The organism is Flavobacterium branchiophilum NBRC 15030 = ATCC 35035 (assembly GCF_002217205.1).
Lineage (GTDB): Bacteria > Bacteroidota > Bacteroidia > Flavobacteriales > Flavobacteriaceae > Flavobacterium > Flavobacterium branchiophilum.
Genome location: NZ_MUGT01000055.1, coordinates 1 through 57,671, shown reverse-complemented (window position 1 = coordinate 57,671; position 57,671 = coordinate 1). Strand labels below are relative to the sequence as shown.

At 30.4% G+C, this 57,671-nt stretch carries 51 protein-coding genes and 1 CRISPR repeat array (1 of these 52 running past the window's edge); of the genes, 27 read left to right on the top strand and 24 right to left on the bottom strand.

Annotated features, from left to right (window positions below):
* From B0A58_RS08005 to B0A58_RS07985, 5 genes are all read left to right on the top strand, one after another.
* Window positions 1-394, top strand: partial view of a sugar transferase gene (locus tag B0A58_RS08005; RefSeq protein ID WP_089080622.1) — the 3' portion only. The gene continues 158 nt to the left of window position 1, outside the view; 394 of the gene's 552 nt are visible here — the last part of the coding sequence; the start codon falls outside the window, past its left edge; its stop codon occupies window positions 392-394.
* Window positions 391-1,539 carry a DegT/DnrJ/EryC1/StrS family aminotransferase gene (locus B0A58_RS08000; protein ID WP_089080621.1) on the top strand — a complete coding sequence of 383 codons (1,149 nt, stop codon included), beginning with the start codon at window positions 391-393 and terminating at the stop codon, window positions 1,537-1,539. Before B0A58_RS08005 ends, B0A58_RS08000 begins: the two co-directional genes overlap by 4 nt.
* The gene (locus tag B0A58_RS07995) at window positions 1,539-3,458 is read left to right on the top strand and encodes a polysaccharide biosynthesis protein (protein ID WP_089080620.1); all 1,920 of its coding nucleotides are present in this window, start codon (window positions 1,539-1,541) and stop codon (window positions 3,456-3,458) included. Before B0A58_RS08000 ends, B0A58_RS07995 begins: the two co-directional genes overlap by 1 nt.
* Before the next feature lie 91 nt (window positions 3,459-3,549).
* The gene (locus B0A58_RS07990; RefSeq protein WP_014084116.1) at window positions 3,550-4,311 is read left to right on the top strand and encodes a polysaccharide biosynthesis/export family protein; all 762 of its coding nucleotides are present in this window, start codon (window positions 3,550-3,552) and stop codon (window positions 4,309-4,311) included.
* Entirely contained in the window at window positions 4,308-6,689 is a 2,382-nt protein-coding gene (locus B0A58_RS07985; protein WP_089080619.1) for a GumC family protein, read from the top strand. The genes B0A58_RS07990 and B0A58_RS07985 overlap by 4 nt, the downstream gene beginning before the upstream one ends.
* Window positions 6,690-6,729: 40 nt before the next feature.
* Here the strand turns inward: B0A58_RS07985 and B0A58_RS07980 are convergent, their stop codons facing one another.
* Complete coding sequence (locus B0A58_RS07980; RefSeq protein ID WP_089080618.1) at window positions 6,730-7,473, bottom strand: tyrosine-protein phosphatase; 744 nt, start codon at window positions 7,471-7,473, stop codon at window positions 6,730-6,732.
* Between the two features lie 28 nt (window positions 7,474-7,501).
* A complete protein-coding gene (locus B0A58_RS07975; RefSeq protein ID WP_089080617.1) occupies window positions 7,502-8,815 on the bottom strand; it encodes a YncE family protein in 1,314 nt (437 codons plus the stop codon).
* A 282-nt stretch (window positions 8,816-9,097) separates the two neighbouring features.
* Here B0A58_RS07975 and B0A58_RS07970 point away from each other — a divergent pair, with 282 nt between their 5' ends.
* Window positions 9,098-10,828, top strand: coding sequence for a hypothetical protein (locus B0A58_RS07970; RefSeq protein ID WP_133063093.1), 1,731 nt, complete (start codon window positions 9,098-9,100; stop codon window positions 10,826-10,828).
* On the opposite strand, the gene B0A58_RS07965 is transcribed toward B0A58_RS07970, so the two are convergent.
* Window positions 10,806-11,234, bottom strand: a complete 429-nt coding sequence (locus B0A58_RS07965; protein WP_089080615.1) for a DUF2721 domain-containing protein — start codon at window positions 11,232-11,234, stop codon at window positions 10,806-10,808. The two genes, B0A58_RS07970 and B0A58_RS07965, sit on opposite strands and share 23 nt — an antisense overlap.
* A 106-nt stretch (window positions 11,235-11,340) precedes the next feature.
* Here B0A58_RS07965 and nadC point away from each other — a divergent pair, with 106 nt between their 5' ends.
* The 4 genes from nadC (at window position 11,341) to priA (ending at window position 16,145) form a co-directional block, all read left to right on the top strand.
* On the top strand, window positions 11,341-12,198 hold the full coding sequence (gene nadC, locus B0A58_RS07960) for a carboxylating nicotinate-nucleotide diphosphorylase (protein ID WP_089080638.1): 858 nt from the start codon (window positions 11,341-11,343) through the stop codon (window positions 12,196-12,198).
* A gap of 13 nt (window positions 12,199-12,211) precedes the next feature.
* Window positions 12,212-13,138, top strand: coding sequence for a YihY/virulence factor BrkB family protein (locus B0A58_RS07955; RefSeq protein WP_089080614.1), 927 nt, complete (start codon window positions 12,212-12,214; stop codon window positions 13,136-13,138).
* 114 nt (window positions 13,139-13,252) lie between these two features.
* Window positions 13,253-13,678: a DUF2147 domain-containing protein gene (locus B0A58_RS07950; protein ID WP_089080613.1), complete on the top strand. Its 426-nt coding sequence runs from the start codon at window positions 13,253-13,255 to the stop codon at window positions 13,676-13,678.
* 16 nt (window positions 13,679-13,694) lie between these two features.
* The gene (gene priA, locus B0A58_RS07945; RefSeq protein WP_089080612.1) at window positions 13,695-16,145 is read left to right on the top strand and encodes a replication restart helicase PriA; all 2,451 of its coding nucleotides are present in this window, start codon (window positions 13,695-13,697) and stop codon (window positions 16,143-16,145) included.
* Here the strand turns inward: priA and B0A58_RS07940 are convergent.
* The 3 genes from B0A58_RS07940 to B0A58_RS07930 all read right to left on the bottom strand — a co-directional run bounded on the left by B0A58_RS07940 (window position 16,114) and on the right by B0A58_RS07930 (window position 17,984).
* Window positions 16,114-16,839, bottom strand: a complete 726-nt coding sequence (locus tag B0A58_RS07940; protein ID WP_089080611.1) for a LytR/AlgR family response regulator transcription factor — start codon at window positions 16,837-16,839, stop codon at window positions 16,114-16,116. The genes priA and B0A58_RS07940 overlap by 32 nt on opposite strands.
* A 246-nt stretch (window positions 16,840-17,085) precedes the next feature.
* Complete coding sequence (locus B0A58_RS07935) at window positions 17,086-17,382, bottom strand: winged helix-turn-helix domain-containing protein (RefSeq protein WP_014084127.1); 297 nt, start codon at window positions 17,380-17,382, stop codon at window positions 17,086-17,088.
* Window positions 17,383-17,384: 2 nt separating this feature from the next.
* A complete protein-coding gene (locus B0A58_RS07930) occupies window positions 17,385-17,984 on the bottom strand; it encodes a hypothetical protein (RefSeq protein WP_089080610.1) in 600 nt (199 codons plus the stop codon).
* 313 nt (window positions 17,985-18,297) lie between these two features.
* Between B0A58_RS07930 and ung the strand changes: the two genes are divergently transcribed.
* Window positions 18,298-18,969, top strand: coding sequence for a uracil-DNA glycosylase (gene ung, locus B0A58_RS07925; RefSeq protein WP_089080609.1), 672 nt, complete (start codon window positions 18,298-18,300; stop codon window positions 18,967-18,969).
* A 108-nt stretch (window positions 18,970-19,077) separates the two neighbouring features.
* Here ung and B0A58_RS07920 read toward each other — a convergent pair whose 3' ends face one another.
* On the bottom strand, window positions 19,078-20,613 hold the full coding sequence (locus B0A58_RS07920) for a YifB family Mg chelatase-like AAA ATPase (RefSeq protein WP_089080608.1): 1,536 nt from the start codon (window positions 20,611-20,613) through the stop codon (window positions 19,078-19,080).
* A gap of 94 nt (window positions 20,614-20,707) precedes the next feature.
* On the opposite strand from B0A58_RS07920, the gene B0A58_RS07915 reads away from it, so the two are divergent.
* Window positions 20,708-21,085 (top strand): PH domain-containing protein, encoded by a 378-nt coding sequence (locus B0A58_RS07915; RefSeq protein WP_014084131.1) that lies wholly within the window; start codon window positions 20,708-20,710, stop codon window positions 21,083-21,085.
* Window positions 21,086-21,126: 41 nt separating this feature from the next.
* Here B0A58_RS07915 and B0A58_RS07910 read toward each other — a convergent pair whose 3' ends face one another.
* From B0A58_RS07910 to aroB, 4 genes are all read right to left on the bottom strand, one after another.
* Window positions 21,127-21,531 (bottom strand): DNA primase, encoded by a 405-nt coding sequence (locus B0A58_RS07910; protein WP_089080607.1) that lies wholly within the window; start codon window positions 21,529-21,531, stop codon window positions 21,127-21,129.
* Between the two features lie 63 nt (window positions 21,532-21,594).
* The gene (locus tag B0A58_RS07905; RefSeq protein ID WP_014084133.1) at window positions 21,595-22,566 is read right to left on the bottom strand and encodes a deoxyhypusine synthase family protein; all 972 of its coding nucleotides are present in this window, start codon (window positions 22,564-22,566) and stop codon (window positions 21,595-21,597) included.
* 47 nt (window positions 22,567-22,613) lie between these two features.
* Window positions 22,614-24,008, bottom strand: a complete 1,395-nt coding sequence (locus tag B0A58_RS07900; RefSeq protein ID WP_014084134.1) for a type III PLP-dependent enzyme domain-containing protein — start codon at window positions 24,006-24,008, stop codon at window positions 22,614-22,616.
* 291 nt (window positions 24,009-24,299) lie between these two features.
* Complete coding sequence (gene aroB, locus B0A58_RS07890) at window positions 24,300-25,370, bottom strand: 3-dehydroquinate synthase (protein WP_089080637.1); 1,071 nt, start codon at window positions 25,368-25,370, stop codon at window positions 24,300-24,302.
* Between the two features lie 144 nt (window positions 25,371-25,514).
* Here aroB and ruvX point away from each other — a divergent pair, with 144 nt between their 5' ends.
* The 9 genes from ruvX (at window position 25,515) to B0A58_RS07845 (ending at window position 33,793) form a co-directional block, all read left to right on the top strand.
* Window positions 25,515-25,925, top strand: a complete 411-nt coding sequence (ruvX, locus tag B0A58_RS07885; protein WP_089080636.1) for a Holliday junction resolvase RuvX — start codon at window positions 25,515-25,517, stop codon at window positions 25,923-25,925.
* A 131-nt stretch (window positions 25,926-26,056) separates the two neighbouring features.
* Window positions 26,057-27,556: a malate:quinone oxidoreductase gene (locus B0A58_RS07880; RefSeq protein ID WP_089080606.1), complete on the top strand. Its 1,500-nt coding sequence runs from the start codon at window positions 26,057-26,059 to the stop codon at window positions 27,554-27,556.
* Between the two features lie 84 nt (window positions 27,557-27,640).
* The gene (def, locus tag B0A58_RS07875; protein ID WP_014084138.1) at window positions 27,641-28,228 is read left to right on the top strand and encodes a peptide deformylase; all 588 of its coding nucleotides are present in this window, start codon (window positions 27,641-27,643) and stop codon (window positions 28,226-28,228) included.
* Window positions 28,229-28,276: 48 nt separating this feature from the next.
* A complete protein-coding gene (locus tag B0A58_RS07870) occupies window positions 28,277-28,702 on the top strand; it encodes a DUF5606 family protein (protein ID WP_089080605.1) in 426 nt (141 codons plus the stop codon).
* Between the two features lie 93 nt (window positions 28,703-28,795).
* Window positions 28,796-29,569, top strand: coding sequence for a nucleoside triphosphate pyrophosphohydrolase (gene mazG / locus B0A58_RS07865; RefSeq protein WP_089080635.1), 774 nt, complete (start codon window positions 28,796-28,798; stop codon window positions 29,567-29,569).
* Between the two features lie 13 nt (window positions 29,570-29,582).
* Window positions 29,583-30,227: a pyridoxamine 5'-phosphate oxidase gene (pdxH, locus tag B0A58_RS07860; RefSeq protein WP_014084141.1), complete on the top strand. Its 645-nt coding sequence runs from the start codon at window positions 29,583-29,585 to the stop codon at window positions 30,225-30,227.
* A gap of 85 nt (window positions 30,228-30,312) precedes the next feature.
* Window positions 30,313-30,798: a SixA phosphatase family protein gene (locus B0A58_RS07855; RefSeq protein WP_089080604.1), complete on the top strand. Its 486-nt coding sequence runs from the start codon at window positions 30,313-30,315 to the stop codon at window positions 30,796-30,798.
* Window positions 30,795-32,891 carry a polyphosphate kinase 1 gene (gene ppk1, locus B0A58_RS07850; RefSeq protein WP_014084143.1) on the top strand — a complete coding sequence of 699 codons (2,097 nt, stop codon included), beginning with the start codon at window positions 30,795-30,797 and terminating at the stop codon, window positions 32,889-32,891. Before B0A58_RS07855 ends, ppk1 begins: the two co-directional genes overlap by 4 nt.
* Window positions 32,888-33,793: a Ppx/GppA phosphatase family protein gene (locus B0A58_RS07845; RefSeq protein WP_089080603.1), complete on the top strand. Its 906-nt coding sequence runs from the start codon at window positions 32,888-32,890 to the stop codon at window positions 33,791-33,793. Before ppk1 ends, B0A58_RS07845 begins: the two co-directional genes overlap by 4 nt.
* Here the strand turns inward: B0A58_RS07845 and B0A58_RS07840 are convergent.
* Both B0A58_RS07840 and B0A58_RS07835 read right to left on the bottom strand, forming a co-directional pair.
* Complete coding sequence (locus B0A58_RS07840) at window positions 33,790-34,353, bottom strand: 3'-5' exonuclease family protein (protein ID WP_089080602.1); 564 nt, start codon at window positions 34,351-34,353, stop codon at window positions 33,790-33,792. The genes B0A58_RS07845 and B0A58_RS07840 overlap by 4 nt on opposite strands.
* A gap of 2 nt (window positions 34,354-34,355) precedes the next feature.
* Window positions 34,356-36,263 carry a DUF294 nucleotidyltransferase-like domain-containing protein gene (locus tag B0A58_RS07835; protein WP_089080601.1) on the bottom strand — a complete coding sequence of 636 codons (1,908 nt, stop codon included), beginning with the start codon at window positions 36,261-36,263 and terminating at the stop codon, window positions 34,356-34,358.
* Window positions 36,264-36,709: 446 nt separating this feature from the next.
* Here B0A58_RS07835 and cas1 point away from each other — a divergent pair, with 446 nt between their 5' ends.
* Together cas1 and cas2 are read left to right on the top strand one after the other, a co-directional pair.
* Window positions 36,710-37,609, top strand: a complete 900-nt coding sequence (cas1, locus tag B0A58_RS07825; protein ID WP_089080599.1) for a type II CRISPR-associated endonuclease Cas1 — start codon at window positions 36,710-36,712, stop codon at window positions 37,607-37,609.
* Window positions 37,585-37,914 carry a CRISPR-associated endonuclease Cas2 gene (gene cas2 / locus B0A58_RS07820; protein ID WP_044032506.1) on the top strand — a complete coding sequence of 110 codons (330 nt, stop codon included), beginning with the start codon at window positions 37,585-37,587 and terminating at the stop codon, window positions 37,912-37,914. The genes cas1 and cas2 overlap by 25 nt, the downstream gene beginning before the upstream one ends.
* A 106-nt stretch (window positions 37,915-38,020) precedes the next feature.
* A CRISPR array of direct repeats spans window positions 38,021-39,536; the repeat unit is 36 nt; unit sequence CATATCGTGTTTTCTAATCTTTAATCAAACCACAAC.
* Between the two features lie 239 nt (window positions 39,537-39,775).
* Here the strand turns inward: cas2 and B0A58_RS07815 are convergent.
* From B0A58_RS07815 to B0A58_RS07790, 6 genes are all read right to left on the bottom strand, one after another.
* Complete coding sequence (locus B0A58_RS07815; RefSeq protein ID WP_089080598.1) at window positions 39,776-40,105, bottom strand: GIY-YIG nuclease family protein; 330 nt, start codon at window positions 40,103-40,105, stop codon at window positions 39,776-39,778.
* Window positions 40,106-40,227: 122 nt separating this feature from the next.
* Entirely contained in the window at window positions 40,228-40,470 is a 243-nt protein-coding gene (locus B0A58_RS07810) for a ribbon-helix-helix domain-containing protein (protein ID WP_089080597.1), read from the bottom strand.
* A gap of 142 nt (window positions 40,471-40,612) precedes the next feature.
* On the bottom strand, window positions 40,613-40,966 hold the full coding sequence (locus B0A58_RS07805) for a hypothetical protein (RefSeq protein WP_089080596.1): 354 nt from the start codon (window positions 40,964-40,966) through the stop codon (window positions 40,613-40,615).
* Between the two features lie 456 nt (window positions 40,967-41,422).
* The gene (cas9, locus tag B0A58_RS07800) at window positions 41,423-46,087 is read right to left on the bottom strand and encodes a type II CRISPR RNA-guided endonuclease Cas9 (protein ID WP_165766312.1); all 4,665 of its coding nucleotides are present in this window, start codon (window positions 46,085-46,087) and stop codon (window positions 41,423-41,425) included.
* A gap of 736 nt (window positions 46,088-46,823) precedes the next feature.
* Entirely contained in the window at window positions 46,824-48,122 is a 1,299-nt protein-coding gene (locus B0A58_RS07795) for a DEAD/DEAH box helicase (RefSeq protein WP_089080594.1), read from the bottom strand.
* A gap of 128 nt (window positions 48,123-48,250) precedes the next feature.
* Window positions 48,251-49,789 carry a DEAD/DEAH box helicase gene (locus B0A58_RS07790; RefSeq protein ID WP_089080593.1) on the bottom strand — a complete coding sequence of 513 codons (1,539 nt, stop codon included), beginning with the start codon at window positions 49,787-49,789 and terminating at the stop codon, window positions 48,251-48,253.
* 368 nt (window positions 49,790-50,157) lie between these two features.
* Here B0A58_RS07790 and B0A58_RS07785 point away from each other — a divergent pair, with 368 nt between their 5' ends.
* The 4 genes from B0A58_RS07785 (at window position 50,158) to B0A58_RS07770 (ending at window position 53,554) form a co-directional block, all read left to right on the top strand.
* On the top strand, window positions 50,158-50,436 hold the full coding sequence (locus B0A58_RS07785) for a DUF3817 domain-containing protein (protein WP_089080592.1): 279 nt from the start codon (window positions 50,158-50,160) through the stop codon (window positions 50,434-50,436).
* Window positions 50,429-51,682: a mechanosensitive ion channel family protein gene (locus B0A58_RS07780; RefSeq protein ID WP_089080591.1), complete on the top strand. Its 1,254-nt coding sequence runs from the start codon at window positions 50,429-50,431 to the stop codon at window positions 51,680-51,682. Before B0A58_RS07785 ends, B0A58_RS07780 begins: the two co-directional genes overlap by 8 nt.
* Window positions 51,683-51,796: 114 nt before the next feature.
* Entirely contained in the window at window positions 51,797-52,261 is a 465-nt protein-coding gene (locus tag B0A58_RS07775) for an SRPBCC family protein (protein ID WP_089080590.1), read from the top strand.
* 6 nt (window positions 52,262-52,267) lie between these two features.
* Window positions 52,268-53,554, top strand: a complete 1,287-nt coding sequence (locus tag B0A58_RS07770) for a cryptochrome/photolyase family protein (protein WP_089080589.1) — start codon at window positions 52,268-52,270, stop codon at window positions 53,552-53,554.
* Here B0A58_RS07770 and B0A58_RS07765 read toward each other — a convergent pair.
* The 5 genes from B0A58_RS07765 to folE are packed head-to-tail and all read right to left on the bottom strand — an operon-like array spanning window position 53,546 to window position 57,409.
* Window positions 53,546-54,043, bottom strand: a complete 498-nt coding sequence (locus B0A58_RS07765) for a GNAT family N-acetyltransferase (protein ID WP_089080588.1) — start codon at window positions 54,041-54,043, stop codon at window positions 53,546-53,548. The two genes, B0A58_RS07770 and B0A58_RS07765, sit on opposite strands and share 9 nt — an antisense overlap.
* Window positions 54,044-54,049: 6 nt before the next feature.
* Window positions 54,050-54,994 (bottom strand): prolipoprotein diacylglyceryl transferase, encoded by a 945-nt coding sequence (gene lgt, locus B0A58_RS07760; RefSeq protein ID WP_089080587.1) that lies wholly within the window; start codon window positions 54,992-54,994, stop codon window positions 54,050-54,052.
* 23 nt (window positions 54,995-55,017) lie between these two features.
* Complete coding sequence (gene yidD / locus B0A58_RS07755) at window positions 55,018-55,233, bottom strand: membrane protein insertion efficiency factor YidD (RefSeq protein WP_089080586.1); 216 nt, start codon at window positions 55,231-55,233, stop codon at window positions 55,018-55,020.
* 11 nt (window positions 55,234-55,244) lie between these two features.
* The gene (cysS, locus tag B0A58_RS07750; RefSeq protein ID WP_089080585.1) at window positions 55,245-56,723 is read right to left on the bottom strand and encodes a cysteine--tRNA ligase; all 1,479 of its coding nucleotides are present in this window, start codon (window positions 56,721-56,723) and stop codon (window positions 55,245-55,247) included.
* A 14-nt stretch (window positions 56,724-56,737) separates the two neighbouring features.
* Complete coding sequence (gene folE, locus B0A58_RS07745) at window positions 56,738-57,409, bottom strand: GTP cyclohydrolase I FolE (protein ID WP_089080584.1); 672 nt, start codon at window positions 57,407-57,409, stop codon at window positions 56,738-56,740.
* Between the last annotated feature and the right edge of the window lie 262 nt (window positions 57,410-57,671).

Sequence of the window (57,671 nt, the reverse complement as noted above, 5' to 3'; positions counted from 1 at the left end):
ATATAAAATTAAAACTATTGAGGCAAAAACGGGTAAAATATCTAAAATAGGTCAATTTTTAAGAAAGAGTAAAATAGACGAATTTCCACAATTATGGAACATTTTGATTGGAAACATGAGTTTTGTCGGACCCAGACCAGACATTGAAGGATATTACGACAAATTAGAAGGAGAATATAGAAATATATTGAAATTAAAGCCAGGATTAACATCTGAAGCCTCCATAAAATATGCCAATGAAGAGGAGATTTTGTCGTTTGTCGATAATCCACTAACATATAACGATGAAATTATTTTTAAAGATAAAATAAAAATGAACTTAGAATATTATAATTGTCGGACTTTTTTATTAGATTTGCACATTATATATAAAACATTATTTAGAACAATATGAATCAATCAAAAATATGGCTCTCTTCTCCACATTTAGGAGATTCAGAAAGAAATTTCGTTCAAGAAGCATTTGATAGTAATTGGGTAGCCCCACTTGGACCAAATGTAAACGGATTTGAACAAGATTTAGAGCAATATTTATCAGAAAATGTTCACGTAGCCGCTTTAAGTTCGGGAACAGCTGCTATTCATTTAAGTTTAATATTACTAGGTATAGGACAAGGCGATGTAGTAATTTGTCAAAGTTTTACATTCTCAGCCTCGGCAAATCCCATATTATACGTTGGTGCTACACCAATATTTGTAGATAGCGAGCAGCAAACATGGAATTTGTGTCCAAAAGCAGTTGAAGAGGCAATAATTTCGAGCATCAAATCAGGCAAAAAACCAAAAGCTATTATTGGTGTACATTTATATGGTATGCCATTTCAAATTGATCAATTAAGAAAATTATCTGCTCAATATGATATTCCAATTATTGAAGACAGTGCAGAGGCTTTAGGAAGTACTTATAAAGGTAAAAAATGTGGAACATTTGGGAATATTTCAATATTATCATTTAATGGCAATAAGATTATTACTACATCTGGAGGTGGTGCTTTAGTGTCAAAAGAAAAAGCTATTAAAGAAAAAGCTGTTTTTTTAGCAACACAGGCAAGAGACCATGCAGTGCATTATCAACATTCAGCAATTGGATACAATTATAGGTTGAGCAATATATGTGCTGGAATAGGGAGAGGCCAAATGGAAGTTTTAGATAAACATGTTGCATTAAGAAGAAATATGCATGTATTTTATAAAGATTTATTTAAAAATATAGATGGAGTTACAGTTTTTGAAGAGCCAAATGAAGATTTTCATTCAAACCATTGGCTTTCTGCCATTGTGATTGACCCTAAATTAACAAATGGAATTACAAGAGAAGACTTGAGAATAGCATTAGAACAAAATAATATTGAGAGCAGGCCGTTATGGAAACCCATGCACTTACAACCTATATTTAATTCCTATTCTTATTTTGGAACAAATGTATGTGAAAACTTATTTGAAAATGGCCTTTGTTTGCCCTCTGGATCCAATACAACAGCAGCAGAAAAATTAAGAATTAAGACCATAATATCAGAAGTTTTTACTTCAAAATACTAATGAAAAAAAACTTAAAAATACAATTGAGAGAAAAAATTACTAATTTGAATTATCTACCAAGGTGGATCATTCTTATTATTGATTTTACAATTATTATTGCTTGTTTGTTTTTTACAGATTTTCTGTTGTCCAAAATGAATAAGGCTTTGTATTTTCATGGCTATTTTGTAGAAGCATTAAGCTTGTATTTTGGAACAAATTTATTTTGTTTTTATTTTTTTAAATCCTATTCAGGTATTATTAGACATTCCTCTATTCAAGATACATTTAAAATTTTTAAAGTACAAGTTGTAACATTATTAACATTATTATTTATAAATAATGCTTATTTTTTTAATTTTGTAAAATATTTTGGCAATGCAGGGTTGGTCATCAATTTTATATTTTGTTTTACACTTTTAGTATTGTTTAGGGTTTTTGTAAAACTAACATTTGAATACTACTTTAGTACTGTATCAAGCAGAAAAGATGAAATAAGAGTATTGGTATATGGAACAGATACCAATTCTATTTCGGTAGTCAATTCAATTCAAACTAATAAAACACAAAAGTATAAAGTTGTAGGATTTATAGATCATAGATATGGTAATACTAATAAATTACTTTTAGCACTACCTATTTTTTCAAATAAATCTCGTATTCCCGCTTTATTAAGAGTGAATAATTGTCAAGGAATTATACTTACAGATGCTTCATTAACCATTATTGAAAAAACTAAAATTGTAAATGACTGCTTAGAGTTTAATTTTAAGGTTTTTACAGTCCCAAAGATTTCCAATTTAGAAAATGGACAAGAAGTTTCTAATAGAATTAAACATTTTGACATTAACGATTTACTTGAAAGGGATTCGATTATTATCAACAATCATAAAATTGCTGAACAGCACGAGGCTACATGTGTATTAGTAACGGGTGCAGCAGGGTCTATTGGAAGTGAAATTGTAAGACAATTGTATAAATTTTCTCCAAAAAAAATTATTTTACTAGACCAAGCAGAATCGCCTTTGAATGATTTAACATTAGAAATTGAAAAAATATTTACCAATCAAATCGAATTACTTCCTTTAATTGGAGACGTAAGAAATTATGACTATATTGATACTGTTCTAAAAGAGCACAAACCTGATATCATTTATCATGCGGCAGCCTACAAACATGTACCTTTAATGGAAATCAACCCCAAGCAGGCCATTCAAACCAATATTATTGGTACAAAAACAGTTGCAGCATTGGCCATCAAATATCAAGTTAAAAAATTTGTATTGGTATCTACAGACAAAGCAGTTAATCCAAGTAGTGTTATGGGAGCCTCAAAACGAATAGCAGAGCTTACGGTGCAATATTTGAATCAATTAAGTTTTAAAAATAAAGATTTTCATACAGAATTTATCATTACTAGATTTGGAAATGTATTAGGGTCGAATGGGTCGGTTGTTCCTTTATTTACCAGACAAATCAATGAAGGAGGCCCTGTAACTTTAACACATCCAGATATCATAAGGTATTTTATGACAATCCCAGAGGCATGCCAATTGGTTTTAGAAGCTGGAATAATGGGAAGTGGTGGTGAAATATTCATTTTTGATATGGGTGAACCCGTAAGAATTTATGATTTGGCAGTTAAAATGATAAAATTAGCAGGTTATCAGCCTAACAAAGATATAGAAATCAAGGTAACAGGATTGAGACCAGGCGAAAAACTATATGAAGAATTGTTAAATGATAAGGCTAAAACTAAGGAAACCTATCATAAAAAAATCATGATTTCAATTGATCATGAAACCAACTTAGAGGAAATATACCAACAAATTTTACAACTTATTGAAAATTACTTAAAAAACAATGATGAAGAAGTAGTTACTCAAATGAAAGAAATTGTTCCAGAATTTATTAGTTTAAATTCGTTTTATAAAAATTAAAATATTTTATAAATCAAGTAGTATAAAATTCTATATTTGCAAAAAAAATAAAAATTAAATAAATAATAAATAATTAAATCAGTATAAATATATGAAATTGAATAAGCAATTGATTGTAATATTATCAATTATTTCATTAACTTCTTGTGTATCTAGAAAAAAATACATTTATTTTCAAGGTAATGAACAAGTTAAAGAAAGTATAGTATCGCAATATGAAACTCGAATACAACCAGATGATATTATATATTTGGGGTTTTCTTCACAGAATCCTGAATCAGTTGATGTTTTTAATTTAGATTCTAAGTTAGCCGCTCAAAACGTTAATTTTAATGTCAATCGACAATCCTATTTAGTTGATAAAAATGGAAATATTGAATTTCCTGTATTAGGTTCAATTAAAATTGCAGGTATGACTAGAGTTGAACTTACTGATTTTTTTAAAGAAAAATTAAAAAAATATGCAACAGATATTGTTGTAAATCTAAGGATTATAAATTTTAAAGTATCAGTACTTGGCGAAGTTGGGAGACCAGGAATTATCAATGTAGGAAGTGATAGGTTTACAATTTTAGATGCTTTGGCTCAAGCGTCTGATATTACGCTTTATGGTAAAAAAGAAAACGTACTTATAATTAGAGATGTTGAAGGAAAAAAAACTTATAATTATGTAGATATTACTAAAGCAGATTTAGTCAATTCTCCATTTTATTATTTAAAACAAAATGATGTGATCTATGTAGAACCAAGAGAAGTTAAAGTAAATTCAACTGCTATTGGATCAAATTTAACCACAACACTTTCTATATTTGGAAGTTTACTAACTTTATACATACTAATTACTAGAATATGACAGATAAATCAACCCCAAACAGTCAAAGTCATACCGTACATTTAGAAGAACAATTATACAAATATGTTGTACATTGGAAATGGGTGGTATTATCCATATTAATTTCTTTATCGATTGCTTATTTTTATTTACGATACACTATAACAACTTATGGTGTGTCCTCTACAGTATTAATAAAAGCCGATAAAAAAGGTGGATCTGAATTAGATGCTTTTAGTGAATTAAGTGTATTTCCAGGAAGTAAAAATAGTATTGATAATGAAATAGCTATTTTTCAATCCAGAAGTTTAGCAGAAAGAGCTGCTAGAAAATTAGGAATGAATGTATCTTATTTTGTTGAAGGTATGGTTATTAATACTGAAGCCTATAAAAATTCGCCTGTCAATATAATATTTTTATCGAAAAGTAAAAATTTTGAGGAATCTTACTTTCAGATAAATATGACACCAATTTCAGATACTAAGTTTAAAATTCAAGGAATGAATTTTGATGCTAAAAAAGTATATACATACAACACTGTTCTTAAATCTGATATTGGAACATTTATAATAAAAAAAGTATCAAATGACATTGAAATTGATAAAAAAATTACAATAGTAGTTGCACCAATAAAAAATACTGCAATAGCATTAAGTAGTGCATTGAAAATTTTAAACGCAAAAAATACGAATATCATTTCTATTGATATGGCTACAGCAAATGAAGCAAAAGCCATGGATTTTATTAATGAATTAGTTGAACAATATAATTTAGATGCCACAGAAGACAGAAACATTATTGCTAATAATACCTATACTTTTATTAAAAAAAGATTAGAAGTAATATCAGAAGAGTTAGAAGGAATTGATAAAAAGTCTGAAACATTTAAGAAAAATAATGGTTTAACAGATTTAATATCAGATGCTTCTTTAAATTTAAATCAAAATTCTCAATATAGAAGAAATGTTACGGACATTAGCACAGAAATTTCTGTAAATGGCTATATGGCAGAGGAAGTTTCAAAAGCAACTAATCAAGATTTAATTCCAAGTAATATATTGCCATCAAGTAGTCCCGCAATGCGACTAATAGACGAATTTAACAATGGAGTTTTGGATAGAAAAAGGGTTTTAAAAACTTCAACAATTGCCAATCCCTATATCGTTAATTTAGATGAGAAATTAAAATGGCGGAAAGCTGAGATTTTAAAAGTTTTGAGTAACGAAGGTCGTGCTTTGAGAATCAGACAAGGAAATTTGCAAAACCAAGAAAACTTTTTTCAAACAAAAGTTAGTATGGTTCCTACAAATGAAATGAATTACAAAAAAATTGATAGACAACAAAAAGTTAAGGCAGAATTATATTCATATTTATTGCAAAAAGCTGAACAAACAGCGATTGCATTATCTGTAACTTCGCCAAAAGCTAAAGTTATTGATGCTGCATTTTCTAAAGGAGCTATTGGACCAAACAGAAAATTAATCATGTCGGTAGCATTTGTTATTGGTTTGCTTATTCCTTTAGGTATATTATTTATTATATTTTTATTAGATAATAAAATACACACAAGATCTGATATTGAAAGAATTTCATCTATTCCTTATCTTGGTGATGTACCTTTAACAAAAGATATTTTAGAAGATGTAACTTCTATAAGTCGTTCAAGTGTTGTTGAATCTTTCAGAATAATACTTACAAATCTTGAGTTTATGCTCACTAATTCCAAAAAAGATACAGCAAAAACGATTTTTATAACTTCGACTATTCCGAAAGAAGGTAAAACGTTTGTTTCTGTAAATTTGTCGAGAACATTAGCACTTTATGGTAAAAAAGTTCTTTTAATGGGAATGGATTTAAGAAATCCAAAAATATCTGATTATTTAGATGTAAAATCAGATTTTGGTATGAGTAATTATCTTTCAAATGAAAAAATTAATTTAGAAGACATTATATACAAACAAGAAGGTTACACTGATTTTTATGTGCTTCCATCTGGAATTATACCACCAAATCCAGCCGTTTTATTAAATAGTAAAAAAGTTGAACTTGCTTTTGATGAATTAAAAAAACAATTTGATTATATTATTGTAGATACCGCTCCTGTAAGTTTAGTTACAGATACGTTATTACTTAATAAATATTCTGACATGTTTATTTATGTGGTAAGAGCAAATTACATAAGAAAAAATTCCATTACAATTCCAAACTCATTATTTAAAGAAAATAAATTAAATAATTTGTCTATTGTAATCAATGGTGTTAATGCAAAGTCTGGTTATGGATACGGTTATGGCTATGGTTACGGTTATGGTTACGGTTATGGTTACGGTTATGGTAATGATGGAAATAATAAACCAAAAAATATTATAGAAAGGATTTTTAATATTTTTAGAAAATAATACATTTAAAAAAAGCTGTTCACACTGAACAGCTTTTTTTTTATTGAAAATCAAAAAAAGCATTATTTTTAAATACTTGATTTAATTTTTCATGATTTTTTAAAATGATTTTATTTTGAAGAAATGAAATGTGTTTTTCGTGATGTGTATCCGAGCCAATATAAGTAATTAAATCATTTTTCAATAAATAATCTGCTGTCTTGCTAATCATTGGGCCATAATAACCAACTGTAGATAACATATTCAATTGAAATTTACATCCTGCTTTAATTAGTTTATCATATTCTTTCAAATTGTTATGATAGGAATTATACCGTTCTGGATGGGCTAAAATGGGCTGAAAACCTGCAATTTGTATTTCAAATAAAATATCATACAATTGAATTGGTGGTGCTAAATAAGACATTTCTACTAAAATATGATTGTCTTTCAAAGGCAAAATTGTATTTCCATTTTTAAGTAAATCATAAAAATGATTGTCCATCATATATTCAGCAGCGGCTTTAAAAGCAATTTTTTTATGTGATTGCACAAAATTTTCTTGAACTAAAGCCAATTTTGAATTGATAATTTCATCATCATTATCCCAAACATTTTTTAATACATGAGGTGTTGCAATAAAATTTTTAAATCGAAGCTGTTCTAACTTTTCAACTAATACATTCGTATCTTCCAAATCCTTTGCTCCATCATCAATTCCTGGTAATAAATGTGAATGAATATCTGTAAAATTATCTGGAATATAATCCATCAAATAACTACTTTTTTTAAATATTGAAAACATTTTTTTATAAATTTATTTATATATAAAACTAATTGTAAATAATTTCAAAGACACTAACCGCATTACCCGCAAATAAAACATCTTTTTTGCCTTGGGAAGTAATAATTAATTGTCTAGAATTTGGTGATATTGCCATACCCACTGGAAATTTTGACACTGAAATACTATCAACAACGGTCATAGTTGAGGCTTCAATAACTGCAATTTTACAGTCATTATTAACACATGCAAAAATATACTTTCCGTCATTAGTAACATCAATCGTTCTGGCACCTTTTCCAACATGAATCGTTTGCCATTTTTCATAAGTAATAATCTTATTTTTATTCGAAAAATCTAAATGTAACAAGTCATTTAAAGTGGCTTTTTGAACAAAACCATATTTATTAGAACTCAATATCAAGTCATTATTATTGATGACTAAATGCCTTAAATTTTGTTTCATTCCTGTTATGGTTCCAAGATATTTCATTGTAGTCAAATCGATCAATGCAATGCCGTTGCCACCCATTTTTGCAACTAATATTTTTTTACTATCAGGGCTAAAAACGGTGCCACGCAAACAATTACCACATTCATTATCCCGATCTATTTTTACATCCGATTGATAATTCATCGTTAATCTTTCGTCAATAATCACATGAGAAATATATTTAAAATCCATAACATTTTGACTAGATATATCTAAAATTCCTACCGTATTATCGCCCCAATGTGTAATGGCAATGTATTGATTGTCTGGCGAACAAGCAATCATTTTTGGCAATGGCCCACTAGGAATAACCCGTACAATTTGATCCGTTTCGGTGTCAATAATAGCAACTGCCGACGGAGATTCAGCATTCTCGTCCCAATCTCTTCTGTAATACGTTACCCACAAATATTTTCCATTGTGAGATAAACAACCTTCTACTGGTTTGCCTTTAAAAATGTTAAAATCGGGTAATTGTTGCTTAAATTGATAATCAAAAGCTGTAGTTTCATTATTTTTAAATAAGTTTTTATTTCTAATATCGAATACATGTTTTATGACTCCAATTTTTTTTAATGTTTTGGAATCAAAAACAATAGTTGCAAATCCTTCTAAAGAATTTACATAAAATTTAGTTCCATCTTTTGAATAAATTACTGATTTTGGTGAATTTATTGTAGGCTCAAATACATCCAAACTATCTAATTTTGTAGAATCTATAGCTTGGATTCTTTGTTTTAACATTAATTTTTTAAATTGTCCAACAGGTCTAATGCTATCTAAACCAACAGCAACAATATTTTTATCTGCATGTAAATTTTGGCAATTTATAAAAAAATTAAATAATAATATTAAAAAATATGGTCTCATTAGCATTACAATTTATTTTGCAAATATAGTAATTTATCAATTAGTATTTTGATAAAATATTTAGTAATTATGAACTTATTTCTAATAATAATGTAATAATATTAACTTTTAATCGGTTACATTTGTTTTATTTTATTGGTATAATTGTACCCATTTTTGAATTCAATTTATATCTTAAAAGCTTCTAAATATTTAATAAACATCAAAATGTGTCAAATCAAAATAAAATTGTTAATCATTTTTGCAATATTTTGTTCTAATCAACACCTATTATCACAAAAAATGGATACTGTAAAGTGGTTCAAAAAACTAGAAAAAAATAAAAAAAATAATCGTTTTAACCAATATTTATTTGAAAATATTCGCAAAAAAAATAAGACAAAACCAATTATACAAAACAATTTTGTTTGGAAAAAAGTCAATTGCAAAATTATAAGGCATATTATTATTCAAATCAACGATCCTTTTGTAATTGATAGTATTTCAAAAAATAATTTTAGGAACCGAATAAAAGATTTAGCTAATACATATCATATAAAAACTAAAGAAAAAATAATAAATAACTTATTGCTATTTCATAAAAATGATGAAATAGACTCATTAATTATCAATGAATCTGAAAGAATTATTAGAAATCAACGTTTCATTCATGAAATTGAAATAAAACCAATAGGTAGCGATGCTTCAACTGACTCCATAGATATTGCGGTAAACGTGGTTGATTCTTGGAGTTTGAGCCCTAGTTTTAATACTTCTATTAATACATCTAATTTTCAATTAAGTGAAAATAATTTATTAGGATTTGGACATGAAATATATATTAATATGCATAAAAATAATAAAAAAAATGAAAATACTTTTGGATTTGGATATACTGCAAATAATATATGGAAAACTTTTTTAAATTTCAAGGTAAATTATCAAAAAGAGATTGATTTTAGTTATGAAAAAAATATTTCTTTAGAAAAAAACTTCTTTACTTCATATCAGAATTGGTCATTTTTTTCTCTTTTTTCACAGCAATATAAAAAAATTGTATTATATAATGATTTGCAAATACCTGATTTACAAAACTATAAATTGAATTTATTTGAATGTGGTGGTGGTTATGCTTTCAGGGTATCCAACGGAAATTCTGAATCCCAAAGAACCACTAAAATATACAATATGTTCCGATTTATTACTAAAGATTATTATTTTACTCCTAATTTTGAATATGATAAATACCGTATATTTTCAAATGAAAATACATTTTTGGCAAGTATAGGGATTGCTCAAAGTAGATTTATAAAAAATAAAAACGTATTTAATTTTAATATATATGAAAATATACCTACGGGATATATTTTCAATCTCACATCTGGTTTCATATTTAAAAATAATTTAAGTACCCTATATTTAGGTTCTAAATGGACACATGCGGCTTTTTATCATTTTGGTTATTTAAGTGCAAATATAGAAATTGGTACATTTTTTGAACAAAATCAAACCAAACAAAGTGCTTTTAATGCGTCTGTTACATATTTTACGAATTTATTCAAATTTGGAAATTGGCAAATTCGACAATTTGTAAAACCTGAAATTACTTTAGGTTTTCATCGTCTTGATACCAATTTGGATAAATTGACTTTAAACGGTAATTTTGGAATTTCAGGTTTTTCAAATGCTAATTTATTAGGTACAAAAAAAATTGTTTTCAATTTTCAAACACAAATGTATGCTCCTTGGAAAGTATGGGGCTTTAGGTTAAATCCATACTTCAATTATTCAGGAGGTATGTTGTCTAATAGTAATAATAGTTTTAAGCATAGTCCATTATTATCAGAATTTGGTATAGGTTTTATTATAAGTAATGATTTCTTATCTTTTGACACTTTTCAAATTTCATTTTCATTTTTTCCAAAAATACCTGGTATTGGATACAATATATTAAAAACAAACGCTATAAAGTCAAATGATTTTCAACTTTCAAATTATGAGTATCCAAAGCCTAGTTTTGCTCATTATCAATAAGTTTTTGCTGACTATTATACTTACTTAAACTACTCAAATGCAATTTTAAAGCATCAATAGATATACTGATTTCCCAAAACGATATGCCGAGTGAAACCAACAAACTCAATAAACTAATTCCAAACAATAGTAAGGCACCATTATCAAAGTTTAAAAACAACATCAACATGGAAAAAACGGATAAAAATAAGCTAAAAACACCCGATAACTGCATGTATTTTATTAATGTTAATCGTAAATGTAAGTTTTTTATTTCAAGTAATATCGTTGCATCGGCTTCTTTCAAATAGGATTTTTTCAATCCTCGAATAATTCCAGCAATGGTCAAAAACCGATTCGTATAGGCCAACAAAATCAACGAAGTGGCAGAAAACAGTAGGGCAGGGGTTGCAATTTGAATGGTCATGTTTTTATTTTTTGCAAAATTCTAAAATATTTACAACAAAATCAGTACGGAGTTGTTTTTTTATTAAAAAAAAAATATTGTACATTTGAAAAAAAATATAAACATCATGATTTCAGATCTACAATTTCAACAAGAATTGCACCATATTATTCAAAATGCTATTAATGAAGACGTTGGGCCAGGCGATTATAGTTCTTTAGCTTGCATTCCAATTACCGCCACTGGAAATGCAAAATTATTAGTAAAAGATCAAGGCATCATTGCAGGTGTAGATTTTGCAATTCAAGTTTTTAATTACGTTGATCCCAATTTAGTCATACAAAAATACATTAATGATGGTTCTAATGTACAATTTGGAGATATTGTTTTTACAGTATCTGGAAGTTCTCAATCAATATTAAAAGCAGAAAGAGTTGTATTAAATTCAATGCAAAGAATGTCGGCAATTGCAACCAAAACTAATCAATATGTACAATTATTATCAAATTATAATACAAAAATTTTAGATACCCGAAAAACAACTCCTGGTTTTAGAGCATGCGAAAAATGGGCTGTAAAAATTGGAGGTGGCGATAATCACCGTTTTGCCCTGTATGACATGATCATGTTGAAAGACAATCATATTGATTTTGCAGGAGGTATTACACAAGCCATCAAAAAAACAAAGAAATATCTTAAAGATAATAATTTAGATTTGAAAATTATTGTAGAGGCTCGAAATTTGGACGAAATTAAAGAAATATTAAAAAATGACGGTATTCATAGAATATTAATTGATAATTTTGATTTCGAAACAACCAAACAAGCTGTAGCATTAATTGGAAATACATGTCAAACAGAATCATCTGGCAATATTAATGAAAACACGCTGCAACAGTATGCTGCTTGTGGTGTGTTGTATATTTCTTCTGGGGCCTTAACACATTCTGTACATAATATGGATTTAAGTTTAAAAGCTTTTTAAAATAAACTTATAAATGAGCCACAAAGTAGAAAAATATATTCGTAAAATTCCAATAATACGAAATTTACTTCCTATATTGCAAGCCATCAAACTACCATGGCTCGAGGGATTATCTTTATATGATTTGTTAGAATTGTATGGAATTTCTTTAGTTGAAGGTGCTTTATCATACAGAGCTGCCGCTATTGCTTTTAGCTTTTTTATGGCTTTATTTCCATTTGCTTTATTTATTTTAAATTTAATACCCTATATTCCTATCAATGGATTTCAAGATGATTTCCTACAATTTGTATCAGAAGGGGTACCCCCCAGAACTTTTGATGCCATCAAAAACATTATCAATGATATTTTGCACAATAGTCATTCTGGCTTATTATCATCGGGTTTTATTTTGTCTATTTTCTTGATGGCCAATGGTTTAAACTCTATTTTAGCTGGTTTTGAAAATTCCAAACACATCACTATCAAACGCTCTTTTGTAAGACAATACATGGTTGCTTTGGGCATGTCGCTTTTGTTGTCAATATTACTGTTATTTACAGTTGCAGCCATTGTGGTTTTTGAAGTATTCATCCAAAAAACAATGATTCAAAATGTTTTGTCAGATAATATTCCTTTAATTAGAATTGGTAGGTATATATTTGTTATCATTATGATTTTGCTAACCATTTCCATCATGTTCAAGTTTGGAACAAAAAGGGAACAAAATAGGGCGTTTATCTCAATTGGTTCTGTATTTACAACTTGCCTTATTGTTGTATCTTCCTATTTTTTTGGAATATGGGTAGTTAAATTTTCAAAATATAATGAATTATATGGCTCTATTGGTACATTACTTATCATGATGTTTTATATTTGGATCAATTGTATGATCATGCTCATCGGTTTTGAACTTAATGCGCTTATTTCAAAATTAAAAAAAATAAGAAAATACGATTAATTTGGAGCTAATCCCGCTATCCGCTATATCTTTTCTTTTTTTAAAGAAAAAAAAGAAAAGGATGTCGCTACTATCGGGGCTAGTTCGTGCTAATAACTTTAAACTTTACTAAAAATGAAACATTTTATCTTAACTTTCTTCTTGTTAATTTCCAATTTGTCTTTTTCACAACATTCAATTGTAGGAAAATGGAAAACACACGACGATAAAACCAACAAATCTGAATCCGTTGTCGAAATTTATGCTGTGGGTAATGCCTATTATGGCAAAATTATAGATATTTTCAACCCTGATCAACGTGTAGCCCTTTGCAAATTATGTACTTGTGCCGATAAAGATAAACCCGTTTTGGGCTTGATTATTATTAAAGATTTAGTCAAATCTGATAATGAATATGATTCAGGAAAAATAACAGACCCCAAAACGGGCAACGTATATAAATGTAAAGCTTCGCTTATCAATAAAGACCAATTAAAAATCAGAGGGTATATTGGATTTGCCTTAATGGGCAGAAGTCAAATTTGGACAAGAGTCAAATAAATTATAATAAGATTTTATGTATTTTATTGATATAATCATTGCTTTATCGTTACCAAAAACATTTACTTATCAAATTAATGAACATGAATTTCATTTCATTCAAATTGGTATGCGTGTTGTTGTGCCTTTTGGTAAAAGCAAATTATATACAGCTATTGTTGTAAAAATCCATCAAAACGAACCCCTTTTATACCAAGCCAAAGAAATTGATCAAATATTAGACGAAAAACCCATAGTAACACCCATTCAAATTCAACATTGGTTTTGGATTTCAGATTATTACATGTGCAACATAGGCGAGGTACTCAAAGCTGCTTTGCCCTCGGCATTATTATTAGAAAGTGAAACCACAATCGAGTGTGATACATCTAATTTTATAGACGAAAAGACTTTAAATGATGAGGAATTTTTAATATATGAGGCTTTAAAAATACAAAATGCCTTAAAAATAAGTGATATTATTAAAATTTTAAATCGTAAAAATGTTTTCCCTATAATTCAAAAATTAATACAAAAAAAAGTCATACTCCTGCACGAAGAAGTAACAGAAGTTTACAAACCAAAATTAGTAAAATATATTCGATTAAATCCTGTTTATCAAGAAGAAAATGGGCTAAATTTACTATTAAATGAATTAAAAAAATCCGAAAAACAACGAAACTTAGTCATGCATTATTTTCAAATGGTGGCCAAAGAAAAAAATCCTTTAGCAGTAAAAAAACTTTTAGATGCTGCTGCTTCAAACACAACAACTTTAAAATCTTTAATTCAGAAAAATATTTTTGAAATATATTATATTCAAGAAAATAGAATACAATTTGACGGTAAAGCTACTAGTAAAGACTTGATTCTCAATGAATACCAACAACAAGCGTTCCAAGACATCCTTTTGCAACTGCAAACTAAAAATGTTTGTTTGTTGCATGGAGTTACTGCTTCTGGAAAAACAGAGGTATATATAAAAATTATAGAAAAATATTTATTAAATAATAAACAAGTACTCTATTTATTACCAGAAATTGCTTTGACCGCTCAATTAGTACAACGTTTAAGAAAACATTTTGGTAATAAAGTAGCGGTATATCATTCAAAATTCAATATCAATGAGCGTGTAGAAGTTTGGCATCAAGTTTTGAATCAAGCCGACACTGCTCAAATTGTAATTGGTGTAAGGTCGTCGATGTTTTTACCTTTTCAAAATTTAGGTTTTATCATTATAGACGAAGAACACGAGCAAACTTTCAAACAAATTGATCCTGCACCTCGCTATCATGCCCGAGATGCCTCTATTGTATTAGCAAATTTACATCAAGCAAAAGTATTATTAGGATCGGCTACACCAAGTTTAGAAACCTATTTTAATACACAAAATCAAAAATATGGCATAACTCATATCTCTAAAAGATATGGAAATGTAAAAATGCCAAATATAGAACTAGTTGATTTGAAAGACAAGTATTACAGAAAAAAAATGACAGGCCATTTTAGCGATGTATTACTTGACGAAATCAATACAGCACTTTCATTACAACAACAAGTAATTTTATTACAAAACCGTCGTGGATTTTCGCCTATATTGGAGTGCATCACTTGTGGACATATTCCTGGTTGTTCGCAATGCGATGTCAGTTTGACTTATCATAAATCAAAAAACCAACTCCGTTGTCATTATTGTGGCTATGCAATTGCAAAACCTATTACATGCCATGTGTGTTCAAGTCCACATTTAGACACAAAAGGCTTTGGAACGGAACAAATCCAACAAGAATTGGTCGAACTTTATCCTTCTTCAAAAATTGGACGCATGGATCAGGATACCACTAGAGGCAAATTTGGATTTGAAAAAATCATAGACAGTTTCAAAAACAAAGAGTTTGATATTTTAGTAGGTACTCAAATGTTAGCAAAAGGACTTGATTTTGATAATGTAAGTTTAGTAGGAGTAATGAATGCCGATAATCTTTTGTATTATCCCGATTTTAGAGCACTTGAACGAAGTTACCAACTATTGGCACAAGTGGCTGGCAGGTCTGGTCGTTCAGAAAATCAAGGCAAAGTCATTGTCCAAACCTATAATCCGTTGCACCATACGCTTCAACAAATGGTATTAAATGATTATATCTCTATGTACAACGAACAAATATACGAAAGAAAAATCTATCATTATCCGCCATTTTATAAACTCATAAAAATATCATTACGTCATCGTGATTACGAAAAACTAAATCATGCCAGCATGTGGCTAGTTCAGGCATTAACACAAAATTTGAATATACCAATTCTTGGCCCAGAAGAGCCCGCCATTTCCAGAATTAGAAATGAATACATCAAAAACATTTTGGTAAAAATTCCTCAAAATAGTGCATTGGCCCAAACCAAAAAAACTATTCAGAAAATTCTAAATAGTTTTGAAAATGTGGCTCCTTATAAATCCATTAGGATTGTTCTAACTGTAGATTTTTATTAATATAATTTTCTATTGCTTCCTCAAATCCTTCTTTTTTCTGACGGCTTAATGGAATTTCTATATTATCAATTTCAACAATTTTTCCGTCAAACCTTACTATTTTGTCTAAATTAACAATATAGGATTTATGTATTCTAAAAAATTGATCCATCGGCAAATCTTCTTCAAATGATTTCATCGTACGCAATACAGAGTGCGAAGCATCATCTGTAACCACTTTAATATAATCACCATCGGCTTCAATAAATCTAATTTTATTGATAAATATCTTTAATTTTTTTGAATTACTCTTTATAAATATGTGATCTCCCGTTTCTGCAGCAGTATCATTTTTAAGGTTATACAATTCTACCACACGTTTTACGGCCATATTAAAACGCTCAACTTCTATTGGCTTTTGCAAATAATCCGTTGCATCATATTCAAATGCCTTTACTGCATATTCTGGTTTTGAAGTAATAAACACAATTTGAGGTTTGTTTTTTAATCCATCCAAAAAATCAAACCCACTTATTACAGGCATTTCTATATCTAAAAAAACTAAATCTATTTTATTCAAAGAAATACAATTCTTTGCCTCAATTGCATTGGGAAAATCACCAACTAAATGCAAATCAGGATGGTTTTTTACTAATCTGGTAATAATCATTCTCTGAATAGAGCTATCATCAACAACAACGCAGAATAATTTCATTTTTTATTTTTTGTATTTTTTTGAATGTAAAAGTACATATATTTATTTTTTTAAACAAACCTCAAGTAAAAAAATATATAACAGAAATGGGGGCTGCTTATCAAATAATATTATTTCTATTTTTTTAACTAAATAATAACGTAATTTAAAGATCTTTATTTTGAATATTTTATTAATAATTTATATTTCTATAAAAAAAATGGCAGTTACTTTTTTTTAAATTCCTTTATTTAGAATCAAAATAAACTATTTTTTTTGAATCAACTGTTCTAATGCGTCAATATGTAATTCAAATGCCAATCGTCCTTTTTTGGATACCTGATAACTGGTATTCGGCTTTTTTCCAATGAATTGTTTCTCTATAATAATATACTCTTCAGCTTCCAATGCCTTGATATGACTAGACAGGTTACCATCGGTTACGCCTAATAATTCTTTCAAACTACTAAAATCCGAAGATTCATTTACCATCAAAACCGACATAATTCCTAATCGAATGCGGTGGTCAAAGGCTTTATTAATATTTTGTATAATATTTTTCAAGTTTATTTATTTTTAAAATCATATTTTACATACATAATTGAACCATACAAAATATGACAAAACCCAAAACCAATAGTCCAAAACAACAAACCATATCCTATAAACAACGACGACAGTAATCCTAATAACAACATCGTCAATCCTAAATACAATACATCTCTAAATGTGTATTTACTTGCGTTAATACAAGATAGTCCATAAAAAATCAAGGTTATTGGAGCAATAAATTCATAATTTTCTGAATTTAACATAACCAATACTAAAAAACCTCCCGAAAATAAAGGTACCAAAAAATGAAACAACATCCTACGTGAGGTCGCTGTCCAAATGGATACTTCCTGTTGTTTGGCTTTCATCAATGTCAAAACAAATGCTGTAATAACAGATAATATGAGTACAAATGATCCTATATAAATCAATTTAAATTTCAAATTTATAATATCTATTGTATAATCATGTATGTTTTTATATGCAAAATAAGCTCCAACTAATGCGTAAACCCCTGCCAAAACTCCCGTCAATCCACTCAACGATATAAATTGCGATGATTTACTCATCATTTTTTTTATTGCAACTAAATCTTCTAAATATTTTTCTTCCATTTTTAAAGTCCTTTGAATAGCAAAGTAAAGTTAAAATTTTCATTTGAGCAAATTTTTTTTTTTGAAGCAGTACCCTTTCCTTTCAATCCACTATACAACTCGCTTTTCGTTACAATCTTTAATAGCGAACCCCGCTATTAAAGGATTTTCACTTCAATCGAGGCTACAAACAGCTTCTGACTTTCAAAATGCAATAACATCAAACTATATAAGAAAAAGTTTATTGTTTAAAAAAAAATTATATAATAGTAGCAATACAAATTTATTAGGAAAATCCAAAATCTAGCATTATTTTTGTAAAAACATACAATTTATGATTGCATTGGAACATTCGTGGCATGATATTTTATACACTGAAATTAACAAAGAGTATTTCAAAAAATTAATCGCAGACGTGGACACTGCCTACCAATTAAATGAATGTTATCCTCCTAAAAATCAAATATTTAGAGCGTTCAATTCCTGCCCTTTTCATGACATTAAAGTAGTAATTATTGGTCAAGACCCTTATCATGGGGCTGGCGAAGCCAACGGTTTGTGCTTTTCTGTAAACGATGGCATAAAAATACCGCCATCTCTCAAAAATATTTTCAGAGAATTAGCAAATGATTACCAATCGATTTTATTTCCTACTTCGGGTAATTTAGAACCATGGGCAAAACAAGGGGTGCTGTTATTAAATGCCACACTTACTGTTCAAAAAGACAAACCAAATTCTCATAAAAAATTAAAATGGCAAACATTTACCGACCAGGTAATCCAACTCATTTCTGAACAAAAAAAAGATATTGTTTTTCTACTTTGGGGTTCATTTGCTCAAAAAAAAAGTATTTTGATAGACCATTCAAAGCATTTTGTTTTATCAGCGGGTCATCCATCGCCACTAAGTGCCAATAAAGGACGCTGGTTTGGTCATAAACATTTTAGCAAAACCAATGAATTTTTAAACGCTAAAAACATTCCAACCATCCAATGGCATTTGTAATAATCAATTTAATCAATAAATATTTCAGTTATTCGTTATAAAAAATTTATATTTATACAATAATATTATTTTTATATAAATATAGGTAAAGGGTTTAATTGGGTATATTTACCCCAACCAACCCTCTCTGTCCAAGCTCCTATATTGTATGGCCTCTGCTATATGCGAAGGACTAATTTGTTCTGATTGGTCCAAATCGGCTATGGTTCTCGATACTTTCAAAATCCTGTCATAGGCCCTTGCCGAAAGATTTAAACGCTCCATTGCAGTTTTCAACAGTTGTAACGAGGTATCGTTCAGTTCACAATATTGTCTGATTTGTTTGGTATTCATTTGGGCATTATAGTTGATGGCAGGCAATTCTAAAAACCTTTTGCTCTGAATTTCTCTTGCTTTTGTTACCCTTTCTCTAATCACACTACTACTTTCTGCTTTTCTATTGTCAGATAATTTTTCAAATGGTACAGGGGTTACTTCTATATGAATGTCTATCCTATCCAATAATGGGCCCGATATTTTGCTCATATACCTTTGCATTTCATGTGGCGAAGCACTGTTTGGTGAGTTGGGGTCATTAAAAAAACCACTCGGACTCGGATTCATACTTGCAACAAGCATAAAAGAAGAGGGGTATGTAACGGTAAACTTGGCTCTCGATATTGTAACCTCTCTATCCTCAAGGGGTTGCCTCATCACTTCGAGTACATCTCGTTTAAATTCTGGCAATTCATCTAAAAACAAAACACCATTATGGGCCATCGAAATTTCTCCTGGCTGTGGATAACTCCCACCGCCAACCAATGCCACGTTTGAAATCGTATGGTGCGGACTTCTAAATGGTCTTTGGTTCATCAACCCAATTTCTTTCAACTTACCAGCTACACTATGAATTTTTGTAGTTTCAAGGGCTTCTCTTAGTGTCATGGGAGGTAAAATACTCGGTAGTCGTTTGGCTATCATTGTTTTACCAGATCCTGGAGGTCCAATCAATATGATATTATGACCTCCAGCCGCTGCAATTTCCATGCATCTTTTGATGCTTTCCTGTCCTTTTACATCGCTAAAATCGTGTTCAGGAAAGTCTAATGTTTTATAAAATTCTGCCCTTGTATCAATTTTAGTAGGACTTATAGTTGGTTTTCCTTCAAAAAAATCAATAACTTCTTGTAAGTTTTCAACCCCATAAACCTCCAAATCATCTACAATAGCAGCTTCTTTTACATTTTGTTTTGGAAGAAAAAATCCTTTAAATCCTTCTTCTCTTGCCTTTATTGCAATTGGCAAAGCCCCTTTTATGGGTTGCAAACTGCCGTCTAACGATAACTCGCCCATGATAATGTATTGTCCTACACAATCTGACTTTATTTGTTGTGATCCTGCTAATATTCCTATTGCAAGTGTCAAATCATAAGCAGATCCTTCTTTTCTTAAGTCGGCAGGTGCCATATTAATCGTAATTTTTTTTCCTGGCATGGCAAAACCATTGTTTTTCAATGCGGCTGCTATTCTAAAACTACTTTCTTTTATGGCATTATCTGGCAGGCCTACTAAATGATAGCCAATACCTTTATCCATGTTTACTTCTACTGTAATTGTTGTAGCTTCTACCCCAAAAACGGCACTACCAAAAACTTTTATAAGCATTTTACAAAATTTTTTATTAAAAAAGTGATTTTTTTTTCTAATAACAAATAAAATAAATTAATTTTGAAAATAATAATTTTAATTCAAAAAAAATATGGGAATTTTTAATGCTATTTTAGGTAATGCTTCAGAGGTTGATATCGAAAAAATTAATAAAGAGTTTGAGCCTATATTAATTGATACTGAAAAAATTGAAAAAGCTTTTAAATTAATTAAAGATATGTTTATTTTTACTAACAAAAGAATTATTTTAGTAGAAAAAGAACTTACAAGTACAAAGGCCAATTATATTTCGATTCCATACAGCAGTATCATCAAATTTTCAAAAGAAAGTGCAGGAATTTTAGATTTAGATGCCGAATTAAAAATTTGGATCAAAGGAAACGACATGCCGGTTGTCAAACAATTTGGAAAAAACAACGAAAATATCAATGCCGTTTACCGTGTATTGTCTCAACACATTTTAAAATAAAAAAGGGAACTTATTCAGTTCCCTTTTTTTATAAAATTTATTTATTCCTCGTCGTCGTCTTCGTCGTCATCCAAAGGTTCTTCATCGTCATTATCGTCATCATCGTCATCGTCATCATCAAATTCAGGTTTATCTAAATCCTCTTCTTCCTCTTCATCGTCCTCCATCTCCATTTCTTCATCCATTTCAATTCCTTTAATTGCTTCTAATGGTACTACAATATCATCTTCATCATCAAAATTAATGATTCTTTCAGACAATTTTGTACTAATTTTTACTAAATAAATGGTATCTTCTGTACGAACTTCAACTGCTTCAATGGTTTCGTCTTTATGATTTTTAAAACGAATAATATCTGAATCGTCATATCCGTCTGGAAATTTTTCAACTAGTAAATTTAAGATTTCGTTGGTCAGTTTTGCGTAATCAACAATAACTCTTTTCATAATGTAATCAATATTTGTTTTTTAGAAATGGTATGTTTTTTTTTGAATATTAAAAGTTATTTTTTACATATCTAATAAATAGGCAAAAATCAATGGGGCAACAATCGTAGCATCTGATTCAATAATAAACTTTGGAGTAGTAATATCTAGTTTACCCCATGTAATTTTTTCATTTGGCACAGCACCAGAATAGGATCCATAGCTAGTTGTCGAATCTGAAATTTGACAGAAATAACTCCAAAATGGTACGTCGTGCATTTCCATATCTTGATAAAGCATAGGCACAACACAAATAGGAAAATCACCCGCTATACCGCCACCAATTTGAAAAAATCCAATACCATTGGCACTATTTTTTGGATACCAATCTGCCAAATAAGTCATGTATTCTATACCTGATTTCATTGTAGATGCTTTCAAATCGCCTTTGATTACATACGAAGCAAAAATATTTCCCATCGTACTGTCTTCCCATCCAGGTACAATAATTGGCAAATTCTTTTCTGCAGCTGCATACATCCAACTGTCTTTCAAGTCAATTTCATAATATTCTTCTAAAACACCCGAAAGCAACATTTTATACATAAACTCATGCGGAAAATAGCGTTCGCCTTTATCATCTGCATCTTTCCAAATTTTATAAATGTGTTTTTGCAACCTTCTAAAAGCTTCATGCTCTGGAATACAAGTATCTGTAACTCTATTTAATCCTCTTTCTAATAAATCCCATTCCTCTTGTGGGGTCAAATCTCTATAATGTGGCACTCGTTCATAATGGGAGTGGGCTACCAAATTCATGATATCTTCTTCCAAATTGGCTCCTGTACATGAAATAATTTGCACTTTATCTTGACGAATAAACTCTGCAAATATTTTTCCTATTTCAGCAGTACTCATAGCTCCTGCCATTGTTACCATCATTTTAGCACCATTGGCTAATTGTTGTTCATACGCTTTTGCAGCATCTACCAACGATGCGGAATTAAAATGTAAATAGTGTTTCTCTATAAACTGACTTATTGGCCCTTTACTCATCTTTATCTTACTTTATATGTATCGTTAATGTATTTTTATGCAAATATTTATTTATATCCTAATATTTTCAAAACTTCGTCGGATGTTTGTTGATCAGAAAATATTTCAGTAGCCAAAATGCCATTTTCGTCTCTATCTATCAATACATGTTTGGGTTGCGGAATCAAGCAATGGTGCAATCCACCATAGCCCCCAATCGTTTCTTGATAGGCTCCCGTATTGAAAAATCCTATATACAAGGGTTTTTCTTTATTATATCGAGGCAAATAAATGGCATTCATATTTTGTTCAGAATTGTAATAATCGTCGCTATCACAGGTCAATCCGCCCAATAAAACCCTTTCATAATTATCATTCCATCTATTGATGGCCAACATGATAAACCTTTTGTTGATTGCCCAAGTATCTGGGAGCGTAGTGATAAATGAGGAATCTATCATATTCCATTTTTCTCTATCGTTTTGTTGTTTTTGATATAAAATCTGATAAATAGCACCGCCACTTTCTCCTACTGTAAATGAACCAAATTCTGTAAATATATTCGGAACATCCACTTCTGCTTCATCACAAGCAATTTTGATTTGGTTGATGATTTCATCAATCATGTACTGATAGTCATATTCAAATGCTAATGAATTTTTTATAGGAAATCCCCCACCAATATTCAACCCGTCTAATGTTGGACATTCCCGTTTTAAAGCAATATACACCTTAATACATTTTACCAACTCGTTCCAATAATAAGCATTATCATTTATACCAGTATTGATAAAAAAGTGCAACATTTTGAGTTCCAAATTTTTATTCTCTTGGATTTGTTTTTTATAAAACTGAACAATATTTTTATAACCTATACCTAATCTGGAGGTATAAAATTCAAATTTTGGCTCTTCCTCGGCAGCAATTCTGATGCCTATTTTAAATTTACCTTTAATAGTTGCTTGCAATAAGTCCAACTCCTCATAATTATCTATAATAGGTATCGTATTTTTATGACCGTTATTGATCAAACGAGCAATATTTTCTATATACAAATCACGTTTAAATCCGTTACAAATGACATAAGTACTTTTGTTTATTTTACCATTTGTCAATAAATTCTCAACAATATTAATATCAAATGCAGATGATGTTTCTATATGAATATTATTCTTAAAAGCTTCGTTCATAATGTACTCAAAATGAGAACTTTTTGTACAATAACAATAATAATACTTTCCCTCGTATTTGTTTTTTTCCATTGCACTTCTAAACCAGCCTTTTGCTTTGCTTATGTTTTTTGAAATTTGTGGCAAATAAGTAAATTTTAAAGGAGTTCCATATTTTTCTACCAATTTCATCAAATCGATATTGTGAAACAATAAATTGTCTTTATTTAATGTGAATTCTTCTTGTGGAAAATAATAAGTTTGATTGATTAAATCGATATATTTTGTGTTCATTTAGTTTTACTTGATTTTGAAAATTAATTACTTATTTTAATAAAATAATTCATTTTCAAACTCTTAAATTTTCATATTTTATGGGTAATTTTTCCCCATAAATATAAAAATGAAACGCTAAAAACAAGGCATCAATGGATTTTAAATCTGAAAAATTTAAAAACAATTCTACACACCGACATTTAAAATTGTCTATGTGCAGCTTTAAGTTTATGTTTTTGGTGTTCTTTTTCATCAATGCAAATGTAAAAAATTAATTTACCTAATAACAAGGCTTTACAAAAAAAAAAATTAAGATTTATAATTTTCAAATGCTGCTTCAATCAATTGATTTTCAACTTCTTGATTCAATATGATGGAACCAATATTTTGTATTAATGCAAATTGAATCGTACCATATTCATTTTTTTTGTCATGAATCAACAAATCTTTGATAGGTTCTAAATCATTTGGTTCAAATATTATATCATCAAAAATCAATTTAATTGTCGTTTTTATTTCCTCAAATGCAGCTTGAGAAATCAAGTTTTTTTGCCAAGCAATATAACTTTCCAAAATCATGCCTGCTGCTATAGCCTCGCCATGCAATAAGGTTGTTTTATTTGGATTTTCTAAAAAATAACTTTCTATGGCATGTCCTAATGTATGTCCAAAATTCAAAGCTTTTCGTATGCCATTTTCACGAGGATCTTCGGTAACAATTTCGTTTTTTATTACAACCGATTGATAAATTAAAGTATCTATTGAATCAATTTTTGCTGATTGTGCAATGTCTTTGAACAAATTCCAATATTGTTCATCATATATCAAACCATGTTTCAACATTTCTGCCAATCCAGATCTAAATTCATTTTGAGGCAAAGTACCTAAATAATTACTGTCGATAATTACCATTACTGGAGTATTTATTACACCAATTTGATTTTTCAAGTTACCCAAATCAACACCTGTTTTACCTCCAACAGAAGCATCTACCATGGCAAGTAGTGAAGTAGGAATATTAATAAAATCAATACCTCTTTTGAAAGTAGATGCCACAAAACCACCCAAATCTGTAACAACACCTCCTCCTAAATTGATGATCAAACTTTTACGATCGGCACCGTAATCCGTAAGTATTTTCCATAATTCTATACATGTATCAAGGTTTTTATGTATCTCACCATTTTCAAATTCTATGATTTCAATTTTTAAATGGGTTTCCAAATGGGGCAAAAAAACATCCAAACAATGTTCGTTTGTATTGGTATCAACAATAATAAAAATAGTAGAATATTTCTTTTGATTTAAATGTTGATGAAGTGCTTCGTATCCAGATTCATTAAAAAAAACTTGATACCCATTGGCCAATATAGCTTGCATAGTTGTTGTATTATTTGAATATAATTGTTGTTTTCGTTGTGCAAAATAAAGCATTTTTATTTAAAAAAAAGATTTTTTTTTGCAGTTTATAAAATTTTAATTTTTGTTAAAAAATCCATACTTTTACACCAAAATCAAATGTATATGTCAAGAATTTTAGCTTTAGATTATGGTCTAAAACGAACAGGAATTGCAGTTACCGATGACTATCAACTCATTGCCTCGGGTTTAACTACAGTGCCTACCCATGAATTAATGTCGTTTTTGACTCAATATTTTCAGACAGAAAATGTAAAAACGCTTGTCATTGGCGATCCCAAACAAATGAATGGTTTACCGTCTGAAAGTGCTGCTATTATTAATGGTTTTGTAACTCATTTTAAAAACATTTTCCCTAATATTGAGGTAGTAAGAATAGATGAAAGATTTACGTCAAAAATGGCTTTTAAAACCATGATTGACAGTGGTTTGAAAAAAAACCAACGCAAAAATAAAGCTTTAATAGACGAAATTGCCGCTACCATACTGCTACAAGATTTTTTGGCTTCAAAATAAATTATTATTAGTGTTTTGGCAAATTCGTTGCAAACAATTTTCATAAAAGATAAATTTACCTCAAAATTTGTATTAAAATAAAAAAATAACATAGTATCTTTGCACCAGAAAATAACACACACAACACTATTATGTCATCAAATCATATTAACCGAATTAATTCGGATGTAATTCTTGTGGGAACAGGAATTATGAGTGCAACTTTAGGTATTTTTTTAAAATTATTAGATCCCAGTATTAAAATTAGTATCTTTGAAAGCTTAGACCAGCCAGCATTAGAAAGTACAGATGCCTGGAATAATGCAGGGACAGGTCATGCTGCTTTTTGTGAATTAAACTACACTCCACAAAAAGAAAATGGTGATGTTGATATAAAAAAAGCCTTAAATATTGCTGAAAATTTTGAAGTAACTCGACAATTTTGGAGTTATTTAGTAGAAAATAATATCATTCAAAATCCAGAACAATTTATCAAAAAAACACCCCACTTGAGTTTTGTTTGGGGTGAAGAAAATGTTGATTTTTTGCGAAAAAGATTTCAATTATTAAAAGAAAACGCTCTTTTTTCAGAAATGTTATACAGCGAATCATTTGAACAATTACTAGCTTGGATGCCACTTGTAATGAATGGTCGAGATTCAAAAGAAACATTGGCAGCAACTTTTATGAAATATGGTACAGATGTTAATTTTGGTAAATTATCAGAATCGATTTTTGAATTTTTGCAAAAACAAGAAGGAGTTCACATATTTTATAACCATAAAGTACGAAAATTAAAACAAAGAGATACCAAAGTTTGGCGACTTAAAATTAAAGATACTCAAAACAATATACGAATTAAAGCCTTTGCAAATTTTGTGTTTATTGGAGCCGGTGGTGGGTCGTTGTTGCTATTAGAAAATGCCAATATCAAAGAAGGTGAGGGATACGGAGGGTTTCCTGTAAGTGGACAATGGCTAAAATGCAACAACCCAGACATCATACAAAATCACGCTGTAAAAGTATATGGTAAAGCCAGCGTTGGGGCACCTCCAATGTCTGTACCTCATTTAGATTCTAGGATAATCAATGGCAAAAAAGAATTGTTATTTGGCCCTTTTGCTGGGTTTTCTACTAAATTTTTGAAAAATGGTTCGTATATGGATTTAATTAAATCTATCGAAATCAATAATATGTTGCCCATGTTATCTGCTGGATTTAAAAATGTGCCACTTACTAAATATTTAATTCAACAAGTGATGCAATCGCAAGACGACAGAATTGCAGCTTTACGAGAGTATTTCCCAGAAGCAAAATCAGAAGATTGGGAGTTATTACAAGCAGGACAAAGAGTGCAGGTGATTAAAAAAGATGAGAAAGAAGGAGGGGTTCTTGAATTTGGTACAGAAATTATTTCAAGTTCCGATGGTACACTTGCAGCGTTATTAGGTGCATCTCCTGGAGCTTCAACAGCTGTTTCGATTATGATTGATGTATTGAATAAATGTTTTGCAGACAAAATGCAAAGCGAATCTTGGACTGCAAAATTAACCGAAATGATTCCTTCTTTTGGAAAATTATTAAACGAAAATCCAGAATTATTAGCCACCTTACGGGCTAAAACCAATCAAGTTTTGAAATTAAATGATTAATTTGAAATAAAAAAATAAAAAATTGATATAATTTTGATTACTTTTGCCGTTTTAAAACCAAAATCAGCATAATAATTTTAAAATATGATACTACCAATTGTAGGATATGGCGATGTTGTACTTAGAAAAGTTTGTGAAAATATTTCAGAAGACTATCCAAATCTAAAAGAACTCATTGCAAATATGTATGATACCATGTATAATGCTTATGGAATTGGGTTAGCAGCACCACAAATTGGATTACCCATTCGTTTGTTTGTTGTTGATACAGAGCCTTTTAGCGACAGTGAAAACCTTTCAGACGAAGAAAAAATCAAATTAAAAGACTTCAAACAAACATTTATAAATGCCAAAATGCTAAAAGAAGAAGGCGAAGAATGGGGATTTAATGAAGGCTGTTTGAGTATTCCAGATGTGAGAGAAGATGTATATCGCAAAGAAAAGATTACAATTGAGTTTTTAGATGACAATTTTGAAACTAAAGTTGAAACTTTTGATGGTATGATTGCCAGAGTTATTCAGCATGAATATGATCATATTGAAGGTATTTTATTTACAGATTTAGTATCTACATTAAAAAAACAATTGATAAAAAAGAAATTACAAAATATTATGGATGGCAAGGCCAGACCTGATTATCGAATGAGGTTTTGTAATAAAAAAGGTAAATAAAACGAATAATAATAAATATCAATTAATTTAAAATTAATCAAACATTTTATGAATTTAGAAAAAATATTAGCTATCTCTGGAAAACCAGGTTTGTATGTATTAAAAGTACAAACTCGTACAGGATTTTTAGTAGAATCTTTGATAGATGGAAAAAAAATTACAGTAAATCTAAAAAGTAATGTCAGTTTATTGTCTGAAATTTCCATGTATTCTTATGAAGGAGAAAAACCATTGAGAACTGTTTTTGAAAATATTGCAGCTAAAGAAAATAATGGCGAAGCAATTTCACACAAAGCGGGTCAAGAAGATTTAACCGCTTACTTTTTAGAAGTATTTCCTGATTATGATCAAGATAGAGTGTATATTTCCGATATAAAAAAGGTTTTAAACTGGTACAACATTTTGCAAAACAAAGGTTATATTGAAGCCAGTCCAACTGTTGAAACTGAAAAATCTGAAGAAATAACTGCATAATATTTGTATTATTTATTCCAATAAAAGTCCTGTTCAATTGTATTCATGATTGAACAGGATTTTTTAATATCAATCATTAGTAAATTTCAAAAAATGGAAAATAAAGACAATCAATTGAAAGCTTTTGAGCGTTTGCTGCACATTATGGACGATTTACGAGCCCAATGCCCGTGGGACAAGAAGCAAACATTTGAAAGTTTACGGCACCTAACAATTGAAGAAACTTATGAATTGGGAGATGCAATTTTAGATCAAAACCTTACAGAAATAAAAAAAGAATTAGGCGATTTATTATTGCATATTGTATTTTATGCCAAAATAGGCAGCGAAACCAATAGTTTTGATATTGGAGCGGTATGTCATGAAATTTGTGAGAAATTGATTTTTAGACACCCGCATATTTATGGCAATACTAAAGTATCAAATGAAGATGATGTAAAACAAAATTGGGAAAAACTCAAACTAAAAGAAGGAAAAAAATCTGTATTAGAAGGAGTACCCAAAAGCTTGCCTGCACTAGTAAAAGCAAGTCGCATTCAGGATAAAGCTAAAAGTATTGGTTTTGATTGGGAAAATAGCCAACAAGTATGGGAAAAAGTAGAAGAAGAAATACAAGAATTGAAAATAGAAATCGAACATCAAAATCACAACAAGATAGAAGAGGAATTTGGTGATGTATTGTTTTCATTAATCAATTACGCTCGTTTTTTGAAAATAAATCCCGAAGATGCCCTCGAAAAAACCAATAAAAAATTCATTAAACGATTTCAGTATATTGAACAAAAAGCAATTGAAAGTCAAAAAAGTATAGCAGATTTATCTTTGAACGAAATGGAAATGTATTGGAACGAAGCTAAAAATATTTAATATTTAAAAAATTATGAAAGATTTACATGATTATAGAAAATCTTACGAAAAATCTGAATTATTAGAGCATCAACTAACAGAAGATCCTATTAATTTATTCAACAGATGGTTTCATGAAATGGAAGCATTTGGTGGTACAGAAGAGGTAAATGCCATGACGGTTTCTACATTTGGACTAGATGGCTACCCAAAATCGAGAGTGGTTTTATTGAAAAAATTTGACGAAAATGGTTTTGTCTTTTTTACAAACTACGAGTCCGAAAAAGGGAGGGCCATGGCCAACAATCCAAAGGTTTGTTTATCTTTTTTTTGGCATTCGATGGAAAGGCAAGTTATCATAAAAGGTATAGCTTCAAAAGTAGCCGATAACATATCAGACAATTATTTTGCCTCGAGACCCCTTGGAAGTCAATTAGGAGCTTTGGCATCAAATCAAAGCGAAATTATTGAGAACAGAACATTTTTAGAAAATAAATTAAAGCAATTAGAAGAAAATTATAAAGAAAATACAATACAAAGACCTGATTTTTGGGGCGGATATATAGTGTCTCCAGTTGAAGTCGAATTTTGGCAAGGCAGACCCAATAGGTTACATGATCGGATTAGATTCCAATTAAAGGAAGATTTTTCTTGGAAAATTGATCGATTATCGCCTTAAAATTGATGTAAAAAAAAACAAAAAAATAATTTTTTATTAAAAAAAATGATTATATTTATAGTCCCAAATTTAACCATTTTATAATATGAAAAATTTAACACTTATTAGACATGCAAAGTCTAGTTGGGAAACTCCCATGTATGACAAAATGCGACCAATTATGGTACGAGGCATCATTGATGCACAAAAAATTGCCCATACCATTTGCCAATTTTTGCCCGATAAATTTACGGTGTGGAGTAGTCCAGCAACTAGAGCCACTCAAACTGTAAAAATTTTTTCAAACTCATTATTATTCCCCTTAGAATCAGTTAATTATATAGAGGATTTATATACGTTTGACGAAAAACAACTCGAAGATATTGTCAAATCTTGTAAAGACGATGTTAAGAATTTGATAATTTTTGGACATAATGGGGCTATTACCAATTTTGTTAATAAATTTGGCGATAAATTTATAGAAAATGTTCCCACATCAGGAGTGGTTTCTATTAATTTTAATGCCAATTCTTGGGAAAATATTTCTCAAGGAACCATACAAAAAATACTGTTTCCAAAAGATTTAAAATGAATTTAGAACAAAATAGTTACATAGACAGAGAAAAAAGCTGGCTCAATTTTAATGCCCGAGTACTTCAAGAAGCCTCAGACGAAAACGTCCCTTTGCTGGATAGATTGAGATTTTTGGGCATTTTTTCAAATAATTTAGATGAATTTTTTAGAGTTCGATTTGCAGCCATTCGAAGATTGACGCTTAATAAAGCGTCGCAAAACAAAATGATTGGTACCATTACTGCAAAACAATTGATTAAAGATATTACCGAAATAGCCATCAAACAACAGTCTGAAAGCTTGAGAATTTTGGGTATTATCGAAAAAAAATTAGAAGAACAAAACATTTTTATTATTAACGAAAGTGAAATTTTAGACGAACATAAAACCTATATTAAAGATTTTTTTGTTCAAAAAGTGGCTCCTGCTTTAGTAACTATTATTTTAAATGATTTGGCAGAATTTCCGCTGCTAAAAGATACTTTTGGCTATTTGGCTGTAAAATTAACCATGAAAAGCAAAGTAAAATCTAAACTTTTAAATTTGCCTTTGTTAAAACCCGAAATCAGATATGCTGTAATTGAAATACCAAAATCCATTAATCGTTTTGTGGTATTGCCTTCTATTCATGAAAAGCAATATATTATCATGATTGACGATGTGATTAGGCTGCATCTTCAAAGCATCTTTAATATTTTTGACTACGAACAAGTGTCGGCACACATGATCAAAATTACTCGTGATGCTCAATTGGAAATAGATAGCGATTTGAGTAAAAGCATGCTCGAAAAAATTGCTACTAGTGTCAAAGAAAGAAGAATAGGGGAGCCCGTTCGGTTTATATATGACCAATCTATTGAAAAAGATACCTTAAAGTTTTTCCTAAAAAAAATGGGAATAGATGCTTCGGATAGTATCATTCCGGGGGGGAGGTACCACAACAGAAGAGATTATATGGATTTTCCCGACTTGGGTCGTAAGGATTTATTGTATAAAACGAATCCACCATTATTAGTACCTGGATTGAGTTTGGACGAAAATATAATGAAAAAAATAGGAGAAAAAGATTATCTTGTAAACGCACCTTATCAAACATTTTCTTATATTATTAAATTTTTACGAGAAGCTGCTCTAGACCCTCAAGTAACAAGTATCAAGATTACTTTATATCGATTGTCTAAAAATTCTCAAATTATTAGTTCTTTAATCAATGCTGCCAAAAACGGCAAAAAAGTAGTGGTTCAAATTGAATTACAAGCCCGTTTTGACGAGGCCAGCAATATTTCTTATGCAGAACAAATGCAAACTGAAGGTATTGAATTGATTTTTGGGGTAAAAGGGCTTAAAGTACATAGCAAAATTTGTGTGATTGATAGAATAGAAGAAGGCAAATTAAAACGATATGGTTTTGTATCTACTGGCAATTTTAATGAATCAACGGCAAAAGTTTATACCGACGTTACATTATTAACAAGTCATCAGCAAATTCTTAAAGATATTTCAAAAGTTTTCGATTTTTTTGAAGTAAATTTTAGAATACACCGCTACCAACACTTAATAGTTTCACCACATTATACCCGCTCAAAATTGGTTAAATTGATAGATAAAGAAATCAAATTAGCACTTGCCGGTATTCCTACTTTTATAAAACTAAAAATGAATAGTTTGTCAGATTTTCAAATGATAGACAAATTGTATGAAGCCAGTAGGGCAGGGGTCAAAATTCAGTTAATTGTAAGAGGAATTTGCTCTTTGATTCCTGGCAAAAAAGGCTTGAGCGACAATATTGAAGCCATTAGTATAGTAGATAACTACTTGGAACACACACGGTTATTTATTTTTGGAAACGGCGGAAAACCTGATGTATTTATTTCGTCGGCCGATTTTATGGCCCGAAATTTAGATGGTAGGGTCGAAGTTACTTGCCCAATATACGACCCCAAAATCAAACAGGATTTGATTGATAGTTTTGATTTGGGTTGGAAAGGAAATGTAAAAGTAAGGCTTCATTCTGAAAATTTAGATAATAAATACCGTATAAGAAAAGACAACGAACCTGTATTTAGGGCTCAATTAGAATCTTATAGATTTTATCAAAAAAAAATTAAATGAGTACAACAGAACATATAAAAATAAAAAAGTATGCCGCAATAGATATCGGTTCTAATGCCATGCGGTTGCTCATTACTAATATTATCGAATACAAAGGCAAACAAACCCAGTTTAACAAAAGTTCGTTGGTTAGGGTACCTATTCGTTTAGGTCAGGATGCCTTTACGGTAGGAGAAATAACTTCCGAAAATATTGAAAGAATGGTCGATGCCATGAAAGCTTTTAAATTGTTGATGAAAGTTCATAAGGTAGAAAGTTATTTGGCCTGTGCCACTTCGGCCATGAGAGAGGCTTATAATGGCAAAGAGGTTGTGGACATTATCAAAAAAGAAGCCGAAATCGACATCGACATCATTGATGGCAAAAAAGAGGCGGCCATCATCGCATCAACCGATTTGCATTTCTTATTAAAAACAGAAAAAACATATTTGTATGTAGATGTTGGTGGTGGTAGTACAGAGTTTTCGTTGTTTTCCGACGGCAAAATTATTGCTTCTAAATCCTTTAAAGCGGGTACGGTTCGATTGCTCAACGAAGTGGTAAGCGACATCGTTTGGAAAGAAATTGAAAAATGGATTGTAAACAATACATCTGGTTATGATAGTATTTCCTTGATAGGTTCTGGTGGAAATATTAACAAATTATTTAAAATGTCTGGTAAATCACAAGAAAAACCTTTAACATATATTTACTTAAATGCTCAATTTACAATACTCAACAATTTGACTTATGAACAACGTATTGCTGAGTTGGGCCTCAATCCTGATAGAGCAGACGTTATCATTCCTGCCATGAAATTGTATTTGAATGCCATGAAATGGAGCAAAGCACAAAACATTTATGTTCCCAAAATTGGACTTTCAGACGGCATTGTGAAAGCCATGTATTATGGCAAAATCTAAGGCATATTCAGTTTTGATTTTAATTTCAAAAACAACACAGCGAGAGACAATGCGTCCTCCGAAGCCGTATTTCTTTCGCTTTTTTCTATCTTAAATTCTTGTAATAATTCTTCTACTGTAAAAGTTTTTTCATTAGTATCTTTCCATTTTTTATACATCACTTCTACATCCAATGCCTCATTTTTCAGTCGGCCGCATTGCATTTTTTTGAGATATTCATTTAATATAGCAATATCAAAATGAATTCTATGACCTATAAGTGTAGCATTACCTATAAAATCAATAAAATTGATGATAAGTTCTTGTTCTTTTGCATTCAATTGCTCTTCTAAATTGTATGAAAATTCATTCAAATTAAAATCAAAAACCTGCCGTACTAAAATTTCATTTTGGTTGATAACAATAGCCCCAACAGACATGATGTAATCCTCTGTTGGATTCAAACCCGAGGTTTCTATACTCAAAACAACAAACTGTTTGGATTTGGTTTGAAATTTTTCTGTATATGTTTTCCAAAAATCTGGATAATTGCTTCCGATATTGATGAGCCAGTCTAGCATAATTACGAAAAATGGGTTAGTTGAAATTGTTCTTTGATGATTTCTTCTAAATCTTTCAAACTCAATAAAGCATTTTTTAATTTTTCTTTATCCAACTTTGAAAATTCTTCTAAATCTATATACTGCCCCTGGCTATCATTTTTCAATCCATCCAAAATTCTAAATTTAGAAAGCGTGATAAAGGCCTCGGCACAATTCAAAAATAATGCTTGATGCTGCGGATTCAAATGTGCTAACTGCTTGAACCTAAAGTAGGTATGACCATTGCCTTTGATGTTTTGACTCAATACAAACAACCTTGCCGCATCTACCAGCGGCAGTAGCCCTCGGGTTTTGATATCAAATTTCCCTTTTTCGGCACCTTCTTCTTCCAAATTAAATTTTTTGAAAAAATTCAAGGGGGCTGGTTTTTTTATGGCTTCGTTACCTAAATAATCATAAAACAAATGATTGGATTTTCGTTCTTTAAACACAATATTCTGTAAGGTTTCTTCTATTTTTACTTCGCCATAAATCAATTCAAAATCAAAAAAAACACTACATACATCGTCTGTGTTTTCTCCTGGAGTATTTATCCAATTGTTAAACTGTTTAGTCCAGTCGCTCAACGACTTACACCAAATATAATTGCTGGCCACATGACCATTGGCACACATTGGATACCCTATTTTTTCGAGCGTTGTGGTTACTTTTTTTGACAATTTCAAAAAATAATCTTTCACATTGCGGTACATATCGGCCGCAACATCATCAAACACCAAAAAACTATCCTGATCTGTTTGCAAAATTTGTTCTTTTCGAGCCTGACTGCCCATACTAAACCATGCAAAAGTAGTTGGAGGAGTCCCCAACTCCATAATAGCCAGCTCAATAACCCTTTTATTTAACGCAAAAAATATTTCGCCCACTATCATGGCAATACTTTGTATAGGTATGTTTTTTGAAATAGAAGTTTGTATCAATTCATACAATTTTTCCTGAATATTTTTCAATTCTTTAGTACTTTTTGCCTTCTTTATTTCTTTCAACAAAACCCCAGGATTGTTAGAATGTGCTACAATTAAATCATTTTGTGTAATAATTCCCTTTACCACCGACTTGTCGCTCCCATCTTCTGTTACACACAAGTGGGTAACACTGTTTTTGAGCATCAACAATTGAGCCTCTGTCAACGAAATGTTTTCGGTAACCGTTATCACGGGCGACGACATGATTTTGTCTATTGAGGACAAAATAGGGTAGCGGCCTGTTGCAACTTTCGACCGAAAATCTTCATCGGTTACAATACCAATTGGTAAATTATTTTCTATTACAAGCGAATAATCAGTATTTTTTTCACTAATCAACTGTGCCACCTGATGTATCGTTTGCTCTACTACCACCTGCAAGGTTGTTTTGGAATAGTTTAATGCCTGAAAATACTGAATTTCCGACCCATTTTCTGTCATCGAAATGGCATCCGAAATCGTGTTTTTACTATCTTTGGACGTACTAGACACCGAGGCAAAACTTTCCAATAAATAATCCAAAACCTCTGTGTTTGAAGCCAATAGTGGTTTAAAAACCGCCAACGGAATCGCATACACCATAGCATCTTCTCGGGCCGTGGCCGTCATCATGTAGTTGTTTTTTGCAAAAAAAGGCCTCAACCCAAAAATATCCCCCCTCTGACACTTGTTCAACAACGTTTCCTCGGCATCTGCAAACACCGTCAATTTGACACTTCCCGAATAAATCACATAAAAACAATCGTGCAACGCATCGTTTACCTGAAACAACGTTTTGCCCTTATCTTTGTACAATATTTTCACTTCTCTGGACACCAACAACAAATCGCTGTGGCTCAATAAGTTAAATGGTTTAAAATCCGATAAAAAATCTGCTATTTTATCTGCTACGGGATTGTTCATTGGTGCATTATTTTATGGCAAATGTAGCAAAATACTTTGAACGGTGCAAACAATTTCAAACCACAACCCTACACACAATTTACTTGATGAATAATATCAAAAAAAAACTTCACTACAAAACCACAAACCTTTTTTGGGCGTTCCCACAAGGGGCCGGGCTATCCGTTGCAATCTTTTTTGGGGCAGGGCCAAAAAAAAGCCCTGCCCCAAAAAAGGATTTCCACTACTATCCCTAACGCAGCGTCTGCAAAAAAGCCACTTTATTTGTAATAATAAACTTCTTTTAAAAAACAGTTGCAACAAGTAATTATTTATCAAAATTTCAAACAATATCAATAGTTAAACCTCAACATATTTTTGGATTAAAGGCTTTAAAAAAGGAGTATCAAATACAACAATAATAATCATTATTCCGTTTTAATAGCTTCAATTTTAAATACTTAAATATGTTAAAACGTACTATTTTATTAGAAAACAAAGCCTCTGTTTCTACCAAAAACCGTCAATTGGTTATCAAAACCGAATGGAGAGAAACCACCATTCCAATCGAAGATTTAGGATTTGTAGTTGTCGATAATCCAGAGGTGTATTTGAGCATCAGAGCCATGAATTTGTTGATAGAAAACAATGCCGCCATCATTGTATGTCATCAAAATCATTTGCCACAAGGAATGTTTATGAATCTCAACAGCCACCACGTGCAACAAGAGATTTTTAGAAACCAATTGGAAGCCAGTGTACCGCTCAAAAAACAATTGTGGCAACAAACAATTGTCGAAAAAATTAAAAACCAAGGAAGCCTTTTGGAACGAATGGAAGGCAAAAAAAACCACTTTGATTTTTTAGCCTCAAAAGTTTTGAGTGGCGACAGTACCAACATGGAAGGGGTAGCGGCTAGCCAATACTGGCAGCGGTTTTTTGAATTTGATTTTAAGCGAGAGCGATTTGGTAACTATCCCAACAATTTTCTAAATTATGGCTATGCCATTTTACGAGCCGCCACAGCACGAGCCTTATCTGGCAGTGGCTTGCTCAATACGCTAGGCATTCATCACAAAAACAAATACAACGCCTTTGCCCTTGCAGACGACATTATGGAACCCTACAGACCGCTGGTGGACGAAAAAGTATTTGAGATGATGCAAAAATTTGAAGAACAAGAGTTGAACACCACCCTAAAAGCCGAGTTGTTGCAACTGCTAACCCGAACAGTGTATTTTGAAAACGAAAAAAGCCCTTTGATGGTGGCTTTACAAAAAACAGCCAGCTCGCTACAACAATGTTATACGGGCGAACGCAAAAAAATAAAATATGCCAAGTTATGGAACTCAACGGATATCGGATAATGTGGTTGTTTGTATTTTTTGACCTGCCCACAGCAACAAAAAAAAACCGTAAAGATGCCTCGGTTTTTAGAAACAAATTATTGAACGACGGATTTACGATGATGCAATATTCTGTATATACAAGACATTGTGCCAGTAGCGAGAGTGCCGACGTACACGAAAAACGTATCGTACAATTGTTGCCCCCACTAGGCAAGGTGAGTGTTGTACGGATAACCGACAAACAGTTTGGCAATATTATGAATTATTGGGGCCAAGCTCCGTTGCCAAAAGTACCAATGCCTGTACAGCTAGAGCTGTTTTAGAAAACAAAAAATGCCTCAATATAGGGTTATCAGTCCTATAAAGAGGCATTTTTTATAACGATATTTACAATTAATCCCTTGAATATCAGAAGGCAACAAGCCAACTCATATCGTGTTTTCTAATCTTTAATCAAACCACAACTTTAAGGGTTTTTTCTTTTAAATTCAAAACCATATCGTGTTTTCTAATCTTTAATCAAACCACAACTGCCACGCCTAGAAAAATTAGGCTTACTATCATATCGTGTTTTCTAATCTTTAATCAAACCACAACGGCAATGCTTTCCAACTTATCGGCTGTAAACATATCGTGTTTTCTAATCTTTAATCAAACCACAACGGAAATGCTTTCCAACTTATCGGCTGTAAACATATCGTGTTTTCTAATCTTTAATCAAACCACAACTGTCGGTCTCATCCAGTTCACACGAGATAACATATCGTGTTTTCTAATCTTTAATCAAACCACAACAAGCCTTTCTTATTTTGTTTTGAAAAATGCCATATCGTGTTTTCTAATCTTTAATCAAACCACAACTTTTCTTGCTTTGGATATTTTCATATTTGACATATCGTGTTTTCTAATCTTTAATCAAACCACAACACTTTGGTTTGAAATTCCTTTTGTTGCATTCATATCGTGTTTTCTAATCTTTAATCAAACCACAACCGGGGTAACTTTAATTCCACAGGTACAAAACATATCGTGTTTTCTAATCTTTAATCAAACCACAACATCAAGGTCTGATTTAACTATTACTGCGTTCATATCGTGTTTTCTAATCTTTAATCAAACCACAACTGTCGAAATAAGCTGATGTAGCTTCTATCTCATATCGTGTTTTCTAATCTTTAATCAAACCACAACCATAAATCAGTCTGCTCCTTAAAAGTACGCATATCGTGTTTTCTAATCTTTAATCAAACCACAACAACTGCTAACACGGTGCAGTTCCAATGTACATATCGTGTTTTCTAATCTTTAATCAAACCACAACTTTCAGAGCCTCCAAGCCGTCTTAACCATTCATATCGTGTTTTCTAATCTTTAATCAAACCACAACAAGTGTTCTAAATCTTTCAATTTAGAAACTCATATCGTGTTTTCTAATCTTTAATCAAACCACAACTTGATGCCATTAATTCATTTGAAGGCAAAGCATATCGTGTTTTCTAATCTTTAATCAAACCACAACATCAGACTTATTTTTTCGGTTATCCGTGCACATATCGTGTTTTCTAATCTTTAATCAAACCACAACGTATCTGCGGACATTGATTCAATGGATTCACATATCGTGTTTTCTAATCTTTAATCAAACCACAACATGTCTTTTTCTCTAGCAAGAATCCATTCACATATCGTGTTTTCTAATCTTTAATCAAATAAATTCACAAACACACCTATAAAAAATATTATTTTGGTGTTTGTAAACCACAACCCAGCCACTATTGCTCCAAAAGTAGCACCACATATCGTGTTTTCTAATCTTTAATCAAATAAATTCACAAACACTCCAATAAAAAATATTATTTTGGTGTTTGTAAACCACAACAAGGCAGTGATGATTGTGTTTGTACTATTGCATATCGTGTTTTCTAATCTTTAATCAAATAAATTCACAAACACACCAATAAAAAATATTATTTTGGTGTTTGTAAACCACAACTTTAAAATTGCCACTGATGCACAGATTACTCTTACATCGTCTTTGTGGTTTGGCTGTTTAAGACCATGAAAACGTATGTCAAAGAACTTTTTGTCTCCTTTTTGTCATTCCGACGGAGGAGGAATCGCATTTGTTACTCATGTTATGTGATTCCTCCTTCGTCGGAATGACAAATCGAATCATTTATTTTCTTACATAAATCGATCGTTTAAAAATTCAAAATTTGGATTAAAATTTCTAATTAATTCTAATTTTTTTTCTCTTTTCCACCCTTTTAATTCTTTTTCTCTTTCTATTGCCTTTTGAACCCAAGTAAACTTTTCGTAAAATACCAAAAACTCAATATTGTATTTAGAGGCAAATGTTTTAATTCCTTTTTCTATATTTTCTTTATGTTGAAGTAATCGCAATCCCAAGTTATTTGTCATTCCAATGTAATAAGTTGAGCGAAACTTATTGGTAATTATGTAAACAAAATAAGTATGATGCCCTTCATTAAATTCTATCATATTATTATTCATATATGTAAATTTATTTGTTAGCGATCATATCCCGTCCCGCATTTTCGGGACAAGTTATGGTATCGCCTTTTTATTAATTGGGGTTTGCTTGCGCAAACAAGTTGTTAATGGCGATTTCATATTTATACAATTTTTAGTCTTTCTTTGAACTCAGCCAATAGTTGTTCTTTGGTTTTGGTACTAAAACCACTAGTTAAACCTCTGTCAATTTTCATTTGCACATAGTCATGATATGCCTCTAGCTCCCGTGCTAGCTTGATGAGATGATTTACCGCTTCGCTTTTGCTGGTAAATTCTTCCTTAGCCACTTGTTGCTTTAGCCACTCATCGTTTTGATTGGCTAGGGTGATACTTTGTCTTGCCATGATAATATGATTTAGTGGTGCAAATATACACCAAAAATAGTTAATCGGATTTATTTTTTAGGTTGGGTGTAAATTATAATTTAAAAAAAACTTTTTTTGTACCCATAAAAAAATCCCAATCTTTACATTGGGATTTTGATCTTTAGGCACTAGGTTTTGGTGTTTGCTTTTTACGTTCGCTTTTTTTAACTCCTCCTGCCATTTCATACTGCGAACTGTTTTTGCCAAATTTGGTTGCAACACCAGTTAATACCCTGTCGTTCCAATCTCTTAACACATCAATTTGTGAAATACACTCGTTATACAATTCGTCAATGGTACTCAAAGCGGTGTTGTAACTGTTTAACTTGGTGCGTAACAAGTTAATTTGTGTTTCATAATTGGCAGCAGTAATGCCGTTACCCAAATCGATAACAGGATCGATACTTTTTACTGATGCCAATCGAGTGGCTCCTTTATCAAGGTCGGGCACTCTAATTAATTTTTTTCTTGCCATTGTTTTGTGTTTTAAAAATTTTAAATAAAATTAATAATAATAGTTGTTTTATAAAAATATTTTACAGTTATTTAACACTTTCATGTAAATTAAGACTACTTCATTAATTACTAATCAGCATTTATTATAAATGTTGAACTATTTACTCTAAACCAGTAAGTCTTTATAACAAACGTTTACTTATTTCCTCTAAACTAGTGTGCATTTATAAAAAATGTTTACTCATTTCCTCTAAACTAGTGTGCATTTATAAAAAACGTTTACTTATTTTCTTTAAACTAGTAGGCATTTATAAAAAATGTTTACTCATTTCTTTTAAATTAGCAAACATTTATAAGAAGCTTTTACTCATTTCTTTTAAATAAGAAATCATTTATAAGAAGCGTTTAAACGTTTTTTTTAAAATAGTAAGCATTTGAAATTTTTCAAACAATATGTCAAAGATCATGATAATAATTACTTGTTTTTACCCAATATATTAACTACAATTTTAATTGGGTTCATTTCTTGGAATTTTTTCATACTTGCAATCCTTATTTCTTCTTTTTTATTTGTTACTGTGGATGCTAAATGATGTCTGAATGAATAATCTCCATCAGATATTTTTTGAACTCTATACAAATAATTACTTAAAAATGATGAGTTATTAATGTTATCATTATATTCATCTTCAGAAAGTCCAAGTATGAACATATCATTTTCTTGAAAGGTTAAAATAAGTTCTTTTGGAACAGATTGACCAACTACGGGAGATGGAATCCTATAAATTTCTTCTTTTTGTTTTACTCTTTCTACTACTTTCCAAAAATTAGTAACTGTGTCTTTAAGCTGTCCTTCTTCATCTTTATAAATAACAATATGATGGTTATTCCTTGGATTAACAAATTGATTTATAGAAGATTTTAATTTCTGTGCTTTCCCCATTTCTTCGGCAACTCTTACTTTTTTTATTGGAATTGGATCACCTTTTTTATTAGGTAACGTATATAATTGTTTAATATCATTTCTTAATTGACTTATTTTATCATTAATGTTTTTTTCTTCGATTTCAGATAGCCTTGGATTTTTCAATTGTTTTGACAAGTTTTCAATTTCTTTATACAATGGAATTTCGGCTCTTCTTGCTTTTATAATTATTTCTCTGATGCTTGTGTCTACAATTTTATTTATCTGTTTATCTGTAACCAAACTTTCCACAGATTTTCTTATGTGATAACCTTCATCTCCATTTGGTGGAGTTCTAAAACCAAAGACAAATTCTTTGTGCAATTGTCCTCTAACCGCCATTCCTTCACTTTTATAGGTTTTACCATTTTTTGTAATCTTCTTGGTGATTTTAGTTAGTATATTTCTATTCTGTTTATGAGAAATTAAAATACTATTTATTGTTTTTTGAGCATCGGTATGAAAACCATTCCATGGTTCTGCAAAATCTAATTGGTCGTTATCATATTCTATGCCTCTTTTTTTGTTTTCAGACGAGGCATTGTGTTTACTTAACTGTTGAAAATAAGTTTCTTTTGTTAACGCAATTACTAAAGCATCTATAGCGTGATGACGATGGTCTTCTCTATTCTTTTTGGGGTCAAACTTTATTTCACCCGAATATTTATCTACCCACACAGTACCTTCCACTAATGCTTGTCCTTCTTCTATTTTAGGGATTTCCGTTTTTACAGGATAAAAATCATCTACTTCAGAAATAATATCAAACAATACATAATATTTGCCTTTGCCTTCATTCATTGTAAACTGATGTTGGTTGTCCATATCAGAAACAAATACATTATCATCATTTGTAATTCCCTGGATTACAATTTGATTTTCTTTTACGGTTGATTTGTCATTTAAAGCTTTTTCAAAATCAACTTTTTCAAAATCAATATCAAGGACTAACCAATATTTACCATCTTCTACTTTTTCAGCATCACATTGATATACGTAAGAAGAAAATACACCTTCTTTTACTTCTCCAAATAACAAGATTTGTTTTCCATTTTTCTTAGGTTGGTCTTCTTTTATAGGTTTTTTAAATTCTTTATTTGAAATAGTTAGTTTTGCCCAATAAACACCATTGTCTTTCCCTTGTGCATTGATTGTGTTTAACCCTTCATGCTTAAACTTTTCTTTCTCTATTTTACCTCTAACTACTATTTCATCTTCTGTATTTTCTGGTTTTTCTTTAAAAACCCTAACAATACTTTTAGGATTTGACAACAACAGTTTTGCCCAATATTCGCCATTTATTAATTCAGGCGTGTCAACTTGAAATTTTATATATTGCTCTTTTGATTTAAAAATACCTTTATCAACTTTACCAAACAAGGTTGTTTCATTTGGTTTTAATTTAGGTTTTTCATTATAAATTTTTTGAGAAGCAATTGGATTTTTATCTTTATCTAAAACTACATAATGAGGAATGTGTTTATTTTCGTCAATATGCAAATTTGGAATATCAATTGTAAAGGCTGGTTGTAAAATATTATTCAAGCCCCACAGTCTTCTTAATTCAGCTGTTAAACTTCCTGGCATTACTCGAACATCACCACAAATTTGAGATAAAATTTCCGCAGTTTTTTTACTTATATAACGAGTATCGTTAAGTTGTCTTTCTATAAAATCGTTTTTATCAAATTTTGTTTTTGAAGTAAATCGTTTTGCTTTAGGATAAGGCAACACAGTAAAAACTCTTCTTTCAATTTCTTCCCAAGTTTTTGCACCACCCCATAAATTTACATCTTTATTTATTTGATAAAATTCATAAGGAGTGCGCTCACCTTTTAGTCCATTAAATTTTGCATCACATAAGGTTTTATTAGCAAAACTATCATCCAATGAAATACTTTTTGGTATTATATGTTCAATTTGAATTTTGTTTGCCCTTCCTAGTACATCAGAAATATTTATCGTTTTATTTGTGTACGGACAAACAGCAATAGTTCCTCTTTCTTGCAGTTCTTGATACAATAGTACTTTTTGAATATTTTCTCTACTATGTCTTAATGCATACTCGGTTAATAGCTGTTTTGCATTTTCATTTTTAGCAGTGTTTTGAGAGATTTTATAAGTTAATTCTTGACGTTTCATTTTGTTGTTCTTTAAATCTCTTCCTAACTCAACCCTTATTTGGTCAAATTTACCATGTTCTTCAATTAATAAATTGACTAATCGTTTTACCTCATTTACTCCTTGTTGGACTATAGGATTTCTTAAATTATCAATATCTTCTATTTTATCTTTTTGTTTAACCTCGATCACTTCTTGACTATGATGGTATAACTTTTTAAATCTAATATCATTTTCAACAAAACCATATTTATTTTCGATTAAATAATGTTTAATCTTTTCTATGGCTTCGCCTTCTTTGTTAGATTTATCTTGATTTATTTTCAATAAATCTTTCTCTAATTCCTTATGATCTTCTTTGTATAATTCCCACTTTTTTCCAAAAGCATTTCTAACGCCACCAAGAATTACCGCATCACTCAATCTTCTTCCTTCCTTTAGATAAGGCAAAATATTTTTAATTGCTTTTAAAGAAACATTTGAATATCCTTCTTTTAAATTTGTTTTAGAAACTTTTTCAATATTCTTTTCTTCTAAACCATATTCCTTTTGCAATTTTTCGATTAAAACATCATTATCATCGCAATAATGAAATAAATGCCAAATGCGTTCATAACCATATTCAACAATATCAATATTATTAACTTTGATAACATATTCTTTTTCAAGAATTTCTTTTGGAAATAATGAATTTAGATGTTTTGTTGTATAATTTCCATTAACCGGAGCATCGTCATCAAAATTAAAAGTTTCATACTCCAATTTTAATTTCTTTTTAACTTCAGAAAACTTGAAATTACTGTCTTTAGAATTAATTAATTCTAAGACTTGCTCCCGTTGAGTTTCTTCTAATTTTTGTTTTTTTCCATATTCAATATTATTAATATATCCATAAGCTCTGAATTCTTCAAACAAAAGATGTGATAAATGACATGGTGTCTTTCCTTTTTGAATAAACTTTCCATTGTCATCTTTTAAATCTGGCTCAAATCGACATTTAGAAAGTAAATTTTTTTGAGATCGCAATGGGCGTTGCCAAAACAAAACACTATCATTGCTTTTAAATTTGATATTTTCATCTTCATCTTTTTCAATTCTCCCTCCTAAAAACTCTTTCAAAGGTATTTTTGAAATTACTTTTAAAATAAATTTTTCTTTATCCGTATTAGACAATTCATCTTTTATTTCAATAATTTCTACATTATCTATCCCTTTACTCTTTTTGAAATATTCAATTTTATTATTATTCCTTTTATTTTTTAATCCTCCTTTTAGTAAAATCTTTTTCTCATTTAAGTAATCAATCTTATCAAGTCCTAACTGTGGTGCTTGTCTATTCCATATTGCTTCAAATTCAGCAATATACATATCTCGTAATGTATATCGAGAACGAACCCTTAATTCATTACCCTTTTCATCTTGTATAATTTTAAATGGCTCTCCCTCTTTTGGCAAAATATCAAACAAATATTTTCCTAAAGTAGAGTTCTGTATCTCCTTTTGTGTATCTTCTATTCCTTTAATTCCTTCTTTCCCTTTGTAAATTTTACCGTCATCCTTTCCTTTTCTATTACTTAAAAAACCACGTCTTTGAATTAAATGATATAAGACTCTTCCATATTCATATAGTGTTACATCTTCAATTAGTGCTTTATTTCTTAATTCATAAGGATTTTGCTTTAACCATAAACAATAAGGATGATTATCAGGTAAGAAAAGTTCAGGTGCCATTCTACCTTCTTTCTTTTTAATTTTATCCCATTTACTCCAAACATCTAGTTCTTCATGTTTCAAAGGACACATATTAAAATTTATAAGTGTTCTTAATAGTTTAATTTTCCTAAGCCTTTTTCTGTAAAACCCTCTTCTGGTTTGTCTGCTTGTTCTTCGCTTAGCGTTTTTGCTTTCCTCCTTATCTCCTTTTCCGATGGTATCTGATTTCACACCTTCTGGAAAAATTCTTACTCCAGCGTCAATAATTTTGTTTTTTGTGTCATCCACCACCGCCCAGCCAATGCTGTTTGTGCCTAAATCTAATCCTAATATTTTTGCCATTTTTGTGTTTTCAAATTTTTTGTAAATATATTGGAAAAAATATTTTAAAAAAAAAGTTTTTTCGCTATATACATTTAAAAATGTTTTATATATTTGCAGCATGATTAATATTTCTAATCTTTAATCTTATCACAATAAGGCTATATGCCGTAGATGTAAAATCTTTAGTCCTGCTTCGGTGGGACTTTTTTTTGTAATAAAATACCACTAAAAGAGTAGGAGGGGGGGCAGCTTTTTTGGAACGTTTATTGTGTTATTTTTACCTTGTTTCAACTGTTTTTTTATCCATTTCTTATAAAAAAAAGCCCCTAATCAATTGCTTTATACTTTTGTAAAATACAGCTAAATATTAAATTCAAATATAAAAGATAAATAAATTCGATATTATAGACTCATTTCACATTTGCAAATGAATTCCTGATAAAAAAATGGAATCAAATAAGTTTGATTTAGGTAAATATAAATTTACTATTATATTTATAATTGAAATCATCTGAAAAATCAAGTTGTGAGATGCAAATTTTTCAATAAAACATTTTTTTATTTATAATACTTGCTTTATAAAATTGTATTTATTTTTTAACTATATTTTAAAATAAATCTGTAACAATGCTCTGTATCATGTGAAAGGCATGCGTTAGGCAAAATGAATAATTGTAATTTTCTATTTTACATAATATTAATTATAGTTCAAATAATAAGAACCAAAAAAGGAGCATATTGGCTTAGATATTGGTTACTTTTTAGCGTTTTGTTGCAAGTGATTGGCCAGAATTTTATCAATCAATTCATCTTTTGTTAAATGATGAAAAATTGCTTTAATGTCGTTTTTCAATTCATTAGATATTTGATGATTGGGTTTGGTTTTATAAATTTGTTTGGCCCATATCATCGTATTATTATCTTCAATACTTTTATTGTCAGGTTTTTCATATTTTAAAATGGGCAACTCAATCGCTTTTTCAATAGTTTGCAATTGGGCTAATTCCTCTTCTTGTATGATGTTGTAAACCAAGCCTTTGTGAGTATTTCGGGCACTTCTGCCACTGCGGTGAATGTATGTTTCTAACGTATCTGGTAAGTGATAATTTACAATATATTGAATGTCATCTATATCGATACCACGTGCGGCCAAGTCTGTGGCTACTAAAATAGGAATATGTCCTGCTCTAAATTGCGACATCATTTTGTCTCTTATAGGCTGTGTCAAACTACTGTGAATGGCACCCGAGGTAAACTTTTTGATGGCTAAATTTTTGGCTAATTTATTGACAGCTGCTTTTGTTTTACAAAAAATAATTCCTTTTTGATTTGGTTTTGAATTTAATAAATGTAATAATACTGCTAATTTTTCTATTGGATCTACTATTACATAATGGTGTTTGATGTTTGTATTGGTTTTTGTACCTACAACCGATGTGATAATAGCAGTATTTTTTGAAAAATTTTGTTGTACCAACTGTTTTAATCCCCCCGAATATGTTGCTGTAAACAAGAACTGTCGTTTATTTTTGGGCAAATATTGTTCGATTTTTGTCAAACTGTCGTGTAATATGGCCATCATTTCGTCTGCTTCATCCAAAACTACAAATTGCACGTGTTGCAAGTTGAGTACCTTTTGTTCGAGTAAATCTAGCAATCGACCTGGCGTAGCTACCACAATTTGGGGGTTATTTTGCAAGGCCGCAATTTGTGGTTTTATTGGATTGCCTCCACAAGTAGCCAAAATGTTGATTGACGAATGATGTTGAGCAAATTGTTGTAGTTGGTGCGTTATTTGTTGTCCTAGTTCTCTGGTTGGTGCTAATATAACAGCTTGAACATGAAGGTTTTGCACGTCTATTTGTTGCAAAATGGGTACACCAAAAGCAACTGTTTTTCCGTGACCTGTGTGTGCTATGCCTACTACATCATGTTGTGCTTGTAGAATTTGTGGAATAACTTGTTGTTGAATTTCAGTTGGTGTATTGATATTCAGACTTTTAAGCGTTTCAACAAAAGCAATTATTAAACCTAAATCGATAAAATTTGACATGAAAATATTGTTTTAAGAAAGCGTTACTTTTGAAAATGAATCTAGCCCCGATTGTAGTGAAAATCCTTTTGTGGCGGGGTTCGCCACAAAAGATTGTAACGAAAAGCGGGATCAAGCTCCCTAAAAAATTAATCTGGTTCGTTCATAATTTTTTCACGATACTTCTTCCCTATCAATAAATTGAGGTTTTTAATATAATCATCGACTAGCCATTCTCTATAATTTTTACTACATTGACTCAAACAATTTGAATATTTTTTTATTCTACTTTCTATATCTGCTAATAATTCTTTGGCTAATGCACGGGCTTCTTGAAGTGTTTCGGTATTATCTACACACATGGCCGCATGCTGGTCGAGCGATTTTTCGAGTACAATTTTTGAACGCAAATTGAACTTGATGGCCAATTTGTGTTCGTCGTCCACATCAAAAGTAACATCGGGAGTTTTACTGAATTTTTGACGTAATTCATCAGGCATTACATATTTAAAATTCATTTCAATTTCGGCATCGTCTCTTAGATTTTCGAGGTAAAACTCTGGCGATTTAAAAATATGTTGCCAATTGATGGGCTCGTTCCACAAACCAAATCGGGCAGCATTGTTACCCAAATCGATTACCGTAAAACTGTCTTTGTTGGGCAATCGACGAGACCCTCGCCCTATCATTTGGTAATATAACGTTAATGATTTTGTAGCCCTATTTAGGATGATGGTCTCTACGGTAGGTTCGTCAAAACCTGTTGTCAAAATTCCAACAGAAGTAAGAATAGCATGTGGCGTTTTTTTAAACCAATGCAAAATTTCTTTACGTTCTTCGTTACTATTGGTATTATCTAAATGTCTAATGTCATAGCCTGCTTCTCTAAAAGTTTCATAAACATATAGCGAGGTGTTGATACCGTTGTTGAAAATTAATGTTTTTTTGCCTAAAGATTTCTCGGCGTAAGCGTGCAATAATTTTTCTTGCATTGCCATATTAGTATATAAATCGTCTGACGATTTTACTGTATAATCGCCATTTATACCTACTTTTAATGAAGTAAGTCCAACATCATAACTATAGGTAGTAGCTTTTGCTAAAAAGCCATTATCTATCAAGTTTTGTATGGTATCTCCTACGATTAATTCATCATAATTTTCGTGCATTGGAAGCCCAACATTGGAACTTAAAGGAGTGGCCGTAACGCCAAGAATAAAAGAATTTTCAAAAGAACTAAATAATTTTCTAAAAGAATTATAATGAGCTTCGTCAATTATTAATAAACCTACATCATCTATCAATAATTTTTCATCATTTAACCTATTTTTTAAGGTTTCTACCATGGCTACAAAACAAGAATATTCATGCTGGTCTGGCAAATCTTTGATTTTGCTGTTTACAATTTTATTTTTTACACCAAAACCCTTGAGCATTTTTGAAGTTTGTTTGCAAAGCTCAATTCTATGAGTTAAAATTACTACTTTTTTATTATTTTTTTTAATATACCTTCTAACTATTTCAGAAAAAACGACTGTTTTACCACCACCCGTAGGCAATTGGTACAGCAAATGAAAATTGCTTTTTTGGTTGTCTATTCTTTCAAAAATGGCATCAATATCGTATTCTTGATAATCATATAAAACTTTTTTTTCGTCTAATTCGGCTTCAACTAATGGGTATGACATTTGATAAAAATTGATTTTTGCAAAAGTACGTTTAAAAAACCTATTATTTGATAATAATTTAAAAAAAGTGATTTAAAGCAGATGTAAAATCAATAAATTTTATAAATAATGTTAAATTTATGTATATATATTATTTTATTGAACTATTATCAATATAAATTTTAATTTTATTTAATTATTGATGAATTATACTCAATATAGTATTATTATTTTTATTTTAAAATAAAATTGATAAATATAATATTAAATTATTACATTCAAAGTCGATTTTGCTGTTTAGGAATCAATTATTAAATAATTCATAAAAAACAGCTATTTAGCAGCCGAGTTGTTTGCAAATTATTAATTTTGTACCCAAAAAAAAAACTATGTTAAAATTATTTAAATACATTGCTATTTTAGAAGGGTTGTCGTTGCTTGCCTTGTTTTTCTTTGCTATGCCCATGAGACGTTTTTTTCAAAACGATGCCTATATTAGGCCTATAGGTATGGCACATGGTATTTTGTTTATTGCTTATATTTTGCTTGCAGTTATAGTAAAATACAAACAAAATTGGTCATTTAAAATATTTTCGATAGTATGTTTGGCTTCTTTTGTACCGTTTGGAACATTTTATATTGAAAATAAATATTTAAAAAATGCTTAAATTTATAAACAAAATATTTGGGTGGTGTTATCCGCTTTTCAAAAAAATAGGATGGCATGATACGGTTGCATCTTATAGTAGTTTGATAGTGAATATCATTATTTTATGGTTGTTTGCCTATCTAATTTATAAAATTTTTAGGTTTATTTTAGTAAGTGTTTTAGCAATAATTGCACAAAGAACCCACTCAAAGTTTGATGATTTTTTAATTGCAAACAAAACAGCAAAATACATTTCCTATTTAATACCACTTTTATTTATTTATAAATCAGTTCCTATAATTTTAAATGATTATGTATATTGGGAAGGTTTTTTTGGTAAATTTATAGGTATTTATATTGTTTTGCTTACCTTATGGATCATCAGAACCATATTCAATGCATTAAGAGATTATTTAAAATTAATACCCCAATATAGCGATAAACCCATAGACAGTTATATTCAAGTATTTATGATCATTCTTTGGATGATAGGATTATTTGTAATTATATTAGAATTATTTGAAATAAAAACAAATACTTTATTTACAGCTTTTGGAGCTGTTTCTGCTGTTATATTATTGATTTTTAGAGATACTATTTTGGGTTTTGTAGCTAGTGTTCAGGTGTCATTAAATGATATGGTTCGCATTGGCGATTGGGTAACATTCGACAAATTTGGTGCAGATGGCGATGTGATTGAAATCAATTTAGCTACGGTAAAAGTTCGTAATTTTGATTTGACTACTACAACTATTCCTACATATAGTTTGATATCAGATTCATTTAAAAACTGGCGAGGGATGCAAAATTCATCTGGAAGGAGGATAAAACGTTTTTTATTGATTAAATCGCATAGTGTTCATTTTTTATCAGACATAGAAATCGAAAATTTATCAAAAATTCAATTGATTCATCATTATATTTCCCAAAAACAATCAGAAATTGACATCTATAATGCGAATCATCAAATTAATAAAGACGTATTAGTAAACGGAAGAAATCTTACTAATTTGGGTTTATTTAGAGTTTATATAACAAAATATTTAGAAAGACATGCCGCAATCAATCAAGATATGTTTTTGGTTTGCAGACAATTACAACCCACACAACATGGAATTCCGCTTGAAATATATGCTTTTTCAAAAGATAAAAAATGGGAAAATTATGAATATATCGTATCTGATTTATTCGACCACTTTATTGCTGCCGTGCCCTATTTTAATTTAGAAATTTTTGAGTTGCCATCTGAAAAGCATGATGTTTAAAAAAAAATATATTGTTTAATCTTTTTGTGTTTTAATTAAACATTTTTATTACTTTTACACCAAAAATAGATTCTTAAATTCATTTTAATCATTTTTGACACAATAAAAGTAACCATGAAAATATACAGATTAGAAACCAAACAAAAACTTCCCATTAGTTTAGATCAAGCTTGGGAGTTTTTTTCAAATCCAGCCAATTTAAAAAAAATAACGCCTCCATATATGGGTTTCAAAACCCTTTCAGGCGATGACAAACCCATGTTTGCAGGACAAATTATTCAATATATTGTAACCCCCATAGCAGGAATACCTACAAAATGGGTTACAGAAATTACTCAGGTAGATGATAAACATTATTTTGTAGATGAACAACGATTTGGTCCTTATTCATTATGGCATCATAAACATTTTTTCAAAGCAATTCCAGGAGGAATAGAAATGGAAGATATTGTAGATTACAAATTACCATTAGGTATTGTAGGACAAATGATACATCCCATATTAGTAGCACCTAAACTTAAGGAGATTTTTGAATTTAGAAAAACGACTTTAACAAGCATGTTTGGCGAATTAAAATAAAATAATATGACAATATTTTGGTTTAGAAGGGATTTAAGATGGACAGATAATGTTGGATTGTATCATGCGTTACAAGAAAACCAATCCGTTTTGCCGATATTTATTTTTGATCATAACATTTTGCAACAACTCGAAAAAAATGATGCAAGGGTTGATTTTATACATGATTCATTACAAAAAATGAATGATGAATTCCAAAAATACAATAGTTCTATTGCTACTTTTTATGGTGACCCTATTGAAATATGGAAAGAATTAATTACAAATAATATTATTACATCAGTATATATAAACAAAGATTATGAACCTGCTGCTCGAGAACGAGATAAAAAAATTTACTATTTATTACAAGAACATCAAATTCCATTAAAAGCTTATAAAGATCAGGTCATTTTTGAAAAAAATGAAATTGTCAAAGAAGATGGCAGCCCGTATGTTGTTTTTACTCCATATTCAAAAAAATGGAAACAGAAATTCCATAAAAATTTAATCAATGTAGCATATTCAGAAGATTATTTGCAACATTTACAACCTCACTCCTACCCTTTTTTATCATTAGAAAAAATTGGATTTCAAAAATCATTGCAGAAAGTTTTACCTATTGCTATTGGCCACGAATTGATTGAAAACTATGAATTGAATAGAAATTTTCCATATCTTGCTAAAACTTCCAATGCAGCGCCTCACCTACGGTTTGGAACTATATCTATAAGAGAAATTATTAGAAATATCATTGATATTGAAAATGAAACTTATCTAAATGAATTAATTTGGAGGGAATTTTTTATGAATGTTATTTGGCATTATCCACACACAACCCACTTATGTTTTAGACCAAAATATGAAAACATACCATGGGACAACAATGAAATGTATTTTGAAAAATGGTGTATAGGACAAACAGGTTACCCTATTGTGGATGCAGGCATGCGTGAGTTAAACGCTACAGGATACCTACATAATAGAGTTAGAATGATAGTTGCAAGTTTTTTATGCAAACATTTACTTATAGATTGGAGATGGGGAGAAGCCTATTTTGCATCAAAATTATTAGATTATGAGCAATCAAGCAATGTTGGAAATTGGCAATGGGCAGCAGGTTGTGGTGTAGATGCTGCACCCTATTTTAGAATATTTAACCCAATGGAGCAAACCAAAAAATTTGATGCAAATTGTAAATATATTCAAAAATGGGTTCCAGAATATCAAGAATTAAATTACCCAAAGCCTATTGTAAACCATCAAGAAGCCAGAGCAAAATGTTTGAAAGTGTTTAAAGAAGCGTTATTGTAAAATTAATTGCATCAAAACCAAATCCAGCCATTGGTTAAATTTAAAACCTACTTCTTTGATATGACCTGATATTTGGAATCCAAATTTTTGATGAAATTGAATACTATTTTGGTTTGTTGCATCGATAGCCCCAATCATGCAATGATATCCTTGTTTTTTTGCAAGATAAATTAATTTTGATAATAATAACTTACCAATACCTTTTCCTATATAATCATCTATTACATAAACCGAATGTTCTATGGTATATTGGTAGCCTATTTTTTCTCTAAAACTTCCATAAGTTGCAAAACCAAGCACTTGATTTTGAAATTCGGCAACCAAAATAGGTAACCCTTTATCTTTTTTATCGATAAACCATTTTTTTTGATCAGCTAAAGTTTGAATATCATAAGAATAATTTGAAGTAGTATGTAAAATAGCATGATTGACAATTTTCAAAATGGCCTCTAAATCATTTTCAACTGCATTTCTGATAATTATTTCCATATTGTATTAATATATTTCATCTTTTTTTGTATTATTTCTAAATACATACACCAAACCTAAAATAATAAAAGGAATACTTAACCATTGTCCTGTTGAAAAATGACCTAAAGTATTTTCAAAACCACCTTGACTGGCTTTTACAAACTCTACAACAAATCGAATGGGCCAAAGTGTGATTAAAAACATACCAAACAAAAATCCCTCTTTTTTGCGTGCATCTGTTTTCCAATAAAGAAAATATAATATAAAAAACACAAAAATATAAGCAAAAGATTCGTATAATTGAGATGGATGTCTGAAAGGTATTTCATTTAAAACTTCAGTAAATTTTGAGTTATTGGCAATTACATTATAGGCCTCATTTTCTGATTGTGCTTGAGTCATTTCCATCAAATTATGGTTTTGCCAAAATTCTTCTTCTCTTACAAATTTTATAGCATAAAAATGATTACCATCTGTTGGTTTTCCATAAATTTCTGAATTAAAGAAATTTCCAAGTCTTACAAAAATAGCACCACTTGCTACTGGAATAACTACCCTATCCAAAACCCATAAAACAGATTTTTTCATGATTTTTTTGCTAAAAAAATACATCATAATTATAATAGAAATAGCAGCTCCATGACTTGCAAGTCCTGCATATCCAGTAAATTTAAAATCGGGTTGCGTTCTTATTGGTAATAAAATACTTAAAGGATCGTCTAAAAATAATTCTGGCTGATAAAAAATAACATGACCTAGTCTTGCCCCAAGCAAAGTAGCAACTACTGTCCATACAAATAAGCTATCCAGTTTATCAATAGATTCGTTTTCTCTATCAAATATTTTTTTCATGATCCACCAGCCTAATCCAAAGGCCACGACAAACATCAAACTGTAAAACCTAATCATAAAAAAACCCAAATCTATTCCTTCAGAAGGATTCCAAACTATACTAAAAGCTATATTCATTATTAATATTATTTTTTAATTTATTATTTTATTGGATCATATCCTGACTTTCCCCAAGGATTACAACTCAAAATTCTTTTGATACCATAATATCCCCCTTTTATTAATCCATGCTTTTGCAGGGATTGAATCATATAAGTAGAACAAGTTGGTTCAAACCGGCAAGAGGCTGGAGTAAATGGCGAAATGGCCACTTGATAGAACCGAACTAGAAAAATAAAAGGTTTTGTTACATTCATCAAAATTATTTTTAAACACTAAAAGTTGTGCCTTCTTTACCGTCTTTAAGTTGGATACCTATGGCTAACAATTGGTTTCTGATTTGATCAGACAAAGCAAAATCTTTATTGTCTCGGGCTTCTTTTCTCATTTCGATGAGTATTTGAACCACATTTTCAAGTTTGTTACTTTGATTGGTACTTGCTTTTGTGTCTTCGAGTCCTAAAACATCAAAAACAAAGGCATGTAACGTTTTTGTAAAATCGGCTAAATCGTCTGCATGAATTGTTTCTTTTTTGTCGTTGAGCAAATTGATATATTTTACAGCCTCAAATAGATTTGCTATTAAAATTGGGGCATTAAAATCGTCGTTCATAGCCTCATAACAATTTGATTTCCAAGTTTTTAAATCGATAGAGGTTTGTTTTTGCGGTTGAATATCTTTTAGCAAATGTAATGCTTCCATCAATCGATTAAATCCTTTTTCGGCTGCCAAAATGGCCTCGTTTGAAAAATCTAAATTGCTACGATAATGGGCTTGCAACATAAAAAAACGAGCGACCGTAGCAGGAAAAGCTTTACTTAAAAAAGGATTTTCTCCTGTAAGTATTTCGCCAGGTAATATATTATTACCTGTTGATTTAGCCATTTTTTTACCATTTAAAGTCAGCATATTGGCATGCATCCAATAATTGACTGGTGTATGGCCTGTTGCAGCTTGATTTTGAGCAATTTCACATTCGTGATGCGGAAATTTTAAATCCATTCCGCCGCCGTGAATGTCAAAATGAGTGCCTAAATATTTGGTACTCATGGCAGTACACTCTAGATGCCAACCTGGAAAACCATCGCTCCAAGGCGAAGGCCACCTCATGATGTGTTCGGGTTCGGCCCGTTTCCATAAGGCAAAATCTTGTTGGTTTTTTTTATCAGATTGGCCATCAAGTTCTCTTGTATTGGCTAACATGTCTTCGATATTTCGTCCACTTAGCTGCCCATAATGGTGTTTTTCATTAAATTTGATTACATCGAAATATACAGATCCGTTAATTTCATAAGCAAATCCTTTGTCTATAATGGTTTTGATGATTTCTATTTGTTCAATAATATGCCCTGTTGCGGTGGGTTCTATGCTTGGTGGCAAAAAATTGAATGCTTTTAGAATTTGATGAAAATCAACAGTATAACGTTGAACAACTTCCATTGGTTCAAGTTTTTCTATACGTGCTTTTTTTGCAATTTTATCTTCTCCTTCATCTACATCATCAACAATATGACCGACATCGGTTATATTTCTTACATATCTAACTTTGTAACCCAAATGTTTGAAATAACGAAAAATCAAATCAAAGGACATAAAGGTGCGTACGTTTCCTAAATGTACATTGCTGTACACAGTGGGGCCACAGACATACATTCCAATGCTGCCTTCGTTTATGGGATTGAAATCTTCTTTTACTGCTGTAAGTGAATTATATATTTTTATTTTATTTATTTTATATAATGACATTATATTTTTAATTTTTAAAATTTTGTATCAAATTTTATATAATCTAAAAATTCTCGTTTGGTTTGTTCATTTTTGAATTTTCCACCAAATTCTGAGGTAACCGTGCTGCTTTCTATGTCTTTGATACCTCTTGAATTGACACATAAATGTTTGGCATCTATTACACAGGCTACGTCATCGGTGTTTAATACTTTTTGTAGTTCTTGAACAATTTGCATAGTCAAACGCTCTTGAACTTGTGGTCTTTTTGCATAATATTCTACAATTCTGTTCATTTTTGAAAGTCCAACTACTGTGCCGTTGCTGATATAAGCTACATGTGCTCGACCAATAATGGGCAATAAATGGTGTTCGCAGGTAGAATAGACTACAATATTTTTTTCGACCAACATTTCTCCATATTTGTAATTGTTTTCAAAAGTTGAAGCGCTTGGTTTTTTGTTTGGATTTAATCCACCAAATATTTCATTAACAAACATTTTTGCTACCCTATTTGGTGTTCCTTTCAAACTGTCGTCTGTTAAATCCATACCTAAAGTTTGTAATATATTTGTTACATCTTTTTTTATAGATTCGATTTTTTCTTCGTCTGAAAGAATAAAGGCATCGGGTCTGATGGGATTTTGAGCATTTGTTGCAATATGATTATTACCTATTTCGTCGTTGAAATTTTCAGCGTTTTTCATTTATTTTAATTGCTAATTTATGTTATATATGAATTTTCAAAGATAAAAAGAATATTTAAAATGATTCTATTTAAGTTTTGTTTTTTTATTAAAATTTCCATAAAATTTGGAATTGGAATTTATTATTCAGTAATAGACTAAAATTCAGTGAATTAAAAGGAAAAGAAATATAGATTTTGGAACCATTAAAATTTTATATTTTGGTGGCACAAACGGAAGCTGCGATTTAGCCCCGACAGCAGCGATATCCTTTTTGTTTTTT

Excerpts from the sequence above, each read along its gene's own strand:
- B0A58_RS07910 (WP_089080607.1), bottom strand. The coding sequence starts at position 21,531 with ATGAAAAGAGTTATTGTTGATTACGCAAAACTGACCAACGAAATCTTA.
- B0A58_RS07790 (WP_089080593.1), bottom strand. The coding sequence starts at position 49,789 with ATGTCATACCCATTAGTTGAAGCCGAATTAGACGAAAAAAAAGTTTTA.
- nadC (WP_089080638.1), top strand. The coding sequence starts at position 11,341 with ATGATTTCAGATCTACAATTTCAACAAGAATTGCACCATATTATTCAA.
- B0A58_RS07870 (WP_089080605.1), top strand. The coding sequence starts at position 28,277 with ATGAATTTAGAAAAAATATTAGCTATCTCTGGAAAACCAGGTTTGTAT.
- ruvX (WP_089080636.1), top strand. The coding sequence starts at position 25,515 with ATGTCAAGAATTTTAGCTTTAGATTATGGTCTAAAACGAACAGGAATT.
- B0A58_RS07775 (WP_089080590.1), top strand. The coding sequence starts at position 51,797 with ATGAAAATATACAGATTAGAAACCAAACAAAAACTTCCCATTAGTTTA.
- B0A58_RS07950 (WP_089080613.1), top strand. The coding sequence starts at position 13,253 with ATGAAACATTTTATCTTAACTTTCTTCTTGTTAATTTCCAATTTGTCT.
- B0A58_RS07805 (WP_089080596.1), bottom strand. The coding sequence starts at position 40,966 with ATGGCAAGAAAAAAATTAATTAGAGTGCCCGACCTTGATAAAGGAGCC.
- cas9 (WP_165766312.1), bottom strand. The coding sequence starts at position 46,087 with ATGGCAAAAATATTAGGATTAGATTTAGGCACAAACAGCATTGGCTGG.
- B0A58_RS07970 (WP_133063093.1), top strand. The coding sequence starts at position 9,098 with ATGGATACTGTAAAGTGGTTCAAAAAACTAGAAAAAAATAAAAAAAAT.
- cas1 (WP_089080599.1), top strand. The coding sequence starts at position 36,710 with ATGTTAAAACGTACTATTTTATTAGAAAACAAAGCCTCTGTTTCTACC.
- B0A58_RS07840 (WP_089080602.1), bottom strand. The coding sequence starts at position 34,353 with ATGCTAGACTGGCTCATCAATATCGGAAGCAATTATCCAGATTTTTGG.
- yidD (WP_089080586.1), bottom strand. The coding sequence starts at position 55,233 with ATGAATGTAACAAAACCTTTTATTTTTCTAGTTCGGTTCTATCAAGTG.
- B0A58_RS07920 (WP_089080608.1), bottom strand. The coding sequence starts at position 20,613 with ATGCTTATAAAAGTTTTTGGTAGTGCCGTTTTTGGGGTAGAAGCTACA.
- B0A58_RS07815 (WP_089080598.1), bottom strand. The coding sequence starts at position 40,105 with ATGAATAATAATATGATAGAATTTAATGAAGGGCATCATACTTATTTT.
- B0A58_RS07795 (WP_089080594.1), bottom strand. The coding sequence starts at position 48,122 with ATGTCAAATTTTATCGATTTAGGTTTAATAATTGCTTTTGTTGAAACG.
- mazG (WP_089080635.1), top strand. The coding sequence starts at position 28,796 with ATGGAAAATAAAGACAATCAATTGAAAGCTTTTGAGCGTTTGCTGCAC.
- B0A58_RS07915 (WP_014084131.1), top strand. The coding sequence starts at position 20,708 with ATGGGAATTTTTAATGCTATTTTAGGTAATGCTTCAGAGGTTGATATC.
- B0A58_RS07880 (WP_089080606.1), top strand. The coding sequence starts at position 26,057 with ATGTCATCAAATCATATTAACCGAATTAATTCGGATGTAATTCTTGTG.
- B0A58_RS07780 (WP_089080591.1), top strand. The coding sequence starts at position 50,429 with ATGCTTAAATTTATAAACAAAATATTTGGGTGGTGTTATCCGCTTTTC.
- B0A58_RS07995 (WP_089080620.1), top strand. The coding sequence starts at position 1,539 with ATGAAAAAAAACTTAAAAATACAATTGAGAGAAAAAATTACTAATTTG.
- folE (WP_089080584.1), bottom strand. The coding sequence starts at position 57,409 with ATGAAAAACGCTGAAAATTTCAACGACGAAATAGGTAATAATCATATT.
- B0A58_RS07835 (WP_089080601.1), bottom strand. The coding sequence starts at position 36,263 with ATGAACAATCCCGTAGCAGATAAAATAGCAGATTTTTTATCGGATTTT.
- lgt (WP_089080587.1), bottom strand. The coding sequence starts at position 54,994 with ATGAATATAGCTTTTAGTATAGTTTGGAATCCTTCTGAAGGAATAGAT.
- def (WP_014084138.1), top strand. The coding sequence starts at position 27,641 with ATGATACTACCAATTGTAGGATATGGCGATGTTGTACTTAGAAAAGTT.
- B0A58_RS07975 (WP_089080617.1), bottom strand. The coding sequence starts at position 8,815 with ATGAGACCATATTTTTTAATATTATTATTTAATTTTTTTATAAATTGC.
- B0A58_RS07985 (WP_089080619.1), top strand. The coding sequence starts at position 4,308 with ATGACAGATAAATCAACCCCAAACAGTCAAAGTCATACCGTACATTTA.
- ppk1 (WP_014084143.1), top strand. The coding sequence starts at position 30,795 with ATGAATTTAGAACAAAATAGTTACATAGACAGAGAAAAAAGCTGGCTC.
- priA (WP_089080612.1), top strand. The coding sequence starts at position 13,695 with ATGTATTTTATTGATATAATCATTGCTTTATCGTTACCAAAAACATTT.
- B0A58_RS07765 (WP_089080588.1), bottom strand. The coding sequence starts at position 54,043 with ATGGAAATAATTATCAGAAATGCAGTTGAAAATGATTTAGAGGCCATT.
- B0A58_RS08000 (WP_089080621.1), top strand. The coding sequence starts at position 391 with ATGAATCAATCAAAAATATGGCTCTCTTCTCCACATTTAGGAGATTCA.
- B0A58_RS07770 (WP_089080589.1), top strand. The coding sequence starts at position 52,268 with ATGACAATATTTTGGTTTAGAAGGGATTTAAGATGGACAGATAATGTT.
- B0A58_RS07785 (WP_089080592.1), top strand. The coding sequence starts at position 50,158 with ATGTTAAAATTATTTAAATACATTGCTATTTTAGAAGGGTTGTCGTTG.
- B0A58_RS07930 (WP_089080610.1), bottom strand. The coding sequence starts at position 17,984 with ATGGAAGAAAAATATTTAGAAGATTTAGTTGCAATAAAAAAAATGATG.
- B0A58_RS07990 (WP_014084116.1), top strand. The coding sequence starts at position 3,550 with ATGAAATTGAATAAGCAATTGATTGTAATATTATCAATTATTTCATTA.
- B0A58_RS07855 (WP_089080604.1), top strand. The coding sequence starts at position 30,313 with ATGAAAAATTTAACACTTATTAGACATGCAAAGTCTAGTTGGGAAACT.
- cysS (WP_089080585.1), bottom strand. The coding sequence starts at position 56,723 with ATGTCATTATATAAAATAAATAAAATAAAAATATATAATTCACTTACA.
- cas2 (WP_044032506.1), top strand. The coding sequence starts at position 37,585 with ATGGAACTCAACGGATATCGGATAATGTGGTTGTTTGTATTTTTTGAC.
- ung (WP_089080609.1), top strand. The coding sequence starts at position 18,298 with ATGATTGCATTGGAACATTCGTGGCATGATATTTTATACACTGAAATT.
- B0A58_RS07810 (WP_089080597.1), bottom strand. The coding sequence starts at position 40,470 with ATGGCAAGACAAAGTATCACCCTAGCCAATCAAAACGATGAGTGGCTA.
- aroB (WP_089080637.1), bottom strand. The coding sequence starts at position 25,370 with ATGCAAGCTATATTGGCCAATGGGTATCAAGTTTTTTTTAATGAATCT.
- B0A58_RS07900 (WP_014084134.1), bottom strand. The coding sequence starts at position 24,008 with ATGAACACAAAATATATCGATTTAATCAATCAAACTTATTATTTTCCA.
- B0A58_RS07940 (WP_089080611.1), bottom strand. The coding sequence starts at position 16,839 with ATGAAATTATTCTGCGTTGTTGTTGATGATAGCTCTATTCAGAGAATG.
- B0A58_RS07905 (WP_014084133.1), bottom strand. The coding sequence starts at position 22,566 with ATGAGTAAAGGGCCAATAAGTCAGTTTATAGAGAAACACTATTTACAT.
- B0A58_RS07845 (WP_089080603.1), top strand. The coding sequence starts at position 32,888 with ATGAGTACAACAGAACATATAAAAATAAAAAAGTATGCCGCAATAGAT.
- B0A58_RS07955 (WP_089080614.1), top strand. The coding sequence starts at position 12,212 with ATGAGCCACAAAGTAGAAAAATATATTCGTAAAATTCCAATAATACGA.
- B0A58_RS07980 (WP_089080618.1), bottom strand. The coding sequence starts at position 7,473 with ATGTTTTCAATATTTAAAAAAAGTAGTTATTTGATGGATTATATTCCA.
- B0A58_RS07965 (WP_089080615.1), bottom strand. The coding sequence starts at position 11,234 with ATGACCATTCAAATTGCAACCCCTGCCCTACTGTTTTCTGCCACTTCG.
- pdxH (WP_014084141.1), top strand. The coding sequence starts at position 29,583 with ATGAAAGATTTACATGATTATAGAAAATCTTACGAAAAATCTGAATTA.